At 70.4% G+C, this 54,608-nt stretch carries 59 protein-coding genes and 2 pseudogenes (2 of these 61 running past the window's edge); 22 read left to right on the plus strand and 39 right to left on the minus strand.

Features of this window, described 5'->3' with window-relative positions; genetic code table 11:
* From coxB to QZM35_RS26965, 4 genes are all read left to right on the plus strand, one after another.
* On the plus strand, positions 1-30 hold the final stretch of the coding sequence (gene coxB, locus QZM35_RS26950; protein ID WP_301777158.1) for a cytochrome c oxidase subunit II. The gene continues 1,023 nt to the left of window position 1, outside the view; the window shows 30 of its 1,053 coding nt (coding positions 1,024-1,053); its start codon lies off the left edge, out of view; the stop codon is at positions 28-30.
* A gap of 13 nt (positions 31-43) precedes the next feature.
* Positions 44-2,680: a cytochrome c oxidase subunit I gene (gene ctaD, locus QZM35_RS26955; protein WP_301777159.1), complete on the plus strand. Its 2,637-nt coding sequence runs from the start codon at positions 44-46 to the stop codon at positions 2,678-2,680.
* Entirely contained in the window at positions 2,677-3,078 is a 402-nt protein-coding gene (locus QZM35_RS26960) for a cytochrome C oxidase subunit I (RefSeq protein WP_174971330.1), read from the plus strand. The genes ctaD and QZM35_RS26960 overlap by 4 nt, the downstream gene beginning before the upstream one ends.
* A gap of 97 nt (positions 3,079-3,175) precedes the next feature.
* Positions 3,176-4,690, plus strand: a complete 1,515-nt coding sequence (locus tag QZM35_RS26965; protein WP_301777160.1) for a cytochrome c — start codon at positions 3,176-3,178, stop codon at positions 4,688-4,690.
* Between the two features lie 159 nt (positions 4,691-4,849).
* Here the strand turns inward: QZM35_RS26965 and QZM35_RS26970 are convergent, their stop codons facing one another.
* On the minus strand, positions 4,850-5,092 hold the full coding sequence (locus tag QZM35_RS26970; protein ID WP_301777161.1) for a DUF6566 family protein: 243 nt from the start codon (positions 5,090-5,092) through the stop codon (positions 4,850-4,852).
* A 247-nt stretch (positions 5,093-5,339) separates the two neighbouring features.
* Here QZM35_RS26970 and QZM35_RS26975 point away from each other — a divergent pair.
* The 4 genes and pseudogenes from QZM35_RS26975 to QZM35_RS26990 form a co-directional block, all read left to right on the plus strand.
* Positions 5,340-5,519 (plus strand): annotated as a pseudogene (locus QZM35_RS26975) (MgtC/SapB family protein); the annotation flags it as partial.
* Complete coding sequence (locus QZM35_RS26980; RefSeq protein ID WP_301777162.1) at positions 5,516-5,854, plus strand: hypothetical protein; 339 nt, start codon at positions 5,516-5,518, stop codon at positions 5,852-5,854. The pseudogene QZM35_RS26975 and the gene QZM35_RS26980, both read left to right, overlap by 4 nt.
* Entirely contained in the window at positions 5,851-8,049 is a 2,199-nt protein-coding gene (locus tag QZM35_RS26985) for a VTT domain-containing protein (RefSeq protein WP_301777163.1), read from the plus strand. Before QZM35_RS26980 ends, QZM35_RS26985 begins: the two co-directional genes overlap by 4 nt.
* On the plus strand, positions 8,040-8,849 hold the full coding sequence (locus QZM35_RS26990) for an endonuclease/exonuclease/phosphatase family protein (protein WP_301777164.1): 810 nt from the start codon (positions 8,040-8,042) through the stop codon (positions 8,847-8,849). Before QZM35_RS26985 ends, QZM35_RS26990 begins: the two co-directional genes overlap by 10 nt.
* Positions 8,850-9,026: 177 nt before the next feature.
* Here the strand turns inward: QZM35_RS26990 and QZM35_RS26995 are convergent, their stop codons facing one another.
* A complete protein-coding gene (locus tag QZM35_RS26995) occupies positions 9,027-9,284 on the minus strand; it encodes a hypothetical protein (RefSeq protein WP_089429306.1) in 258 nt (85 codons plus the stop codon).
* Between the two features lie 111 nt (positions 9,285-9,395).
* Between QZM35_RS26995 and QZM35_RS27000 the strand changes: the two genes are divergently transcribed.
* Positions 9,396-10,646 carry a phosphatidylserine decarboxylase family protein gene (locus tag QZM35_RS27000; RefSeq protein WP_301777165.1) on the plus strand — a complete coding sequence of 417 codons (1,251 nt, stop codon included), beginning with the start codon at positions 9,396-9,398 and terminating at the stop codon, positions 10,644-10,646.
* Between the two features lie 142 nt (positions 10,647-10,788).
* Here the strand turns inward: QZM35_RS27000 and QZM35_RS27005 are convergent, their stop codons facing one another.
* The 15 genes from QZM35_RS27005 to QZM35_RS27075 all read right to left on the minus strand — a co-directional run bounded on the left by QZM35_RS27005 (position 10,789) and on the right by QZM35_RS27075 (position 22,351).
* Positions 10,789-11,337: a type 1 glutamine amidotransferase domain-containing protein gene (locus tag QZM35_RS27005; RefSeq protein WP_301777166.1), complete on the minus strand. Its 549-nt coding sequence runs from the start codon at positions 11,335-11,337 to the stop codon at positions 10,789-10,791.
* A gap of 273 nt (positions 11,338-11,610) precedes the next feature.
* The gene (locus QZM35_RS27010) at positions 11,611-11,994 is read right to left on the minus strand and encodes a DUF3022 domain-containing protein (protein WP_089430082.1); all 384 of its coding nucleotides are present in this window, start codon (positions 11,992-11,994) and stop codon (positions 11,611-11,613) included.
* Positions 11,995-12,063: 69 nt separating this feature from the next.
* Positions 12,064-12,453, minus strand: a complete 390-nt coding sequence (locus QZM35_RS27015; RefSeq protein ID WP_301777167.1) for a hypothetical protein — start codon at positions 12,451-12,453, stop codon at positions 12,064-12,066.
* 153 nt (positions 12,454-12,606) lie between these two features.
* Positions 12,607-15,348 carry a DNA ligase D gene (ligD, locus tag QZM35_RS27020; RefSeq protein WP_301777168.1) on the minus strand — a complete coding sequence of 914 codons (2,742 nt, stop codon included), beginning with the start codon at positions 15,346-15,348 and terminating at the stop codon, positions 12,607-12,609.
* A 24-nt stretch (positions 15,349-15,372) separates the two neighbouring features.
* Entirely contained in the window at positions 15,373-16,374 is a 1,002-nt protein-coding gene (locus tag QZM35_RS27025; protein WP_089429303.1) for a Ku protein, read from the minus strand.
* Positions 16,375-16,413: 39 nt separating this feature from the next.
* Positions 16,414-16,917 carry a DUF421 domain-containing protein gene (locus QZM35_RS27030; protein WP_089434108.1) on the minus strand — a complete coding sequence of 168 codons (504 nt, stop codon included), beginning with the start codon at positions 16,915-16,917 and terminating at the stop codon, positions 16,414-16,416.
* Positions 16,918-16,929: 12 nt separating this feature from the next.
* Positions 16,930-19,224 (minus strand): catalase HPII, encoded by a 2,295-nt coding sequence (katE, locus tag QZM35_RS27035; RefSeq protein ID WP_301777169.1) that lies wholly within the window; start codon positions 19,222-19,224, stop codon positions 16,930-16,932.
* Positions 19,164-19,550, minus strand: a complete 387-nt coding sequence (locus tag QZM35_RS27040) for a DUF3022 domain-containing protein (RefSeq protein ID WP_089429300.1) — start codon at positions 19,548-19,550, stop codon at positions 19,164-19,166. Before QZM35_RS27040 ends, katE begins: the two co-directional genes overlap by 61 nt.
* A complete protein-coding gene (locus QZM35_RS27045) occupies positions 19,547-19,708 on the minus strand; it encodes a DUF1328 family protein (protein ID WP_006767422.1) in 162 nt (53 codons plus the stop codon). Before QZM35_RS27045 ends, QZM35_RS27040 begins: the two co-directional genes overlap by 4 nt.
* 46 nt (positions 19,709-19,754) lie before the next feature.
* On the minus strand, positions 19,755-19,943 hold the full coding sequence (locus tag QZM35_RS27050) for a DUF3008 family protein (protein WP_039371381.1): 189 nt from the start codon (positions 19,941-19,943) through the stop codon (positions 19,755-19,757).
* Positions 19,944-20,360: 417 nt separating this feature from the next.
* Positions 20,361-20,870, minus strand: a complete 510-nt coding sequence (locus QZM35_RS27055) for a DUF892 family protein (RefSeq protein WP_089429299.1) — start codon at positions 20,868-20,870, stop codon at positions 20,361-20,363.
* Between the two features lie 112 nt (positions 20,871-20,982).
* Positions 20,983-21,300 carry a hypothetical protein gene (locus QZM35_RS27060; RefSeq protein ID WP_301777170.1) on the minus strand — a complete coding sequence of 106 codons (318 nt, stop codon included), beginning with the start codon at positions 21,298-21,300 and terminating at the stop codon, positions 20,983-20,985.
* 25 nt (positions 21,301-21,325) lie between these two features.
* Positions 21,326-21,637 (minus strand): hypothetical protein, encoded by a 312-nt coding sequence (locus tag QZM35_RS27065; RefSeq protein ID WP_089429297.1) that lies wholly within the window; start codon positions 21,635-21,637, stop codon positions 21,326-21,328.
* Complete coding sequence (locus tag QZM35_RS27070; protein ID WP_174971354.1) at positions 21,634-21,861, minus strand: hypothetical protein; 228 nt, start codon at positions 21,859-21,861, stop codon at positions 21,634-21,636. The genes QZM35_RS27065 and QZM35_RS27070 overlap by 4 nt, the downstream gene beginning before the upstream one ends.
* Before the next feature lie 184 nt (positions 21,862-22,045).
* Positions 22,046-22,351 carry a hypothetical protein gene (locus QZM35_RS27075; protein WP_089429295.1) on the minus strand — a complete coding sequence of 102 codons (306 nt, stop codon included), beginning with the start codon at positions 22,349-22,351 and terminating at the stop codon, positions 22,046-22,048.
* A gap of 176 nt (positions 22,352-22,527) precedes the next feature.
* Here QZM35_RS27075 and QZM35_RS27080 point away from each other — a divergent pair, with 176 nt between their 5' ends.
* The 3 genes from QZM35_RS27080 to QZM35_RS27090 all read left to right on the plus strand — a co-directional run bounded on the left by QZM35_RS27080 (position 22,528) and on the right by QZM35_RS27090 (position 23,867).
* On the plus strand, positions 22,528-22,782 hold the full coding sequence (locus QZM35_RS27080; RefSeq protein ID WP_089434103.1) for a hypothetical protein: 255 nt from the start codon (positions 22,528-22,530) through the stop codon (positions 22,780-22,782).
* A 79-nt stretch (positions 22,783-22,861) separates the two neighbouring features.
* Positions 22,862-23,293: a CBS domain-containing protein gene (locus tag QZM35_RS27085; protein WP_039371315.1), complete on the plus strand. Its 432-nt coding sequence runs from the start codon at positions 22,862-22,864 to the stop codon at positions 23,291-23,293.
* 91 nt (positions 23,294-23,384) lie between these two features.
* Positions 23,385-23,867 (plus strand): PRC-barrel domain-containing protein, encoded by a 483-nt coding sequence (locus tag QZM35_RS27090; protein WP_089429293.1) that lies wholly within the window; start codon positions 23,385-23,387, stop codon positions 23,865-23,867.
* 117 nt (positions 23,868-23,984) lie between these two features.
* Here the strand turns inward: QZM35_RS27090 and QZM35_RS27095 are convergent, their stop codons facing one another.
* Positions 23,985-24,878 carry a LysR family transcriptional regulator gene (locus tag QZM35_RS27095; RefSeq protein ID WP_089434102.1) on the minus strand — a complete coding sequence of 298 codons (894 nt, stop codon included), beginning with the start codon at positions 24,876-24,878 and terminating at the stop codon, positions 23,985-23,987.
* A gap of 193 nt (positions 24,879-25,071) precedes the next feature.
* Here QZM35_RS27095 and QZM35_RS27100 point away from each other — a divergent pair, with 193 nt between their 5' ends.
* The gene (locus tag QZM35_RS27100; protein ID WP_301777171.1) at positions 25,072-25,341 is read left to right on the plus strand and encodes a DUF4148 domain-containing protein; all 270 of its coding nucleotides are present in this window, start codon (positions 25,072-25,074) and stop codon (positions 25,339-25,341) included.
* Between the two features lie 38 nt (positions 25,342-25,379).
* Positions 25,380-26,591: an MFS transporter gene (locus QZM35_RS27105; protein WP_089429290.1), complete on the plus strand. Its 1,212-nt coding sequence runs from the start codon at positions 25,380-25,382 to the stop codon at positions 26,589-26,591.
* 30 nt (positions 26,592-26,621) lie between these two features.
* Here QZM35_RS27105 and QZM35_RS27110 read toward each other — a convergent pair whose 3' ends face one another.
* Positions 26,622-27,098, minus strand: coding sequence for a response regulator (locus QZM35_RS27110; RefSeq protein WP_089434100.1), 477 nt, complete (start codon positions 27,096-27,098; stop codon positions 26,622-26,624).
* Positions 27,099-27,293: 195 nt separating this feature from the next.
* On the opposite strand from QZM35_RS27110, the gene QZM35_RS27115 reads away from it, so the two are divergent.
* Both QZM35_RS27115 and QZM35_RS27120 read left to right on the plus strand, forming a co-directional pair.
* Positions 27,294-27,953, plus strand: coding sequence for a UdgX family uracil-DNA binding protein (locus QZM35_RS27115; protein ID WP_301777172.1), 660 nt, complete (start codon positions 27,294-27,296; stop codon positions 27,951-27,953).
* Positions 27,950-29,230 (plus strand): NRAMP family divalent metal transporter, encoded by a 1,281-nt coding sequence (locus tag QZM35_RS27120; RefSeq protein WP_301777173.1) that lies wholly within the window; start codon positions 27,950-27,952, stop codon positions 29,228-29,230. The genes QZM35_RS27115 and QZM35_RS27120 overlap by 4 nt, the downstream gene beginning before the upstream one ends.
* A gap of 82 nt (positions 29,231-29,312) precedes the next feature.
* Here QZM35_RS27120 and QZM35_RS27125 read toward each other — a convergent pair whose 3' ends face one another.
* The 7 genes from QZM35_RS27125 to QZM35_RS27155 all read right to left on the minus strand — a co-directional run bounded on the left by QZM35_RS27125 (position 29,313) and on the right by QZM35_RS27155 (position 33,999).
* Entirely contained in the window at positions 29,313-29,921 is a 609-nt protein-coding gene (locus QZM35_RS27125; RefSeq protein WP_301777174.1) for a DUF892 family protein, read from the minus strand.
* A 57-nt stretch (positions 29,922-29,978) separates the two neighbouring features.
* Positions 29,979-30,584 carry a DUF4142 domain-containing protein gene (locus tag QZM35_RS27130; RefSeq protein WP_301777175.1) on the minus strand — a complete coding sequence of 202 codons (606 nt, stop codon included), beginning with the start codon at positions 30,582-30,584 and terminating at the stop codon, positions 29,979-29,981.
* Between the two features lie 30 nt (positions 30,585-30,614).
* Entirely contained in the window at positions 30,615-31,472 is an 858-nt protein-coding gene (locus QZM35_RS27135) for an SDR family oxidoreductase (protein ID WP_089429285.1), read from the minus strand.
* Positions 31,473-31,578: 106 nt separating this feature from the next.
* Positions 31,579-32,148 (minus strand): hypothetical protein, encoded by a 570-nt coding sequence (locus tag QZM35_RS27140; protein WP_301777176.1) that lies wholly within the window; start codon positions 32,146-32,148, stop codon positions 31,579-31,581.
* 64 nt (positions 32,149-32,212) lie between these two features.
* Complete coding sequence (locus QZM35_RS27145) at positions 32,213-32,512, minus strand: DUF2795 domain-containing protein (protein ID WP_069250315.1); 300 nt, start codon at positions 32,510-32,512, stop codon at positions 32,213-32,215.
* A gap of 26 nt (positions 32,513-32,538) precedes the next feature.
* Complete coding sequence (locus QZM35_RS27150) at positions 32,539-33,567, minus strand: SDR family oxidoreductase (RefSeq protein WP_301777177.1); 1,029 nt, start codon at positions 33,565-33,567, stop codon at positions 32,539-32,541.
* 30 nt (positions 33,568-33,597) lie between these two features.
* Positions 33,598-33,999, minus strand: coding sequence for a BON domain-containing protein (locus QZM35_RS27155; protein ID WP_089429282.1), 402 nt, complete (start codon positions 33,997-33,999; stop codon positions 33,598-33,600).
* Positions 34,000-34,241: 242 nt separating this feature from the next.
* Here QZM35_RS27155 and QZM35_RS27160 point away from each other — a divergent pair, with 242 nt between their 5' ends.
* Both QZM35_RS27160 and QZM35_RS27165 read left to right on the plus strand, forming a co-directional pair.
* Positions 34,242-35,561 carry a glycosyltransferase family 1 protein gene (locus tag QZM35_RS27160; protein ID WP_089429281.1) on the plus strand — a complete coding sequence of 440 codons (1,320 nt, stop codon included), beginning with the start codon at positions 34,242-34,244 and terminating at the stop codon, positions 35,559-35,561.
* Positions 35,561-36,607: a UDP-glucuronic acid decarboxylase family protein gene (locus tag QZM35_RS27165; RefSeq protein WP_089430080.1), complete on the plus strand. Its 1,047-nt coding sequence runs from the start codon at positions 35,561-35,563 to the stop codon at positions 36,605-36,607. Before QZM35_RS27160 ends, QZM35_RS27165 begins: the two co-directional genes overlap by 1 nt.
* Positions 36,608-36,646: 39 nt before the next feature.
* Here QZM35_RS27165 and QZM35_RS27170 read toward each other — a convergent pair whose 3' ends face one another.
* Positions 36,647-38,968 carry a PAS domain-containing protein gene (locus tag QZM35_RS27170; RefSeq protein WP_301777178.1) on the minus strand — a complete coding sequence of 774 codons (2,322 nt, stop codon included), beginning with the start codon at positions 38,966-38,968 and terminating at the stop codon, positions 36,647-36,649.
* A 101-nt stretch (positions 38,969-39,069) separates the two neighbouring features.
* On the opposite strand from QZM35_RS27170, the gene QZM35_RS27175 reads away from it, so the two are divergent.
* A complete protein-coding gene (locus QZM35_RS27175) occupies positions 39,070-39,780 on the plus strand; it encodes a PIG-L family deacetylase (RefSeq protein ID WP_301777179.1) in 711 nt (236 codons plus the stop codon).
* Positions 39,759-40,682, plus strand: coding sequence for a glycosyltransferase family 2 protein (locus QZM35_RS27180; protein ID WP_301777180.1), 924 nt, complete (start codon positions 39,759-39,761; stop codon positions 40,680-40,682). Before QZM35_RS27175 ends, QZM35_RS27180 begins: the two co-directional genes overlap by 22 nt.
* A gap of 14 nt (positions 40,683-40,696) precedes the next feature.
* On the opposite strand, the gene QZM35_RS27185 is transcribed toward QZM35_RS27180, so the two are convergent.
* The gene (locus QZM35_RS27185; RefSeq protein WP_089434090.1) at positions 40,697-42,064 is read right to left on the minus strand and encodes a sigma-54 dependent transcriptional regulator; all 1,368 of its coding nucleotides are present in this window, start codon (positions 42,062-42,064) and stop codon (positions 40,697-40,699) included.
* A gap of 345 nt (positions 42,065-42,409) precedes the next feature.
* Here QZM35_RS27185 and QZM35_RS27190 point away from each other — a divergent pair, with 345 nt between their 5' ends.
* A complete protein-coding gene (locus QZM35_RS27190; protein ID WP_301777181.1) occupies positions 42,410-43,450 on the plus strand; it encodes a sigma-54-dependent Fis family transcriptional regulator in 1,041 nt (346 codons plus the stop codon).
* Between the two features lie 22 nt (positions 43,451-43,472).
* Here the strand turns inward: QZM35_RS27190 and QZM35_RS27195 are convergent, their stop codons facing one another.
* From QZM35_RS27195 to QZM35_RS27245, 11 genes and pseudogenes are all read right to left on the minus strand, one after another.
* The gene (locus QZM35_RS27195) at positions 43,473-44,423 is read right to left on the minus strand and encodes a glycosyltransferase (protein WP_301777182.1); all 951 of its coding nucleotides are present in this window, start codon (positions 44,421-44,423) and stop codon (positions 43,473-43,475) included.
* Positions 44,413-45,498: a glycosyltransferase family 9 protein gene (locus QZM35_RS27200; protein ID WP_089434089.1), complete on the minus strand. Its 1,086-nt coding sequence runs from the start codon at positions 45,496-45,498 to the stop codon at positions 44,413-44,415. Before QZM35_RS27200 ends, QZM35_RS27195 begins: the two co-directional genes overlap by 11 nt.
* Positions 45,495-46,496: a glycosyltransferase family 2 protein gene (locus QZM35_RS27205; protein WP_089429274.1), complete on the minus strand. Its 1,002-nt coding sequence runs from the start codon at positions 46,494-46,496 to the stop codon at positions 45,495-45,497. The genes QZM35_RS27200 and QZM35_RS27205 overlap by 4 nt, the downstream gene beginning before the upstream one ends.
* Positions 46,493-48,238, minus strand: a complete 1,746-nt coding sequence (locus QZM35_RS27210) for a carbamoyltransferase C-terminal domain-containing protein (protein WP_089434087.1) — start codon at positions 48,236-48,238, stop codon at positions 46,493-46,495. The genes QZM35_RS27205 and QZM35_RS27210 overlap by 4 nt, the downstream gene beginning before the upstream one ends.
* A 3-nt stretch (positions 48,239-48,241) precedes the next feature.
* Positions 48,242-49,444: a glycosyltransferase family 9 protein gene (locus tag QZM35_RS27215; RefSeq protein ID WP_089430079.1), complete on the minus strand. Its 1,203-nt coding sequence runs from the start codon at positions 49,442-49,444 to the stop codon at positions 48,242-48,244.
* Positions 49,441-50,052, minus strand: coding sequence for an HAD-IIIA family hydrolase (locus tag QZM35_RS27220; RefSeq protein WP_089434086.1), 612 nt, complete (start codon positions 50,050-50,052; stop codon positions 49,441-49,443). Before QZM35_RS27220 ends, QZM35_RS27215 begins: the two co-directional genes overlap by 4 nt.
* Positions 50,043-50,825: an SDR family oxidoreductase gene (locus QZM35_RS27225; RefSeq protein ID WP_089429271.1), complete on the minus strand. Its 783-nt coding sequence runs from the start codon at positions 50,823-50,825 to the stop codon at positions 50,043-50,045. The genes QZM35_RS27220 and QZM35_RS27225 overlap by 10 nt, the downstream gene beginning before the upstream one ends.
* Positions 50,826-50,980: 155 nt before the next feature.
* Positions 50,981-51,496, minus strand: coding sequence for a hypothetical protein (locus QZM35_RS27230; protein WP_206149111.1), 516 nt, complete (start codon positions 51,494-51,496; stop codon positions 50,981-50,983).
* Positions 51,450-51,593, minus strand: a pseudogene (locus QZM35_RS27235) (response regulator); the annotation flags it as partial. The gene QZM35_RS27230 and the pseudogene QZM35_RS27235, both read right to left, overlap by 47 nt.
* 243 nt (positions 51,594-51,836) lie before the next feature.
* Entirely contained in the window at positions 51,837-52,730 is an 894-nt protein-coding gene (locus QZM35_RS27240) for a BON domain-containing protein (RefSeq protein WP_301777183.1), read from the minus strand.
* 187 nt (positions 52,731-52,917) lie between these two features.
* A complete protein-coding gene (locus QZM35_RS27245) occupies positions 52,918-53,286 on the minus strand; it encodes a chemotaxis protein (protein ID WP_301777184.1) in 369 nt (122 codons plus the stop codon).
* A 300-nt stretch (positions 53,287-53,586) separates the two neighbouring features.
* On the opposite strand from QZM35_RS27245, the gene QZM35_RS27250 reads away from it, so the two are divergent.
* Positions 53,587-54,608 carry the 5' portion of an ATP-binding protein gene (locus QZM35_RS27250; protein ID WP_301777185.1) on the plus strand. 571 nt of this gene lie beyond the right edge of the window, so the window shows 1,022 of its 1,593 coding nt (coding positions 1-1,022); its start codon is at positions 53,587-53,589; its stop codon lies beyond the right edge, outside the window.

A 54,608-nucleotide genomic window follows, 5' to 3' on the forward strand; every position in this document is an offset into this window, starting at 1 on the left:
CTCGCCGCGTATCTCGCGACCCTGCACTGAACGGAGGATGCCGATGGCCATCGCCCGCGACCTGCCCGCCCCCGCCCGTGTGCCGGATCTCGGCGACGCGCCGCCCGGCTCGGCGCACGAGCGCGCGCTCGCCGCGCTGTGGGAATCGGCGCCCGGCTGGCGCGGCTGGCTCGGCACGGTCGACCACAAGCGCATCGGGCTGCGCTACATCGTCACCGCGTTCGCGTTCCTGCTGCTCGGCGGCGTCGAGGCGCTCGTGATGCGCATCCAGCTCGCGCGGCCGAACGCGACCCTGCTGACCCCCGCGCAATACGACGCGCTGTTCACGATGCACGGCGTCACGATGATCTTCCTGTACGCGCTGCCCGTGCTGTCCGGTTTCGCGAACTACCTGTGGCCGCTGATGCTCGGCTCGCGCGACATGGCGTTCCCGCGGCTGAACGCGTTCTCGTACTGGGCGTTCCTGTTCGCCGGACTGTTCCTCTATGCGAGCTTTCCGCTCGGCGCGGTGCCCGACGGCGGCTGGTTCAACTACGTGCCGCTCACGTCGCTCGACTACAGCGCCGGCGCGAACATCGACATCTATGCGCTCGGGATGATCCTGCTCGGCATCTCGACGACCGGCGGCGCCGCGAACTTCGTCGTCACGCTGCTGCGCATGCGCGCGCACGGGATGTCGATCGACCGGCTGCCGATCATCGTGTGGGGCACGCTGACCGCGTCGGTCGCGAACCTCGTCGCGGTGCCGTCGATCAGCCTCGCGTTCCTGCTGCTGTGGCTCGACCGCAATGCAGGCACGCATTTCTTCGACGTCGCGCACGACGGCCGGCCGCTGCTGTGGCAGCACCTGTTCTGGATGTTCGCGCACCCGTGGGTCTACGTGGTCGTGCTGCCGGCGATGGGGATCGTGTCCGACGCGTTGCCGGCCTTCTGCCGGCGGCCGCTCGTCGCGTACGAGGCGGTCGCGGTCTCGACCGTCGCGACGATGCTGATCGGTTTCGAGGTGTGGGTGCACCACATGTTCGCGACCGGCATCGCGCCGCTCGCGCTCGCGTTCTTCGGCGCGGCGAGCATGCTGATCTCGATCCCGAGCGCGGTCGCGGTGTTCGCGTGGATCGCGACGATCTGGACCGGCCGCCCGGTATTCCGCACGCCGTTCCTGTATTTCGCGGGCTTCGTGCTGATGTTCGTGATCGGCGGCGTATCGGGCGTGATGACGGCCGCCGTGCCGCTCGACTGGCAGCTCACCGACACGTACTTCGTCGTCGCGCACCTGCACTATGTGCTGCTCGGCATCAACGTGTTCCCGGTGCTCGGCGGGATCACGTACTGGTTCCCGAAGTTCACCGGGCGGATGATGAACGAACGGTTCGGCCGCTGGACCTTCTGGGTCGTCCTGACCGGCTTCAACGTCGGCTTCTTCCCGATGCATGTGTCGGGGCTGCTCGGGATGCCGCGCCGCATCTATACCTATCCGCCCGGGATGGGCTGGGACACGTCGAACCTGGTGACGACGATCGGCTCGTTCGTCTTCGGCATCGGCATCGTGATGTTCGTCGTCAATGCGCTCGTGAGCGCGCGGCGCGGCGCGCGGGCCGGCGCCAATCCGTGGCGTGCGGCCGGCCTCGAATGGTCGGTCGCGTCGCCTGCGCCCGTCTACAACTTCGCGGTGCTGCCGCTCGTCGCGTCGCGGCATCCGCTGTGGGAGACGCGCGACGATGCGCGCCGCACCAGCGTGCGCGTCGGCTACCGGCTCGCCGACGGGCGCGAGGCACTCGCCGTGACGCCGCTCGCGGCCACGCCGGACGCGATCCTGAAGATGCCCGACGACACGTGCCTCCCGTTCGTGCTCGCGCTGCTCGCGACGGCCGTGTTCGCGGCGATGCTGGTGCGCTCGCCCGCGCTCGTCTGCGCGGCCGTGGCCGGCTGCGCGATCGCCACCGCCGCGTGGCTGTGGCCGCGGCGCACGCTGTGGCAACGCGACGAGCCGCCCCGTCGCGAACCGGCGCCGGCCCAGCCCGCCGCCGTGCCCCACCGCCCCGACGAGCCGCTGCCGGCACCGGTGCCGCACGACGCGCCGGCCGCCTGCCTCGCACCGCTGCCGGTCGGCAGTTGCGGCGAGCGCGCAGGCGGCTGGTGGGGCGTGATCACGCTCGTCGTGACCGAAGCCGGGCTGTTCGGCTACCTGCTTTTTTCCTACTTCTACCTGCAATCGCAATCGGCCGCGTCGTGGCCGCCCGAAGGCATGCCGAAGATCGGGCTCGCGGCCGTCAACACGGTCGTGCTGCTGTCGAGCAGCGGGTTCGTGTGGCTCGCCGAGCGCGCCGTGCAGGCCGGCCGGCGGCCGCGCGCGGTGGCGGCGCTCGCCGTCGCGCTGGCGCTCGGCACCGCGTTCGCGCTCGTGCAGCTGCACGAGTGGCGCGACCATCCCTATGGCCCGACCGCGCACCTGTACGGCAGCCTCTACTTCACGATCACCGGGTTCCACCTCGCGCACGTCGTCGCCGGGCTCGCGATCCTCGCGCTGCTGGCCGGATGGACGGCCGCCGGTTTCTTCGGCCGCGAGCGGCGGGTCGCGCTGACCGTCGGCGGGCTCTACTGGCACTTCGTCGACATCGTGTGGCTGTTCATCTTCACCGCGCTGTACGTGTCGCCGTACTGGCTCAGGAGACCGGGATGAACGGCGTACGACACGCGTGGACCCCGCTGCTCGCGATCGCGGCCGGCCTCGTCGGTGCGCCGGCGCTGTGGTTCGCGCAGATGCTCGTCTCCGAGACGCTCGCGTCGACCGCGTGCCATCCGCTCGGCGTCGCGCAAGCCGCGCCGCGCTGGGCGCACGTGGGCGTGTGGCTTGCGCTGATCGCCGCGGGCGCGTTCGCATTGGCCACTGCCTGCGCGACCTGGCTCGCGCGCGCCTGGGGGCACCGGCACGCTACCGATGCATCCGCCGCGACGCGCGACGACAGTACGCGCTTTCTCGCGCGCTGCGGGATGCTCGCCGCGCTCGGCTTCGTGATCGGCCTCGTGTTCACGGGGATCGTCACGGCTTTCGTGGGGCTTTGCAGCCCATGGCACTGATCCTGATCCTCGCCCCGCTCCGGTTCGCGCGGCCCGGTGCGCCGGGCCGCCGGGCCGCCGCGCCGGCGTCGCGCTCGGTGCGCTTGCGGCGCTTGCCGTGTGCGGCGCGCTCGCGGGCTGCAGCCCGCAGGACGACACCGCGCGCACCGACGATGCGACGGAACCCGCGTCGTCGGCTTCGGTCCCGAGAGACGAGTCCGACACCGGCTGGCGATATATCCGGATTCGCGCATCGGCCGCGGACGCCGCCGCGTCCCCTGCGTCAATGGCCGCGCGTGCGAGCCAGGATCCGTGGCTCGCGCAACCGGGCGCCGCGTCGACGCCCGCCTCCGCAACCGCACCTGCCTCACCCGCCACGCCTCACGATGCCGCAACCCGCCGCCCGGCCGTCAAGGCTGCCGCCGCGGACACCGACGCCGCGACGCTCGCGCGCGGCCGTTACCTCGCGCACGCCGGCGACTGCGCGGCCTGCCACGACGCGGCCGACCACACGCCGTACGCCGGCGGCCAGCCGGTGAACTCGCCGTTCGGGCCGATCTATGCGCCGAACATCACGCCGGACCCGACCCACGGGATCGGCCACTACACGCTGCAACAATTCGACGACGCATTGCGGCGCGGCGTGCGCGCGGACGGCAGCCGGCTCTATCCGGCGATGCCGTACCCGTCGTTCGCGCGGCTGAGCGCCGACGACGTGCGCGCGCTGTATGCGTATTTCATGCGCGGTGTCGCGCCGTCCGCGAACGCGGCGCGTGCCACCCGCCTGCCGTTCCCGTTCAACCAGCGCTGGGCGCTCGCGCTGTGGCGCGTCGCGTTCGCGAGCGACGCGCGGTTCGAGCCGCAGCCGTCGCGGTCAACGGAATGGAATCGCGGCGCGTATCTCGTGCAGGGGCTCGGCCACTGCGGCGCGTGCCATACGCCGCGCGGCCCCGGTTTCAACGAGCGCGGCTACGACGAGCGCAGCGCGGCGTTCCTGACCGGCGGCATCAACGACCACTGGTTCGCACCGAACCTGACGGGCGCGGCGGCGGACGGCCTCGGCCGCTGGTCGGCCGACGACATCGCCACGTTCCTGCGCAGCGGCCATGCGGCACGCGGCGCGGTGTTCGGCGCGATGGCGCCCGTCGTCGGCGAGAGCACTGCGTTGCTTACCGACGCCGATCGCCACGCGATCGCCGTCTACCTGAAATCGCTGCCGGCGCGGCCCACTGCCGCGACGAACCCGCTCGGCGTCGGCACCGCGCGGCTGACCGCGGCCGGCCCGCGCCCGGAAGGCGGCCAGCAGGCGCCGGGGGCCGGCGTGTATGCGGGATTCTGTGCGCGTTGCCACGGCGCGGACGGCCAAGGCGTGCGCGATCACGGGCCGCCGCTCGCCGACAATCCGGTCGTGCTCGCGGCCGATCCGACCAGCACGATCCGGATCGTCGTCGAAGGCGCGCGGCCGGCGCCGGGCAAGGACGACCCGTCGACGCGGATGCCGGCCATGCGCGGCACGCTGACCAGCCGCGACATCGCGGCGGTGGTCAGCTATGTGCGCGGCGGCTGGGGCAACCGTGCCGCGCCCGTGTCGGAGCAGGACGTCAGGCGGTTGCGGGAAGCCATCCACCAATGAGCGGCCGGGCGGGTCGACGTCGATGTCGTATCGCGGCAGGTCAGGCCGCGCGTCGCGATCGGGGTCGTAGCGGTCGATATGAAGGGTACGCGGATCGCTCATCGGATCCCGCCCTGGCGCGAGACGGCTTGCGTTGACGGTGGGCTGGCGCCATGCCGGTCACGGGCCGTCCAGGCGCCGGTCGATCAGGTCGCGGCCACGCTCGATGCCCTCGCGCAGCGCCTCGAGCTCGGTCAACCACGCGCGGCCGGCCGGCGCCGGCACGGTCAACTCGATGCGAGCGCCGTCGACATACACCTGCACCTCGTCACGCCATGCGTCGCGTTCGTCGCGCCGCGCCCAGACGAGAATCTCGTGACCACGATACGGGTTGCGAACCTGCGCGTCCTGTTGGTGCCCCATGGTGGTCTCCTGTCCATATCTGCGATGTCGATGCAAAAAATGCACGCCGCCTGTCGCGGGTTGCGCCCCCGCCCTCTGCGCATGCGCCGTTCCCGGCCGGCACGCGGCTTGCGTGCCTGATGCGCGTCGAAGCGCCGCCGGCCACGGCTCGTACCCATCGGAAGGAGGACACGTCATGATCGGCCCTCTCGAACTGCTCGGACGCCTGCTGCTGGCGGCGTTGCTCGGCAGCGTGATCGGGCGCGAGCGCGTGCGCGTGAAGCGGTTCATCGTCCAGCAATCGGACGACGATCCCGACACCGACAACATTTCGGTGTCCTTCTCGCGCACGAGCGGCCCGGAGTTCGACGCCATCTGCGAGACGCTGAAAAACCTCGCCTGCGTCCGCGCCTGTCGACCCGAGTCCTCGTCAAGGAGTTTCGCGTGACCCAGACCCAATTGCCCGCTTATCTCGTGACGCGCCGGCTTGCCCCCCGCATGAGGTCGGGCGCGGGGTTCACCACCGGCCGACCGATCGACACGCTGCGTTCGGGGCTCGCGCGTCATCACGCCGAATGCGGGTGCCTCGGGCAAATCCGCATCGCACACGCAACGACGACGCTCGCGCAAGGCATCGACGACGTCGCCGTCATGCGCGGCAGTGGCGCCCCCGGCAAACGCGTCCGGCTCGATGCGCATTCGCCCGGGCGGCGGGCACCGCGTGCGCGCCGCGATGCGCGGCTGACGCACCTCGACGGCGACCGGGAGGCCGGTACCCGATGACCGTGGCGGATCGCACGACACGCGCCGACGAGACGACCGTCGACGCCACGCAGGCGAGCGACATCCCGCGGCACGGCCTGCTCGAACGCGGCCGCAACTGCGACACGATCCGCGCCGCGGACCGCTTCACGATGCTCGTCGACGGCGATGCGTACTTCTCGACGCTGCGCGCCGCGCTGCTGCGCGCACGCCATACGGTGTTCATCGTCGGCTGGGACGTCGACAGCCGGATGCGGCTCGCGCCGGGCGGCCCCGACGACACGCTCCCCGACACGCTCGCGGCATTCCTGCACGCGCTGGCCGCCCGGCGGCACAACCTGCGCATCTATGTGCTCGCGTGGGATTTCGCGATGATCTACGCGCTGGAGCGCGACTGGCCGCCCGTGTATCGCGCCGGCTGGCGGGCCCATCGCGGCATCGTGTTCCGGCTCGACGGCGCGCATCCGCGCGGCGCATCGCATCACCAGAAGCTGGTCGTGATCGACGACCGGCTCGCGTTCGTCGGCGGCCTCGACCTGACGCGCGCGCGCTGGGACACACCGGCGCACGCGGCCGGCGACCCGCGCCGCCACGACGAAGACGGCACGCCGTACGCGCCGTTTCACGACGTGCAGGCGATGTTCGACGGCGACGCGGCGGCCGCGATCGGCGAGCAGGCGCGGGCGCGCTGGCGGCAGGCGTGCGGCCGCCCGATCGCGATCCGCGCGCAACGCCACCTCGAGCGGCCGGACGGCGACGATCCGTGGCCGCCCGGCACCCGCGTCGACGTGCGCGACGTGCGGCTCGGCATGGCCTGCACGGCGCCGCGCCACGACGGCCGCGAGCCGGTGCGGCAGGTGCGCGCGCTCGTCGAGGACACGATCCGTGCGGCGCGCCGGCACCTGTATGTCGAAAACCAGTATTTCACCGCGGCGGTCGTGCGCGAAACGTTGTCCGCGCGCCTCGCCGACGCGCACGGGCCCGACGTGACCGTCGTCGCGCCGCGCGTGCAGAGCGGCTGGCTGCAGGAAGCGACGATGGGCGTGCTGCGTGCGCGGCTGCACGCGGCGCTCGTGTCGGCGGACCACTTCGGCCGCTACCGCCTTCTGTATCCGCACGTCGACGGGCTCGGCGACGCGTGCGTGAACGTCCACAGCAAGCTCGCGATCGCCGATGACGAATGCCTCGTGATCGGCAGCGCGAACCTCAACAACCGTTCGATGCTGCTCGACACCGAATGCTGCGTCGCGCTCGTCGCGGCCGGCGATGCGCGCATCCGCGCCGCGATCGCCGCGCTGCGCGAGCGGCTGCTGGCCGAACATCTCGGCACGGCGCCCGCGGCCGTGGCCGATGCATTCGCGCGCACCGAGCGGCCGAACACCGCGCTCGACCGGTTGCGCGCGAAGCCGGGCCGCACGCTGCGCACGCTCGACCCGGCCATCGCGCCGCAACTCGATGCGCTCGTGCCGGTCAGCGCGCGGCTCGACCCCGAGCAGCCGATCGAACCCGACCGGTTCGTACGCGAGTTCGTGCCGCACGACCGCCATCGCCCGCTGACCGCGCGGTTTCTCGCGCTCGGCATGGCCGTGCTGCTGGTCGCCGCGCTCGCGCTCGCCTGGCGCTTCACGCCGCTCGGCGAACGGGTGAACGTCGCGTCGCTCGCGCATGCGCTGGCCACGCTCGCGCAACGGCCCGCCGCGCCTGCGCTGCTGCTGGCCGGCTACGTGGTCGCGGCCACCTTCGCGGTGCCGATCACGCTGCTGATCACCGCGACGGGGCTCGTGTTCGGCGCGTGGCCGGGCGTGGCCTACGCGGCCGTCGGCACGATGGCGGCCGCGGCCGCGAATTACGGGATCGGCCGCTGGCTCGGGCGGGACGCCGTGCGCCGGCTCGCCGGCGCACGCGCGAACCGGCTCAGCGAGCACATCGGCCGGCGCGGCGTGCTCGCGATGGCCGTGCTGCGGCTGTTGCCGATCGCGCCGTTTACCGTCGTGAACCTCGTCGCCGGCGCGTCGCATATCGGCCTGCGCGACTACCTGGTCGGCACCGCGATCGGCATGCTGCCCGGCCTCGTGCTGACCGTCACGTTCGCGCACCAGCTCACAGCCGCGCTGAGCCATCCCCGGCCCGGCGCGTTCGCGTGGCTCGCGGCGATCGGCCTCGCACTGGTCGGCATCTCGGTGCTGCTCGTCAGGGTGTTGCGACGATGGCGCTGAGCACGCATGCGGCGCCGCCGCCGCAAGTCATCGCCGCCGACGACGCACCGGCCGCCGCGCCGGGCGGACGCGACTGGCGGATCGCGACGTACAACATCCGCGGCGGCTACGGCGCGTGGCCGGCGCGCGCGGCCGACCGGATCGCGGCCGTGATCGACGAACTCGACGCGGACGTGATCGCGCTGCAGGAAGTCCCGCTCGGCGGCACGCGCGCGCCCGACGTGCTTGCGCACCTGCGCGACGCGACCGGCATGCATGCGGTGGCCGGCCCGACGATCGACACGCCGGAGCGCCGCTACGGCAACGCGGTGCTGTCGCGCTGCCCGATCCGCGCGGCACGCACGCTCGACCTGTCGTTTCACTCGCGCGAACCGCGCGGCGCGCTCGACGCCGACATCGATTGCGGCGCGCTCACGCTGCGCGTGGTCGCGACCCACCTCGGGCTGTCGGCGAGCGAGCGCAGCGCGCAGGTGCAGCGCCTGCTCGCGGCCTTCGACACGGGGGCGATGCCGGTGATCCTGCTCGGCGACATCAACGAATGGTTCGTGCGCGGCCGGGCGCTGCAGGCGCTCGTCACGCGGTTCCGGCGCGCGCCGGCGCCGCGCACGTTCCCGACCGTCTACCCGGTGTTCTCGCTGGACCGGATCTGGATTCATCCGGGCGAATGGCTGGTCGACGTGGTCGTGCACCGCAGCGCCCGCGCGCGGCATGCGTCGGATCACTACCCGCTCGTCGCGCGGATGCGGCTGCCGGGTGACACGAAAGGGGTCGCCACGCTGCGCACGTTCGATTCACGGTGAACGGTTTCGACAACGCAGGGCGCGCGCATGTGAACCGGCAAACTCGCCGGAACGGAGGACGCGTCATGACGCGCACGTGTGCCGTGTGCCGTGTGCCGATGACGAACCCGTTTGCACTTCATGTGCCGTTGCGCACGTCCGTGCCGTCACATCGCGCGGACGGGCCGCACTTGAACTTCACGACCACTCTTCCGGCGGCAACGCCCCGCCGTCGTCCTCCCACAACGGCTGGCCCGTCTCGCCGCCGCTGCCCGCGATCACCGTCCCGCGCGTCGTTTGCTGCTTCCGGGCCGCCCGCGTGCCACGCGACGTCGCGCTTGCGTGGCGCGTGCGTGTGGGCGCCACGGTGTGCTGCGCGCCCCCGCGCCCGTCGCCCGTCGATTCGGTCTTCGTCTTCGTTTTCGTCTTCGGCCGTCCAGTTGAAGCCACGCTCATGATCTTCTCCGATACGAATGAACCAGCAAGCCGATCCGCAAGATCGGTGCCCCTTCCAGGCAGGCGGATTGCTCCTTGCATCGGTTCCTGATCATCGCCCCGGAGACAACGATGCCGACCGACCTCAACCCGCCGCCACCCGAGCGCCATCGGCTCGGCGAATGGATGGCCCGCGAAGAAGCGCACATGGCCGCGTTCCGCGAAAAAATCGCGGCCGCGGCCCGCGCGCATGCCGGCGACCGGCTGCGTACGCCGGCCGTGCAGGAACTCGCGCGGCTGTTCGACGACCACGCGGTGCTGCGCATGACGCTGGTCCGCGCGATCGATGAAGCGGTCGAATCGGGCCGCCGGCTCGGCTATACGTCGATCGACGAGTTGATGACCGTCCTGGATCACCTGATGGCCTACACGCCGCCGTTCAGCGACGCGAGCCTGATCGTGTGCCCGATCAATGCCTTTCTCGACTGGCCGATGTGCATGCCGTCGGGCCATGCGCTGTTTCGCGACGCCGCCGTCAACGCGCATCTGCAGAACGTGCTGAACGTATGGTGCGGCTTCCTTGGCGGCCCGCATTCGCGCGCGCATCTCGACACGTCGGCGCCCGACGGCTGGTTCTGCGACGCGGCGCGCGAGCGCATCGGGTTGTCGCAGTTCCAGTATCACGACGACCAGCCGCACGGCGGCTTCACGTCGTGGAACGACTTCTTCACGCGGCGCTTTCGTGACGGCGCGCGCCCGGTCGCGGCGCCCGACGATCCGCACGTGATCGTCAGCGCGTGCGAGGCCGCGCCGTACCACGTCGAATCGAACGTGAAGCTGCGCGACCGGTTCTGGATCAAGGCGCAACCGTATTCGCTGCGCGACATCTTCACGCCGGCCCGGCTGTCGCTCGCCGAGCGCTTCGTCGGCGGCGACCTGTACCAGGCCTATCTCAGCGCGTACAACTACCACCGCTGGCACGCGCCGGTGCGCGGGGTCGTCACGCATGCGTACCGGGTTCACGGCACCTACTACTCGATCGTCGAGGCGGAAGGCCCCGACCCGGCCGGGCTGAACGACTCCCAGGGGTACACGACGGCGGTCGCGACGCGCGCCGTGGTCGCGATCGCCTGCGACGATCCCGGCATCGGCACCGTTGCTGCGGTGTTCGTCGGCATGGGGGACGTGTCGTCCTGCGTGATCGACGTCGTGCCGGGCCAGCGCGTCGACAAGGGCGACGAGATCGGTTATTTCCAGTTCGGCGGCTCGACCTGCTGCCTGTTGTTCGAAGCCGGTGTGATCGACCGGTTCGTGTACGCGCCGCCGTTCGACCACGACGCTGCCGTCGTGAACGTCAATTCACCGGTCGCGATCGCACGGTGAGTCGCACGTGCGTCGGGCTTGCAGGCTCGACGCACGCCGGCTAGCGGTGCAATGTTTTCAACGGTTTGTAATGCCGCGGAACGTCGGTGGATCGTCGATCCGCGTGACACGACGCATGACGCATGGCGCGCCCGCCACGGGTTCACGCCGCCCGTGGCGCCAGGGAATCGATCAGCGCGCCGTTGAAGGCCGGCAGGTCGTCCGGCTTGCGGCTCGTGATGAACGGGCCGTCACGGACGACCTCCTGGTCGACCCACTTGCCGCCCGCATGACGGATATCGTCCTGAAGGCTCGGCCAGCTCGTCATCGTGCGGCCTTCCACGAGGCCGGAAGACACGAGCAGCCAGCCCCCATGGCAGATCGCCGCGACCGGCTTGCCGGCCCCGACGGCCGCCGTCACGAACTCGCGCGCGGCCGGCACCATCCGGATCGCGTCGCCGTTCACGACGCCGCCGGGCAGCACGACCGCGTCGTAATCGCCCTCGCGCGCCTCGTCGAACGTGCGGTCGACCTTCACGCGCGCGCCCTTGTCGACGTGCCTGACGCCCTGGATCTCGCCACCCTTCTCCGAAATCACGTCGACCTGCGCGCCTTCCGCCGCGAGCGCGCGCTGCGGTTCGACGAGTTCGGCTTCCTCGAAGCCGTCGACCGCGAGGATCGCCACCTTGCAATGAACCAGCCTTCCGCTCATGAAGCCCTCCGTCAGTGACGCGGCACACGTCGTGCCGCGCCGGTTTCGCAGCAAGCGGCGTGCCGTTTCCGCCCACGGGACGCGCCCACCGTCAGGGAACGGTTTCGCGCCGCGCGGGCGGCTGATCGCGTTCGACAAGGATCCGAGGGCGATCGAGACGGCGCAGGGCATCGAGGATGCGCGCCCGGCACGCGGATTTCCCGCATGCAAGGGCCGATGCCGTCCGGGTGGCGACCGCCGCCTGCGAACCGTTAGACGCCGTCGAGCAACCCGCTACTGCAGGTGACTCGCCGCATCCAGCATCGCGTCGGTCACTTCGATCGTGAGCGTCAGGCTCTCATCGGTATCGGGCACACGGTCGAGCATCGCCTGCACCGTGTCATGCAAAATCGCATGCACGCGCATCCGCGTGCCGTCGTCGAGCGCCGCATACCGCTCCATCGTGTCGCTGTCGAGCGCCAGTTCGACCGCATGCCGCGCGTATTCGGGCGGCGCATCGGCCGTCAGCGCCCAGGTCGAGTGGAACTTGATCCTGCCTGTGGCCACGTCGACATGGACCGTCGTATCGAGATCGTCCGCTTCGGTCGCGTCGCCGTCGATCTCGTCGAAGTCATCGATCTCGTCGTTCTCCCGCCGGTTCCGGGAATTGGATTGCATGATGCCCTCCTGTGTCATGGCGGCGTGCCCGTCCCGGGAAACCTCGCCGCCTTCGTCGGCACGGCGCCGTCAATAGCCGCTGGAACCCGCGCTGCCTGCCCCGCCGGCACCGCCGCCGCCCGTGCCCGTCGACCCGGGCGAGCCGCCGTTGCCGGCGCCGGTGCCGCTGCCGCCCGCGCCGTTGGGGCCGCCCGGCTTCACATGGCCGGCCGATCCGCTGTGCGAACGCGAGCCTTGTGTCGCACCCTGCCGCTGCACGGGTGCAGGCGGAGGCGGTGCGGCCGTATTGCCGTTGGTGCCCGGCGTCGACATGTCCATCGACGGATTCGGCGCGCCGGTGCCCTCGTCCGGGCGCTGCGAGTTCTGCGCCCATGCGGCCGGCGCGGCCGCGATGATCGCGACAGCCGCGCATACCAGCACGCGCGGCGCGACACACTTCGATTCGGATACCGATTTCATGAAGTTTTCTCCCTGATAGAGACCACGTGATGGAAATTCCTGCCCCTTCCTTTCAGCAAGGCCCATGCCGCGGTCAGCACGCGTGCTGGCTTTCATGTCGACATCGCCGCCGAAAAACGGGCACCCCCATCCGCAGCATCGGCGTTGACGCATTCACGTTTCAGCGCCCAGCCGCGCACGCATCGACGCGGTGATGCGCTGCCGCGCGTGCGCATAGCCTTCCCACGGATCGCGTTTCAACGCATCGAGGCGTTCGCGCAGCGTGTCGATCGTCCATTGCGCACCGCCCGTCGTGTCGGGCACCTCGTCCCAGTCGAGCGGCACCGATACGCCCATGCCGGGCCGCGCGCGCACCGAATACGCGGCGATCGTGCTCGCGCCGCGGCCATTGCGCAGGTAGTCGACGAAGATCTTGCCGCGCCGGTGGCGCGGCCCCATCGTCGCCGTGAAACGGTCGGGCAGCGCGCCCGCGACGTGCTGCGCCACCGCGCGCGAGAAATCCTTCACGTCGTCCCAGCCCGCATGCCGCGTGAGCGGCACGACGACGTGCAGCCCCTTGCCGCCGCTCGTCTTGCAGAACGACGCGAGGCCCAGCTCATCGAGCAGCCCGCGCACGAGCTGCGCGGCGTCGATCATCGCGCGCCACGGCAGCGCCGGATCGGGATCGAGGTCGAACACGATGCGGTCCGGCCGCTCGATGTTCGACGCGTGCGCATTCCACGTGTGCAGCTCGACCGTGCCCATCTGCGCGGCGCCGAGCAGCGCGTCGACGCTGTCGATCGACAGCAGCGGCCCGTGGCCGGGATCGAGCCCTTCGTGCTGCGTGACGAACGGGATCTCGCGGCGCTCGGCATGCTTCTGGAAGAACAGTTCGCCGGCGATGTCGGCCGGGGCGCGCACGAGCGACACGGGCCGGCCTTTCAGGTCCGGCAGCAGCCACGGCGCGACCCATTGCCAGTAGTGCGCGAGATCGATCTTGCGCGTGCCGCTTTGCGGATCGAGCACCCGATCGGGATGCGTGATGCGCACGCGGCCGACGCGATCGGCGGCGGCCGCGCGCTGCGTATCGCCGGCAGACGCGGCCGCGCGCGCGCCATGCTTGCGGCCGTGCGCCGTATCGGTAGGTGGGGCATGCGAGGATGCGCCATGCGCCGCGCGGGTTTCGTTCATCGTCGCCTCCGTTTCGGCTGGCCGCGGCACTTCGCGGACGATCTGCCGCGCCGGCTTGTCTTCGCGCAGCGCGATGAACGCCGCCTGCCGCACGATGCCGTCGCTCGTCCATTCCGCGAATTCGCATTCGGCGACGAGCGTCGGCTCGACCCAGTGGACGCGCGTGCGGGACCGTTCGCGCGGCGGCGGGTCGAACGGCGTCGTGCCGCGTTCGTGCTGGCGCAGCGTCGCAGCGAGCCGGTCGAGCAGACGCGTATCGAACCCGGTGCCGACCCGGCCGACATAGCGCAACGGCGGTTTGCCGCGTGGCCGCTTGCCGCCCGCGGCCGGTTCGTACACGCCGAGCAGCAACGCGCCGAAGCCGTGCCGGCTGCCCGACGGCTCGGTATAGCCGCCGATCACGAACTCCTGCCGCCGCCGGCATTTCAGCTTGATCCACGCGGACGAGCGGCCACCGCGATAGCGTGAATCCGCGCGCTTGCCGATCAATCCTTCGAGCCCCGTGTCGCACGCGCTCGCGATCAGCGACGCGACGTCGTCGCCGAGATCGGGCGAGTAGCGCAGCCGTGCGGGATCGCTACCGGCGAGCAACGGTTCGAGCAGCGCGCGTCGCGCGGTGAGCGGCGCATCGCGCAGGTCGTATCCGTCGAGAAACGGCAGGTCGAACACGAACAGCGTCACCGCGTCCGAACGGCCCGCGCCGAGTGCGTTCTGCAGCGCCTGGAAATCGGGCAGCCCGTGCTCGCCCAGGACGACGGCCTCGCCGTCGAGCCACGCGTTGTCGACCTCGAGCGCCGCGAGCGCGTCGCGCTGCATGCGCAGCTTCGCGGTCCAGTCGCGACCTTCGCGCGTCATCAGCGTGACGTGCCGGCGCGCACCGCCGCCCGCGATCCGGGCCAGGATCCGGTATCCGTCGAATTTCACTTCGTAGCGCCAATCATCGTGCGCGGGCGGGGCATCGACGAGCGTCGCGAGTTGCGGCGTCACGCGCTCGGGCAATGCCGCGCGCACCGCGCCTTCCACCTGCGACGGATCGATCGCCGTCGTGCGCGCCCCGCCGTCATGCGGCGGGCGGGCAGGCGCCTTGCGCGCCGCCTTTGTCCGGCCGACATGCACGCTGCCCGGCTGCTGCGCGACGACATCGAAGCTGGCCGCATCGCGCGCGTCGTCGTCGCGCTCCTTGATCAGCAGCCATTGCTCCTGGCGCCCCTGCTGCCGCCCGCTGCGCACCAGCGCCCAGCCGCCGTGCAGCTTCGTGCCGTCGAGCCGGAACGTCAGCTTGCCCGCGCGGTAGCCGTCGCGCGCCCGGGCAATGCCGCCGTCGGGCGTCCAGGTGCCCTCGTCCCACACGGTGACCGAGCCCGCGCCGTAGTGGCCGGCCGGGATCTCGCCTTCGAACGACGCATATTCGAGCGGATGATCCTCGACGTGCACGGCCAGCCGCTTCACCGACGGGTCGACGCTCGGCCCTTTCGGCACCGCCCATGACTTGAGCGTGCCGTCGAGTTCGAGACGGAAATCGTAGTGCAGCCGCCGTGCGTGATGTTCCTGGATCACGAAGCGCAGCGGCCGGGCGGTGCGCGCGGAGGGTCGCGCTTTTTGCGCCTTGTGCGCCTTCTGCACGCTCGCATCCGCGTGCGCGCGCCGCCGCCCGTGCGCTCCCTCGGGTTCCGGCGTCGCATCGAAGCGGCGCTTGCTGCGATAGGGTTCGAGCTTCCCGGCCATCGCGTCACCCTCCTTCCCGCGCCGTCACGCGGCGTGCTTGCGGCGCACGGCGGCCTTCTTCGCCGCGTGCGTGCCGGTCGCGCCGTGCTTCGCGGCCGCGCGCTTCGCCGGTGCCTTCGCCGTGCCTTTCGCGGACGTTTTCGCCGCCGGCTTGCGCCGCGCGCCCGTCGATGGCGAAGGCGAAGGCGCACGGGCCTCCTCGTCGTCGTCCGCGCGCGCGGCACGCGCACCACCGCCGCCCTTCAGGCTGCGCTTGAGCAGCTCGGTGAGATCGACCACGTTGGTCGCCGTGCGCGCCGTCTGCGCGGGCCGGTCCTCGATTTCCTCGATGCGGCCCGCGCGCACCTTGCGCTCGACCAGCTCGAGGATGTCGTCGCGGAACGTGTCGTGATACTCGTCGGGCGTCCAGGAGCCCGACATGTCGTCGATCAGCTTCTTCGCCATCGCGAGTTCGCGCGCACTGACGCCCGCGCGCTTCGCGTCGTCGGCCGGCACCGACAGTTCGTCCAGCGGCCGCAGTTCCTCCTGCCAGCGCAGCGTATCGAGCGCGAGCAGCGGCCCGACCGGAATCAGCGCGCCGAGATGCTGGCGGTCGCGCATCACGACGTGCGCGATGCCGATCTTGCCGCTGTCCTTCAGCGCGTCGCGCAGCAGCGCATAGACCTTCTCGCCCTTGCGGTCGGGCACGAGGTAGTACGGTGTGTCGAGATACAGGAACGACACGGCATCCTCGTCGACGAACGTGACGATGTCGACGGTCTGCGTCGACTCGGGGTTCGCCGCGCGGATCTCGTCGTCGGTCAGCACGACATAGCGCTCCTTCTCGTACTCGTAGCCGCGCACGATGTCCTCGCGCGTGACTTCCTTGCCGGTGCGCTTGTTGACCTGCCGATAGCCGACCGGGTCCATCGAGCGCTTGTCGAGCAGCCGGAACGACGGCTTCACGGTGCGCGTGGCCGGGAACAGCTGCACGGGCACGTGAACGAGCCCGAAGCTGATCGCGCCTTTCCAGATCATGCGTGTCATCGATGTCCTCCTTGCGGCGTCCGTCGCCGCGCGCAGCCGTCAGGGCCTTCGGCAACGGCTGCGCCGCACGATGCTGACGTGGCCGTTGCGCTCCAGGATCGCCGCGTCGACGTCCGACAGGTCGTCCGCGCCGAGCGCCTGACGCACGCTCTCATGGACGTCCGTCGGCGTGATCAGCGCCGCGCGCATCTGCGCGTCGTCGAAGCGGCCGTTGCGATACACCTCGCGCTCTGCGCCGACCAACAGCCGCTCGAGCCGGCGCGAGCGTACGCAGGCCCAGCCGATCACGCGATGCAGCAGCGCGATCGCGAGCGACGCGGCCACCGTCGCGACGAACGGCGACGCACCGACCACCGCGCGGCTCAGGATCGCGCCGAGCAGGATGCCGACCACGTAGTCGAACGGCGAACGCTGGCCGAACGCGCGCCGCCCGGCGATGCGGATCAGCACCAGCGCGATCGCGAACACGACGATCGCCCGCAGCACCATCTGCCCGGGGTCGAGCATCCGGCCCTGTCCGAACAGCGCGACGACGACGTCCATGATCGCGTGGCGCTAGGCCGGCAACTCGGCGGCCTGCTGCTCGCGTGCCCAGACGCGATGGCGGCCGAGGTGGTCGGACAGGTCGTTCAGGACTGCGTCGAGATCGACGGCCTGCCCGACGCACACGCCTTCGGCCGGGTCCGGCAGGTGCGCGGCGCTCAGCAATTGCCGCCCGGACCCGACGGCCGCGATCGGCTTCAGGTGCTTGAACGCTTCGCGCACGAAATGCCGCGCGTCGGCGCTGTGCGCGAGGTCGCGGCCGTCGCCGTCGCCGCCGCACACGAACACCGCGTCGAACATCACCGACGGCATGCCGGCCAGCGTCGCCTGCGGCACGATGCTGCCGATCGGCGCCAGCGTCGGCGCGACGATCGTCGGCACCGCATGCGCGGCCAGCAGCGCATCGCGCACCTGCTGGACGAGCGCCTGGCTCGTGCCGGCGGTCGCGATCAGCGCGATCTTGCGCGACCGGATGCCGGGCTTCGCGCGGCCGATCAGGCTCAGCGCCGGCGAACGCTGCGCGACTGCCGGCGTCGCGCCGCCGTGCGGCGCGGGCAGCCCGAGCCGTTCGGCCACCTGCGCGGCCAGCCCCGCGTCGAAGCGGGCGATGATGTCGTTGACCACCCGCTCGCGAATATGCGGCTGCGTCACCTTGCCGAGCTCGAAGCAGTAGGCGTCGCGGATATGCCGCTGCTCGATCTCGGTCATGCTCTGGTAGAACAGCGCGGCCTGCGAGAAATGATCGGCGAACGTCTCGCTGCGCACGCGCACCTTGTCGCCTTCGAGCGGCTCGTGCACGGTCTCGAAGCCGCCGCCGGCCGGCGCGGGCGGCGTCTCGCGCGGCCAGCCGCCGCTCGTCGAATTCGGTTCGTACGACGCCTGCCCGACGTTGATCGTCTGCCGGTGCATCGCATCGCGCTGGTTGTTCGCGAACGGGCACACCGGCCGGTTGATCGGGATCTCGTGGAAGTTCGGGCCGCCGAGCCGGCTCAATTGCGTATCGGTGTACGAGAACAGGCGCCCCTGTAGCAGCGGATCGTTCGTGAAGTCGATGCCGGGCACCACGTGCCCCGGATGAAACGCGACCTGCTCGGTCTCCGCGAAGAAGTTGTCGGGATTGCGGTTCAACGTCATCCGGCCGATGGGCCGCACCGGCACCAACTCTTCCGGCACCAGCTTGGTCGGGTCGAGCAGGTCGAAGTCGAACTTGCCGGCATCGGCCGGATCGATCATCTGCACGCAGAGTTCGAATTCCGGATAGTCGCCGCGCTCGATCGCCATCCACAAGTCGCGCCGGTTGAAGTCCGGGTCATGGCCGGCGATCCGCTGCGCCTCGTCCCACAGCAGCGAATACGCGCCGCTCACGGGCCGCCAGTGGAACTTCACGAAACGCTCGGCGCCGGCCGCGTTCACGAAGCGGAACGTGTGCACGCCGAAACCGTCCATCGCGCGAAAGCTCGCGGGCAGCGCGCGGTCGGACATCAGCCACAGCACCATGTGGGTGGTTTCCGGCACCAGCGACACGAAATCCCAGAACGTGTCGTGCGCGGACGCGCCGGTCGGCATCTCGTTCGGCGCCTCGGGCTTCACCGCATGCACGAAGTCGGGAAACTTGATCGCATCCTGGATGAAGAACACCGGCATGTTGTTGCCGACGAGGTCGTAGTTGCCCTCTTCGGTATAAAACTTCACCGCGAAGCCCCGCACGTCGCGCACGGTGTCCGCCGAGCCGCGCGGCCCCTGCACCGTCGAGAAACGCACGTACACCGGCGTTTCGGCGGCCGGGTCCTGCAGGAACGCGGCCTTCGTGTAGTCGGCCATCGGCTCGTACACGCGGAACACGCCGTGCGCGGCCGAGCCGCGCGCATGCACCACGCGCTCCGGAATGCGCTCGTGATCGAAATGCGTGATCTTCTCGCGCATGATGAAGTCTTCGAGCAGCGACGGGCCGCGCGGGCCGCCGCGCAACGTGTTCTGGTTGTCGGCGATCCGCACGCCCTGGTTGGTGCGCAGCGCCTCGTGGTCGGGCCGCGAGCGGTGCTCGTCGAGCTGGCGCGATTTCGCGCTGTCCTGCGGCTGGGCGGGCGGCGTCTTGCCGGATGAGGGGGAATGGGTCATCGATCGGGTCCTCGTGGCGTTCGGAAGGGTATCCGCCGCGCGCGCGCCGCTTGGCTGCGGCGCGCACGGGCGGACGGCAGGAAAACCGGCACGGCCGGGCGCGACCGCCCCGCCGGCCGGCGGGGGTTTCAGGGTGCGCGCAATGCTGCGTCGAGTTCGGCACGCGTCACGTCGAGCGCGACGTTGCACTCGATCGCCGCATCGTCGACGCGCGGCTTGCGTGCGTCCACCGCGCGCCGCGCGTGGTCGCACAGACGGGTGCGCACGCGCAGCCGTTCGGCCGCGTCGAGCGACGCATAGCGGGTGATCACGTCCGGGTCGAACCGCAGGTCGACCGCGCAACGCCAGTCGCGCGCGCTTGCGTCGGCCGGCACGCGCACCCACGACACCTGGATGGTCAGCCGCCCGGACGCGTCGTCCGCATGCACGACGACGGTCGATTCCGACGGGAAACCGTTCGCGAGCGCATGCTCGAGTTCCGCGATGCGCTGCGACCGGTCGGGCGTGACGCTCATCGTCGGACGACGCCCAGCAGCAGCGTGACCAGGAAGATCACCACGAAGATGTAGAACAGGATCTTCGCGATCTCCGCCGCGCCGGCTGCGATGCCGCCGAAACCGAACACGGCCGCGATGATCGCGATGATGAAGAAGATGATGGCGTATCGAAGCATGGAACCCTCCTGGATGACAGCGGTCACCGGTACGTATCGGCGTCGATCAGGCGTCGTGCTTGTGTTTCGGTTTGCCGTGGGCCGGCGTGGAAGCCATTTTCTCGAGCTCTTTTTCGCTCATCGACTTGGCCATCGACTTCGAAGGCGGTTTGAGGTCCTTCATTTTCGTCTCGCCGCGCTTGGCCGACAGGGCGGCCCCGGCGGCGCGTTGCTGGGCCTGCGATTTGGCTGGCATGGTCGTGCTCCTCTCGTGGGTGCGCGCATCGCGGCAGGCGGTGGCACGCACGCGGTTGAACGTGGTCGAACGTGGTCGAGTGCGGTCGAATCGCCCGGCCGTCACGCCGCGTCGCCGCACCGCGGGCCGGCTCGCGAAGAGCGTCATCGCCTGGCGATCCTTCGCCACGGTGCCACGCGCAAGAACGATGCCTCGGCCGCGTGGCCCCGGCGAAGCCCGCCTCGAAAGCGGCCCGGCGGGTCGATTCACGGTTGACCGTCTGCATGCCTCATGCATTGAGCGTGCCAGCTCGTCGAAGCGCGTCCGTGGCGGGTTCGCCCTGCATGTCGCCGCGAGCGGGAGCGGATTATTTACAAGCCGACGGCAAGTTTTGGACACGCATTCCGTAAGCCGGGAAGCCTGCCGGATCGTCGGCCGTCATCGCTTCGCATCGATGCGATCGACGGCCGAACGATCGAGAAAGGCAGTCGTCAGTGCCGGCAGGTGGCGCAGCAGCCACGCGGCCAGGCTGCGCTCCTGTTGCAGGATCCGTTCGCAACATGCGTGGATCTCCGCTTCGCCGGCTGCCTGCGCGGCCGCGGCGAGCGCCGTATACGCGGCGATCTCGACGTGCGCGAACGCATAACCGGCCAGCGCTCCCTTCACCACTTCGTCGACGGCCAGCATGCCGGTCGCGATCCGGCCATACGCGGCAATGCGCGCGGCCAGGTCCTTGATCGCGGACGGCGTCGTGCCGAGCCGCATCAGGCACGCCTCGACGAGCGCCTGCTGGCCGATCGTGTCGTCGAGATGCCGGCGCAAGCGATCCTGCAGTTGCGGATAGTGATCGAGCCGTTTCAGTTGCGCGGCGAGCAGCATCTCCGCCTGCCGCTCCATCGCATACGCATCGCGCAGCCAGTCTTCCAGGTGTTCGCGCGGATTCGCCATCGGTTTCCTCCGGCCGCATCGCGGGGCGGCATGCCGTGCGCCGCATCGGACGGCGCGCTGCACGGCGCACGCGATCCCGCGCGCATGCCGTGGGCGAGGTACGGGCGCCGGGTCAGTACTGCATCAGCGGCGGCGTGCCCGGCAGCGGCCGGTCGCCCTGCGCACCGTTCGCACCGTTCGCGCCGGTCGACGGCCCGTCGGCCGCCTCGCCGCCGGCCGCGCCCTGCGGCATCAGGGTGCCCGGCGCCGGGCGCGCATCGCCACGTGTATTCGCGTCGGGCATCGTCGTGGTCGACTGTGCGCCACGGCTGTCGGGTGGCGCCCCGCGGGCGCCGTAGGGGCCGTTCGCCGATTGCGTGCATGCGCCCAGCGCGCACGCGGCGGCGCACGCAAGGATGCCCATGCGCATCGTCTTCTGGATCGGGTTCATCGAAATCCTCCCTGTGACCGGCGTCTCATAGCCGGTTGAAATGGAAATCGCCGGCGTACGCGGTCGGGGCGCGACGCGCCATCATCGCGTCGAATTCCACCGCCACGCGCGTGAGCGCGCGGCGCTGCGAGTCGATGCCGGCCTGCTCGAGCGCGGCGAACGCGTCGGCGTCGAACGCCACGGTCAGCGACGCCGGATGACCGTCGACGCGAAAGCCGATATGCAGCGCGCCGAGCGGCTTTTCCTCGATATGGAACGGCATCGCGCGCGCCTCGAAATGGCGGCCGAGCGTTTCGGCGATGTCGCGCAACACGCCGGGTTTCACGCGGATGCTCATGGCGATGCCTCGTGGCGCGTTCGCGATACCGCGCCCATCGGCGGCGTATGCACGGGCGGCTCGCGCTCGGGCGGGGCATGCCCCGGTGGGTCGCCCTCGGGTTGCCGGTACGGCTCCGGCATGTCAGGGGGCACGTCGTCGGGATCGGGCGGTTCCGGATCCGGCCCGATGTCGGATAGCGGCGGTTCGGGCCGCTGCAACCACTGCGCTGGGTCAGGTGTCATCGGCACTCCTTCATTGCGGGGTCGGCGGGTCGACAGCGGGCGCGACCTTCGCCTGCCCAGGGTGCGCAAGCCCCATGCCGTCGTTCCCGTCACCCGCGTGTCCGCCGCCACGCGCACGCGGGTGCCGCAAACGGCCTGCCGTGCCTTCGCTACACCGTCCGCTGCAAATCTTGCAACGGCGCGGCTACGCGTCGAAAGCGGCCATCACGAGCCACAGCTCGCGGCCTTCATCGCGCACCTGCGCGGCGAGCGCATACGCATCGGACGGCTCGCACGCGCGCTGCAGCGCGAACCGCGCGGGCTCGGTCGAGCCGAACGTCTCGCCGCCGAGCGGCCTCACGTCGGCCTTGCCTTCGAACATCCGGCGCTCGGGCCGGTAGATCAGCGGTTCATGCTTCCATTCGTTGAAATGGCTCTTCAACGCATCGAATCCGCCGCCGCATACGTTGACCTCGTAGCGCACGCCCGGTCGTCGCTTCGGAATCGTCATCGCGCCTCCCGCTCGATATGCGCGCGGCCGGCACCGGTTGCGCCACGCGCCTGCGTCATCATCGTCATCGCCATCGCGGCAAGTCGCGTGCCGCGTGCGTCCGGCGCATCTCGGCGCCTACCGGGCATGGCCGTTGCGGATGGGACATGCCATCGGCATCGACATGGAGGCTTGCGATGAAGGATTCGACCCGGACCGGCCACGACGCGCCGGCACACGAACGGCAACCCGATCCGTCGCCGCCGCTCAAGCACCGCGACCGCGCGCGCACGCGCCATTCGGAACGCCATATCGACAAGCAGCTCGAGGACACGTTTCCCGCGAGCGACCCGCCCGCGACCGGCGGCGTCACGCGCATCGAGCCGGACACGCCGCCCGGCACGCACGACGAGGGGCCGTGGCAGGACAAGCGCGAACGCGGCGACGCATGAGCGCGCACGGCACGTGGGTTGCTGATTCTGTCGCGCCCATTTCGACCCATTGCACTACCGAACCCGTGAGGAGAATTTCATGCATCGCGTCAACGAAATCATGTCGCAGGACGTCGTGCACATCGCACCGACCGACTCGATCCGTCATGCCGCGCAACTGATGGAGCGCTACGACGTCGGCGCGCTGCCCGTGTGCGACAACAACCGGCTGATCGGGATGGTGACGGACCGGGATCTCGCGGTGCGCGCGATTTCGGCCGGCAAGCCGCCGGAGACGCGCATTCACGAAGTCGCGTCGGGACCGATCGAATGGTGTTTCGACGACGATTCGCTGGACGAGATCCAGCACTACATGGCGGACGCACAACTGCGCCGCCTGCCGGTCGTCGATCACGACAAGCGGCTGGTCGGCATGCTGTCGCTCGCGGACATCGCGACGCGCATGGCCGGCCCCGAGCGGGACGATCTCGCGAACACGCTCGAAGGCGTGTCGCAACCGAAGCAGACGTGACGGAGCGATTCCCGCCCCGTCCCGACCACCCCGCGCGACCCGCAGGGCCCGCCCCGGGCACCGTCGCGCCCCATGCAGCCTGGAGGAAACCATGCAGACTTCCGATCAAGGTCAAACCCGCATCATCGGCAAGGGTGCCGCGACGGCGGCCGGCCCTGGCCCCGACGTGATGGCGGCCGATACGCTGGAAGGCGACAAGGTCTATACGACCGACGGCGACGATGTCGGCAAGATCAAGGACATCATGCTCGACGTGCGCTCCGGCCGCGTCGCCTACGCGGTACTGTCGAGCGGCGGCATCCTCGGCATCGGCGACAAGCTGCACGCGATCCCGTGGAGCGCGCTCACGCTCGACACCGAGCGCAAATGCTTCCTGCTGTCGGTGTCGTCCGAGCGGATCCGCAACGCACCGGGGTTCGACAAGGACCACTGGCCGGCGATGGCCGATCCGCAATGGGCGACACCGCTGCACGAGTTCTACGGCAGCACGCCGTACTGGAGCGCCGGCGACGAACTCGGGCTGACCGACCCGACCGAGGAACTGAACGATCCGCGCTCACGCGACCGTCTCTGATCGCGCCATCGCGCTGCGCCGGTTCACCGGCGCAGCCGCGTCGAACGCCCCGCCCGCGCGGGGCGTTTTTCTTGCCGGCCGTCGCGGGGGCGGCCCGGACGCGACAGGCGACAGGCGCTACGCGCGATGCCGCAGCGCGTCGATCACGACGGTAAACGCTCGCGACGCCGGGCGGCGGCTCGGATAGTACGCGTGGTAGCCGGGAAAGACCGGGCACCAGTCCGGCATCACGATCCGCAGGCGGCCGTCGCGGACATGCTCCAGCACGATGTCCTCGGTGACGAACGCGATGCCGAAGCCGTCGAGCGCCGCCTGCACCATGTGCGGCTGCGTGTTGCAGGTGATTCGGCCGTTCACGCGCGCCAGCACGTCGTTCCTGCCCTTCTTCAGCTCCCACGCATAGAGGCCCTTCGCGGTGGCGAGCCGCAACGTGACGCAATCGTGATCGAGCAGGTCCTGCGGCTTTTTCGGCGGCTTGCGGCCGTCGAGATAGGCCGGCGACGCGACCATCGCCATCCGGACATCCGGGCTGATCCGCACTGCGATCATGTCCTTCGCCACCTGGTCGCCGTAGCGCACGCCGATGTCGTAGCGCTCCTCGACGATGTTCGACAGCCCGTAATCGACCGACAGCTCGATGCGGATATCCGGGTAGTCGGGCAGGACCTGCCTGAGCTTCGGCCAGATGATCGTGTCGATCGGATGCTCGGTGGCGGTAATGCGCACCACGCCGGCCGGCTTGTCCCGGAAATCCGACAGCGCGGCCAGTTGCGCGGTGATCTCGTCGATGCGCGGGGCCACCGCCTGGAACAGCGCTTCGCCCGCGTCGGTCGTCGACACGCTGCGCGTCGTGCGCGTCAGCAGCCGCACGCCGACCCGCGCCTCGAGATCGCGAATGGTATGGCTCAGCGCCGACTGCGACACGCCGAGCCGCGTGGCCGCGCGCGTGAAGCTGCGCTCGCGGGCCACCGCGAGAAACACGAGCAGGTCGTTCAGATTTTCGCGCGCCATGTCGAAACGCTCCGGTGGGACGGACGCCCATCGTAGCACCGCCCGCGGCGATTCATCAGTTTGGCTCATGAGTCCAAGCGTGCCGCGCTACTTAATCGATCCGCGACGAATCACTAGACTGCGAAGCCATCGACCCGATGCGTCGCGGCAGCGCCCGGACGCTCGGACTACCCGCATTCCGGAGCCCAACCTCATGACTACCCGCTTTCTCACCGCCGTCGCCGCCACTGCCGCGCTGGTCGCGTCCGGCTCGCTGTTCGCGCAATCCGCACCGGGCCTGACGCGCGAGCAGGTCCGCCAGGACATGCAGCGCTACGAGGCCGCCGGCTTCAATCCGGCGCGCATGAACCCGCGCAGCTGGGTCGACGACGCCCAGGCCGCCGCGGCCCGGGTGCAGGCCGGACGCGCCGACGACGCGCACACGCAGCTCGCCGTGCACGACGCAACGACGCGTTGCGACTGAGCGCGCGACCCACTCCTTTCTCCGATCCGGTTCCCGACATGCCATCCGTCTCCACCCCCGATCGCGGCACGGCGCCTGACGGTGCGGCCGCATGGGGCGCCGTCCTCGCGATGTCGCTCGGCGCGTTCGCGCTGGTCGCTTCCGAGTTCATGCCGGTCAGCCTGCTCACGCCGATTGCAGGCGACCTGCACGTCAGCGAAGGCCAGGCCGGCCAGGCCATCTCCGTATCGGGCGCGTTCGCGCTGGTCACGAGCCTGTTCATCGCCTCGCTCGCCGGCCGGCGCGATCGCAAGCCGTTGCTGCTGGTGCTGACCCTGCTGACGATCGTGTCCGGCACGCTCGTCGCGTTCGCGCCGAACTACGCGGCGTTCATCGCCGGCCGCGCCCTGATCGGCGTGGCGATCGGCGGCTTCTGGTCGATGTCGGCCGCCACCGCGATGCGCCTCGTGCCGGCACCGCACGTGCCGCGCGCGCTGGCGATCGTGAATGGCGGCAACGCGCTGGCGACCGTCGTCGCGGCCCCGCTCGGCAGCTTTCTGGGCGGCATCGTCGGGTGGCGCTGGGCGTTCTTCTGCGTCGTGCCGGTCGCCGCGATCGCATTCGGCTGGAAGCTCGTCAGCCTGCCGTCGATGCAGTCCGCGCCGCGCCGCGCGTCGGCCAACGCGCTCAGGCTGCTGGCCCGGCCGCCGGTCGCGCTCGGCATGGCCGCGGTGAGCGTGTTCTTCATGGGCCAGTTCACGCTGTTCACCTACCTGCGTCCGTTCCTCGAAACCGTCACGCACGCGGGCACCGTCACGCTGTCGCTGCTCCTGCTCGTGATCGGCGTCGCGGGTTTCGCGGGCACGTTCCTGATCGGCGGCGTCCTCGAACGCGGGCTCTACCGGACACTCGTGGCCACGCCCGCACTGATGGCCGCGATTGCGGCGGCGCTGATGGTGTTCGGCGGCTCCACGGCGGCCACCGCCTGCCTGCTCGGCGCCTGGGGGCTGCTCGGCACCGCGGCGCCGGTCGGCTGGTGGACGTGGCTCGCCCGGACGCTGCCGCACGATGCGGAAGCCGGCGGCGGGCTGATGGTGGCTGTCGTGCAACTCGCGATCGGGCTCGGCGCGACGATCGGCGGCATGCTGTTCGACCTGCACGGCTACCGTGCGACCTTCGCGATGAGCGCGGCGCTGCTCGCGTTCGCCGGCGGGCTGGCCGTCGTCGCGGGCCGGTCCGCCCGACATGCCGCCACGCGCACCGGCGGTTGATGCCTGCGCCGCGCCCCCCCGACGGCTTTTTTACAAGCACCGTGTAACCGCCCCGTCCGGCGTCGCGCGGCCGCTCGCCGCGTCCAGATAGCCCAGCAGCCGGTGCGGCGTCAGCGGCTTCGCGCAGTGCGCGTCGAACCCGGCTTGCTTCGCCGCCTCGCAGTCGCGTCGCGACGCGAGCCCGCTGCACGCGACGAGCAACATGTCGCCGGTGTGCGGATCACCGCGCAGCCGCGCAGCCAGCTGCAGCCCGTCGAGGCCGGGCATCGCGATATCGAGCACGACCGCGAACGGCTGCCAGTCGCGTGCGATCGCACAGACGGCGAACGGATCGACGGCAATACGGCATTCGAAGCCGCGCGCCTCGAGCAGCAGGCGCAGCGCATCGGCGGCGTCGCGATAGTCGTCGACGATCAGCACGCGACGCGGGCGCCTCGGCACGCTGTCGGGGGCGCGCCACAGCAGCACGTCGTCCGCGGCCGGATCGTCGCCGGGATCGGGAAGCATCGCGTTTCTCCTGTCGTTGACACCGCCTCCACGCAAACCCCGCGCCCGTCCCGGCCGATGCGGAACGGCGGTTGCTGCACAGGGACGAATCGTCGTACCGGAGCCCTTCATGCGCGTCACGCTGCGCTTTCGTTTCTGTCCCGCCCCGCTGGCGTGGGCGACCTGCCGCGCCCCGGGCCGCACGGGCGTCGTCACATGACGCGCCATCCGCCGCCCGCCGACGCCGACGCACCGGCGACACTCGGCGCGTGCCGCCGCTGCGCGTTGTGGGAGCATGCGACCCAGCCGGTGCCCGGCGCCGGCCCCGTCGACGCGACGATCATGCTGGTCGGCGAGCAGCCGGGCGACCAGGAAGACCGCCAGGGATTGCCGTTCGTCGGCGCGGCCGGGCGCATGCTGGACCGCGCACTCGATGAAGCCGGGATCGAGCGCGCGCACTGCTATCTGACGAACGCGGTCAAGCACTTCAAATGGGAGCCGCGCGGCAAGCGCCGGCTGCACAAGACGCCCGCGCAACGCGAGGTGGCCGCGTGCCGCTACTGGCTCGAACGCGAACTCGATGCGGTACGGCCGCGCGTCGTCGTCGCGCTCGGCGGCACCGCGTTACGCGCGCTGCTGCAAGACAACGATGCGACGCTCGAGGCCGCGCGCGCGCCGATTCGCACGGCGCAAGGCCTGCTCGTCGTCGCGACCTATCACCCGTCGTACGTGCTGCGCACGCGCGGCGCCGATTCGCGCGAGCATGCGTACCGGAGGCTCGTCGACGCGTTGCGCACCGCATCGCGCCTGGCCGGCGAACCCGACCGCGACCTCGATCGCGACAACCGGCCCGGCGCACGCGGAGGCACCCGATGAGCGCACCGGGCGACGACGCGCGGCCGGCCGCGGGCGCCGCGCCGCGCACCGCGACACCGTGGTACCGGCGGCTCGGCCCCGGCCTGCTCACGGGGGCGTCCGATGCCGATCCGAGCAACATCGCGGTCTACGCGCAGGCCGGCAGCCAGTTCGGCTTCAACATGCTGTGGATGATCGTCGTCACGCTGCCGATGATGGTCGCCGTGCAGCTCGCGTCGGCGTTCATCGGACGCCGCAACCGCGCGGGCCTCGTCGCCGCCATCCGCGAGCACTTCTCCGACCGGCTCGCCAAGACGCTGATCGTGATGGTCGCGATCGTCAACGTCGTCAACGTCGGCGCCGATCTCGCGGCGATGGGCGACGCGACCGCGCTCGTCGCGGGCGGCCACAGCTACTGGTACGCCCCGGTCTACGGAATCGCCTCGCTCGCGCTGCAGGTGACGCTGTCGTACGAGCGCTATGCGCGCTGGCTCAAATGGATGACGCTCGGGCTGATCGCCTACGTCCTCGAACTCGGCTTCGTGCCGATCGACTGGCACGGCGTGATGCATGCGATCGTGCTGCCGAGGATCGAATTCACGCACGCGTATGCGACGACCACGGTGGCCGTGCTCGGCACGACGCTGAGCCCGTACCTGTTCGTGTGGCAGGCCGCGCTCGAAGTGGAGGAAACCGCATCCGGGCCACCCGACACGCGCCGCGAGACCGAGCGGCGCGTCACGTTCGACACGTGGGTGGGCATGATCGTCACGAACGCGGTGTCGTTCTGCATCATGGTGATCGGCGCCGCGGTGTTCTTCGCGCGCGGCCGGCACGACATCGGCACCACCGCGCAAGCCGCCGAGGCGCTGCGGCCGATCGCCGGCGAAGCCGCGTTTCTCGTGTTCGCGTTCGGCATCGTCGGCTGCGGGCTGCTCGCGATTCCCGCGTTTGCGGGTAGCGCCGCGTACGGCTGCGCGGAAGCGTGGCGGTTCCGCGAAGGGCTGAACGAGCCGGTGCGGCGTGCGCCCGCGTTCTATGCGGTGCTGGCGCTGTGCGTGATCATCGGCATCGTGATCTGCGTGAGCCCCATCGATCCGATCAAGGCGCTGTACTGGAGCGCGGTGCTCAACGGGATCGCGGCGGTACCGATGCTCGTGCTCGTGATGCTGCTGACGCACCGGCGCGAGGCGGCCGGACAACCCGGCAGCGGCATCGTGTCGAAAACGTTCGGCTGGCTGGCGGTCGCGCTGATGGCGGCGTCGGTCGTGACGATGGTCGTCGACCTGCTGACCTGAACCGCGCATCGTCCATTCATTGCGCCCGCAACTTTCGCGGCGCCGGGCCGGCCGCGTCGCGGCCATGCCCGGCCCGCCGCACTTACATCATCTTGCCGCGCGACTTTTCGGCGCGCGCTGCATCCGCCGCCGATTCAACCTTCTTCACTTCTTCCGGCGGCGGCAGCACCGCCTTGAAGCCCATCGACTGGATCCACATCTCGCGCGCCCAGCCCCGCGTGTGATACAGGTGATGATCCTCGTCGGCCTCGACCTCGTCGTGCGCGTCCTTCAGCGTCTTCGCGGCATCGCCCGACAGCTGGTCGGCCGCATAGCCGATCAGCTCCCAGTTCAGGTGATCCTTGGTCTCGGCGAGCACCATGCACTCGGCCGCGACGACCTGCGCGACCCCCGGGTCGGCCTGCTTCTGCGCCTGCTCGATCGTATGCACGAGCGCCTTGCCGATGGCCGCCACCGCGCTGCGGCCGGGCGTCTGCGCGTCGGGATCCATGCCGAGCGTCTCGAACACCTTGCGCAGCACCTCCTGGTGATGCAGCGTCTCGCGATGGTACTTCTCCCATTCCTTGTGCAGATCCTCGTCGGTCGCGCATTGCAGCGCGGCTTCGTAGATCTTCGCGCCGCCAAGCTCGGTTTCGTATGCCTGGCAGAGCAATTCGCGGATGCCTTCGTGTTTCGGTTGCCGATGGGCCATGACTGCCTCTCCAAAAAGACGGGCCGCACCCGCGGCCCGGGGTTGAACGGGCGCGCGTTACTGCGCGCCCACCTTGCGTTCGAGCGCCTGCGCCAGGCTCAGGTGATGCCGCAACGTCGGCAGCGTGGTGCTCGCGAACTCTCGCAACTGCGGATCCTTGCCTTCGCGCGCCTCGCCTTCGAACAGTGCGACGGCCTTGCTGTGTGCTGCCGGGCCGACCGCCGCGACGTACGCGACGTCGAAGTCGCGACCGTGCTTGCCGCGCAGCGCCTCGACGTCGGGATCCTGGATCTGCTCGACCTGCGGCTTCATGCCCTGGCGCGCGGCGATCTCGTTCAAGCGCGCATTCTCCTTGCCGTGATCGGCCACCATGCGCTGCGCGAAGGCGCGCACGTCCGGCGACTGCGCCTGCCGCAGCGCGAGCTGGCTCGCCTGCACCTCGGCCTTGCCGGCGATGGCGGCCTTGTCGACGAATTCCGCGTCGCCGCCTTGCGGCGCTTTCGCGATCATCGCGTCGCCCGCGCCCGACGACGAGTTGATCATGCTGCCCGGCACATGTGAATTCGATGCGGGCGGCTCGCTCGGCATCTGCGCGCGGGCGAGCCCGCCGGCGGCGAGCACGGCCGCGGCGCACGCCGCGAGCGTCCAGTTGGGTCGTTTCATGGGTTTCCTCCTTGCATGGGGCGAGAGACGTCAGCCGCCGACGATCGAGCCGCCGTTCGGATGCAGCGTCTGCCCGGTCATGTAGCTCGCGCCTTCCGACGCGAGCAGCACGTAGCAGCCGATCAGTTCGTCCGGCTGCCCCGGCCGCTTGAGCGGCACGTTCGCGCCGAACTTCGCGACCTGCTCGGCCGTGAACGTCGACGGAATCAGCGGCGTCCAGATCGGCCCGGGCGCGACCGCGTTGACACGGATGTCGCGTTCGGCCAGCTCCGCCGACAGCGACCGCGTGAACGCGACGATCGCGCCCTTGGTCGCCGAGTAGTCGGGGAGTGTCGGATTGCCGTGATACGCGGTCACCGATGCGGTGTTGACGATGCGTCCGCCGTGCTTCATGTGCGGCAGCGCGGCCTGCGTGCAGAAGAACATGCCGTACACGTTCGTGCGGAACGTGCGTTCGAGCTGTTCCTCGGTCACGTCCTCGATGCCCGGGCGCGGATGCTGTTCGCCCGCGTTGTTCACGAGCACGTCGAGCCGCCCGAGCCGCTCGACCGTGCGCGCCACCGCGTCGTACGCCTGCCGTCGGTCGCCGACGTCGCACATGATCGCCTCGCAACGCCGGCCGGCCTGCTCGATCAGCTGCTTCGTATGCGCGGCGTCGGCCGACTCCTTCAGGTAGACGATCGCGACGTCGGCCCCTTCCTTCGCGAAGCCGATCGCGACCGCGCGGCCGATCCCGCTGTCGCCGCCCGTCACGAGCGCGACCTTGCCGGCGAGCTTGCCGCTGCCGACGTAGTCGGCCGCATCGTCGCGCGGCTGCGGATGCATGTCGCGCTCGGTGCCCGGCTGGCGATCCTGGTGCTGGGGCGGCGGAGTCTGTGCGGTAGTCATGGGGGCGTTCCTCCCTGAACGGTGTCGTCATATGGCTCGCAAGCGGCGTGCCGCACCGGGCAACGCCGTCGTTGCGAGTGCCACGCTGCAAACGGGCGTAAAAAATTCAGCGTGGCTGGTCGTCCGATGCGGGCTCGCCGGGGCGACGTACCGGATCGAAGTCGCGCCACTCGCCGTCCTGCCAGTCGCCCTCGACACGCTCGATCGACGACGCCCCGGTCGCGCGCAGCACGTCCTCCGCGGTATTCACGGTGTCGGGCGCCACGCGCACCGCGAGGATCACGCCGGATTCGCTCTGCGCGAGCGTGCCCTTGCCCTCGGCCTGCTCGCCGCGCATGCGGCCCAGCGCGCCGCCGAAGGCGCCGAGATACGCGCCGGCCAGCGCGGCGGCGGCCGGAACGAACCAGTAGCGCACGCCGATCGCATAGACGAGGAGCCCCACGACGATGCCGATCACCACCCCGCGGATCGCGCCGATCATCGCGCCGCGCCCGCCCGGCTTCGCCGCCGTATCGGCATAGACGTCGCCGCCGATCGGAAAGCGCGCATGCTGTCCGGCCGGATTCAGGAAGAAGATCGATACGTCGTCCGAACCGAACGCGCGCTCGTAAAGGTGACGCGCCCCACCTTCCGCTTCGTCGAACGTCGTGAAGCGGCCTGCGACGATCATCGCCATGGTCGTGCTCCTCGTGACGGGGGTGGCGCCGCGTGCCACCGCACGCGGCGCGACGGGGCGGCCCTCACATCAGCCGCCCGAGTTCCTTCGACACCGACGCCGGCGTGCCGTATTCGCGATCGGGAATGCGGCGGAGCATGTCGATCACGCCGGGGTCCGCATGCGAGCGTTCCGCGCACTCGACGACCGCCGCCTTGCTGGCCGGATAGTCCATGCCCTTCAACGCCTTCTGCACGTCGATCGGGCTCGGCGCCTTGCCGTGGCCGCCCTGATGGCCGCCCTTGTCATGGTCCTGCTGCACGCGCTCGCCTTCGTGCGCGCGCGAGTGGCTGTATTCGTGGCCCGTATGTTGTCGGGATGTCATGAAAATCTCCTTGGGGATGAACGAAATCACGTCGACGCACGGCGCGCCCGCGCCAGCGCGGCGACCACCAGCGCCGCCGCACCGAGGGCGACCGCCCCCGCCACCTTCGGCCGCTGAACCACCGTGTTGTAGGCGCACCCGCGCAGCACGGGCCCGTCCATGCCTTCGCGCTCGTGCAGCGCATGGCGCGGCTCGTACAGCGCGTTGTCGTCGCGCGGGCGGGCGGGTCGATCCGTGCGCTGGCTGCGCCAGAACAGCCGGGCCGCGATGCGATCGAACAGGTGCGGCGCGTGATACGCGCTCGCCGACGCGAACTTCGCCGCGCCGCCCACGAACAGCGTGCGGCGCGGATGCGCGGCCGCGAACAGGATCGCGTCGGCCACCAGTTCCGGGTCGTAGATCGGCGGCGGCAGCTTCGCCTCGACGTTCATGTAGTTTTTCGCGTGCATCACGAACATCGTGTCGATCGCGGCCGGCTTGATCAACGTCACGGACACCGGCAGGTGGTCGCCCTCCATCTCGAGCCGCAGTGAATCGGTGAAGCCCTTCACCGCATGCTTGGACGCCGCATACGCGCTCTGCAACGGCACCGGCGCGTCGGACGCCTCGCTGCCCATGTTGATGATCGCGCCGCCGTGAAAATCGCCCTTGCGCCGGAAGTGATCGGCCGCCACGAGCGAGCCGTGCACGACGCCCCAGTAGTTGGTGTCGAACAGCTTGCGCTGGTCGTCGAGCGGCACCGCGGAAGCCGGGCCGAAGATCGATACGCCGGCGTTGTTGATCCACGTGTCGAAGCCGCCGTAGGTCTCGACGGCCTTGGCGGCCGCGCGCTGCAGATCCTCGAGATTGCCGACGTCGCCCGCGACCGCCACCGCGAGATCGCCATGCTGGCGCAGCTCCTCGCACAACGTATTGAGCGCGGCTTCGTTCCGCGCGAACAGCACCAGCTTCGCGCCGCGGCGCGCGGCCTTGCGCGCGGTGACGAGACCGATGCCGCTCGTCGCGCCGGTGATCACGATCGTCTGCTCGCCGACCGGTTTGAGCATGCAGTTCATGGCTGGACTCCTTGTGCGGCGCGGCCGCGGTCACTTGGCCCGGATCGTCAACTGATCGCGCACGTCCTGTACGCCTTCGACCTGCTTCACGACGCTGACGGCCTGCGCGCGCTGCGCCTCCTCGGGCACGCTGCCGGTGAGCGTCACGATGCCGCGCCGCGTCTTCACGTGGATGTCGCCGGACGACAGCCCGTTCGTCCCGACCAGCTCCGCCTTCGCCTTGGTCGTGATCGTGGCGTCGCGGATTTTCGTGCCGGTCGTCGTATGCGACGACGCTGACGTCGACGCGGCACTGTCGTCGCCGGCGGCGAGCGCGTTCGGCGCGATCACCGCGCACGCCGTGGTGGCGGCGATCGCGATCGCCATGCCGGCGCGCATCGCGTTGCGACGACGGACCCTCGGGGAACGGGCTTGCAGCGGAAATGCCTTCATCGTGACCTCCTTTCGTCGAGCCGGGATCGCCGGCGGGTGAGCGGGACAGCGCAAGTCGCGTGCCTCGGTGCCGGTGCGGCGCCGCCGCGGGTTCGCCCGATCAGACGCCCTTTCATCCAACCCGTTGTAATTTTTTCGGTATCCCGACGGGGGGCTCCGCGGGCAATGCCCCGGGTATGCCGCTTGCCGAACCACCGGCAACGGTGGCCCATCCACGCGGCCCCGATACCGGGAGCAACACCATGCAAAGAATCGCGTTGATCAGTGAGCACGCATCGCCGCTGGGGGTGATCGGCGGCGTCGATGCCGGCGGGCAGAACATCTACGTCGCGAACGTCGCGAAGCAACTGGCCGAGCGCGGCCTCGACGTCGACGTCTATACGCGCTGCGACAACCCGCACCTGCCGGAAGTCGTGCCGATCGGCACGCACATGCGCGTGATCCACGTACCGGCCGGGCCGCCGACCGACGTGCCCAAGGAGCGGCTGCTGCCGTACATGGTCGCGTTCGCGGACGGCATGGTCGCGCGCATGCGGCGCGAGCCCGACCCGGTCGACGTGATGCACGCGAACTTCTTCATGTCGGGCGACGCGGCATTGCGCGTGAAGCGGCAGCTCGGCATCCCGCTCGTCACGACCTTCCATGCACTCGGCCGCGTGCGCCGGCTGCACCAGGGCGACGCCGACGGCTTCCCCGATGCGCGCTTCGCGATCGAGGACACGCTCGCGCGCCGTTCGGACCGCGTGATCGCCGAATGCCCGCAGGACGCGCTCGACCTGACGACGCACTATCGCGCCGACGCCGCGCGCATCGAGATCGTGCCGTGCGGCTTCGACGTGCGGGAACTCAGGCCGACGCCGCGCATCGACGCGCGCGCGCAGCTCGGCTGGCCGCAGGATGCCTTCGTCGTGCTGCAGCTCGGCCGCCTCGTGCCGCGCAAAGGCATCGACACGGTGATCGACGCGCTGGCCCGCATGCCGCGCGACCCGTGCCGGCCGACCCACCTTTATATCGTCGGCGGCAGCCAGGCCACGCCCGACCCGGCCCGCGACCCGGAACTCGCCCGCCTCGCCGGGCTCGCGCACGACCTCGGGATCGCCAATCGCGTGACCTTCGTCGGCCGGCGCGACCGCGACACGCTGCATCTGTACTACAGCGCGGCCGACGTGTTCGTCACGACCCCGTGGTACGAGCCGTTCGGCATCACGCCGGTCGAGGCCATGGCCTGCGCGACGCCGGTGATCGGCAGCCACGTCGGCGGCATCCGCACGACGGTGGAAGACGGCAAGACCGGCTATCTCGTGCCGCCGCGCGATCCCGCCGCGCTGGCCGCGCGGCTCGTCGAGCTGCGCGCGCAGCCCGAGCTGTGCGCGGCGCTGGGACGCGCCGGCTACCTGCGCGCGCATCGCTTCTATACATGGAAAGGCGTGGCCGACCGGCTGGTCGACATCTATCGCGACGTCGCGCGGCCGCGCAGCGCCGGCGCGTCAGCCGGCACCGGTCGCCGCACGCCCGTGTCGATCACATCGGGCGCGCTCGCCCATCGCAAGGAGAACGCATGATGAAGGGCCATGATCGCAAACGCGTGCTCGTCGCCGGCGGCGCCGGCTTCCTCGGCTCGCACCTGTGCGAACGCCTCGTGACGGACGGCCACGACGTGCTGTGCGTCGACAATTTCTACACGGGCGCGAAGGACAACATCGCGCATCTGCTCGACGCGCCGACCTTCGAACTGATGCGGCACGACGTGACGTTTCCGCTCTATGTCGAGGTCGACGAGATCTACAATCTCGCGTGCCCCGCGTCGCCCGTCCACTACCAGCGCGACCCCGTCCAGACGACCAAGACGAGCGTGCACGGCGCGATCAACCTGCTCGGTCTCGCGAAGCGCGTGAAGGCGCGCATCCTGCAGGCGTCCACGAGCGAGGTGTACGGCGACCCCGACGTCCACCCGCAGCACGAGCAATACTGCGGCCGCGTGAATCCGGTCGGCCTGCGCGCCTGCTACGACGAAGGCAAACGCTGCGCGGAAACGCTGTTCATGGACTATCACCGCCAGTACGGCGTCGACGTGCGGATCGCGCGCATCTTCAACACGTACGGCCCGCGCATGCATCCGGCCGACGGCCGCGTCGTGTCGAACTTCATCACGCAGGCGCTCGCCGACGCGCCGCTGACCGTCTACGGCGACGGCAGGCAGACGCGCTCGTTCTGTTACGTGGACGACATGGTCGATGCGCTGATCCGGCTGATGAATGAGCCGGGCGACGCGAGCGAGCCGGTCAATCTCGGCAGCGACGCCGAGATCGCGATGCTCGACATCGCGCGCGAAGTCGTGCGGATCGTCGGCGCGACGGTCGCGATCGAGTTCCGGCCGCTGCCGTCCGACGATCCGCGCCAGCGGCGGCCGAACCTCGATGCCGCGCAGCGGCGCCTCGACTGGCGCGCGACCACGCCGCTCGCCACCGGGCTCGCGCGTACCGTCCGGTACTTCATTCATCGGCAGGCCGCGCTTCACCAACCGGGCGATCTCGTGCGCAGCACGCAGATCGCGTCGCACCTGCTCGCGCAGGCCGATATGCCGCGCCGCCCGGCACCGGCGCAGTGACGATGCCGGCGCGTCCGGCGCGCGCCGTCCGTCAGTCAGTCAGTCGTCGCGCTTCGTCACGAGCATGATCTTGTGCGCCAGTTCGCGCACGTCGACCGGCTTGCACAGATAGCCGTCGAAGCCGGCCTCGAGGGCGCGGCGCTCATCCGCCGGGCCCGCGTGCGCGGTGACGGCAAGCACGCGCAGGTTCCGCGTGGCGCCGTTGCCGTCGCCGTCGCCATTGCCCGCACCGCGCCGAAGCGCGTCGAGCAGCCAGAAGCCGTCGCCGTCCGGCATCGCGAGATCGGACAGCACGACGGTGGGCTGCAGGCCGGCGGCCATCGCGAGCGCTTCGCGGCCCGACGACGCGACCGTGACGGCCGCGCCGAACGTCGTCAGCGCGGCGGTCAGGCTCGCGCGCGTCGTCGCATCGTCGTCGACGATCAGGATCCGCTGCGCGGCGAGCCCGAGCGGCGCGTGACCGTCGCCCGCCTGCGCGAGCCCCCACGCCATCGCGCCGGCCGGCTGCCAGCCGGCCGGCAGCCTCACCGTGAACGTCGAGCCGAGATCGCGGCCCGCGCTTTCGGCCGTCACGGTGCCGCCGTGCAGCTCCGCGATATGCCGCACGATCGACAGCCCGAGACCGAGCCCGCGCCGCGACGACGCCGGCGAATCGTCCGCGCGACGGAACATGTCGAAGACGTACGGCACGAACTCGGGCGCGACCCCCTGCCCCGTATCGGCCACGGTCAATACCGCGTGCGTGCCGTTGCGCGCCAGCCCGACATGCACGCTGCCGCCGCCCGGCGTGAACTTCAGCGCGTTCGACACGAGGTTCGACAGCATCTGCCGCAACCGTTCGGCGTCGCCGGACACGATGAACGTGCTGGACCCGCAAGCGAATTCGAGCATGACGCCGGCCGACGACGCGGCCGTCTGGAACGTGCCGACCGAGTCGGAGAACAGCCGCGCGAGGTCGACCGGCGCCGCGTCGAGCCGCAGCTTGCCGGTCGCGAGCGACGACGCGTCGAGAATGTCGCCGACCATCCGCGTGAGCGAGCGCGCGCTGCGGTCGATCGCATCGATCGCCTGACGCTGCAGCGCCTGGTCGACCGAATGGCGCAATACCTCGACCCAACCGTAGATTACGTTCAGCGGCGTGCGCAGTTCGTGCGACACCGTGGCCAGCAACTCGTCCTTCAACCGGTTCGACGTATCGGCCTGGTCGCGCGCATCGCGCGCCCCCTGCAGCGACCGCTTCGCGCGCAGATCATGGCGGCGCCGCGCACCGGTCTCGTGCAGCGTCAGCGACAACGCAATTGTCGCGACCGCGTCGCCGCGCAACCGGCGCGCCGACACGGTCGCCCGAAACCGCCGGCCGTCGCGCCGGACGCACAGCAACTCGACGGGCCCGACCGCGTCGCTCAGGTTGTCGAACGATTCGGCGAGCGGGCCGCGCCGCAGCCAGCGCATCGCGACCAGGGACTCGAGCGAACGGCCGCGTGCGTCGTCTTCGTCATAGCCGAAAATCCGCTGCGCGGCCGGGTTCCAGCTGACGATGCGGCCATCGCCGTCGACGCCGACGATCGCGTCGGGCGACGCGTCGACGACCGCTTGCTGAAGACGCGACGCATCGACCCGCGCGCGGTCCGCGCTGGCGTCACGCACGATCATCACCGCGCCGTCGATGTGGCCGTCCACGTCACCGAGCGGCGACGCCACCTCGACGACCGGCACCGGATCGCCGCCCTCCGCCGCCTGCAGCCAGTGCCGGTCGGACGTCGCATGGGCGCCGCCGAGCGCGCGTTCGAGCGGGGTCGTCGGCACGCGGCGGCCCGCGTGGTCGACGATCCGCAGCACGTCGCGCGCGGGCCGCCCCGTCGCGTCTTCCGGCCTGCAGCCGACGAGCGCGGCCGCGGCCGCGTTGAGGTAGGTGACCCGCCCGTTCGCATCGGCCGCGATCACGCCGTGCGGCAGTGCCTGCAACACGGCTTCGAGCCGCTGCCGCGCGGCCGCCTCGCGCCGGCGCGCACGATCGTTCGTGAGCCGCGTATGGCGCAGCATCGCCGCGAGCGCGCACACCAGCACGCCGACCAGCATGAACGTGCCGAGCTGCACGAGCCGATCGGGCAGCGGCTGCGTATAGGCCGCGGGATCCGAGAGGAACAACGTCCACACGAGTATTCCGCTGGCCACGGTCGACACGATACCGAACAGGAACGATGTCGCCCATGCGGCGCCCGCGAGCAACGGGTAGTACAGCACGAACGGCAGGTTCACGCCGCCGAAACGGATCGCGAGCGACTGCAACACGGTCGCGATCGCGACCAGCATCGCTGCCATCACGTAATTGCCGGCGCGCGGTCGGGTCATTTCAATCATCGGACACGTTCCTGCCTCGAGTGGCCGGGCGCTCTCCCGGAAACGACGGCCGGGCACGATGCCTGCTCGCCCGGCTGGCCAACCACCCGGGAGATCATCTCGTGACGCATGACCCGACACGCTGGCTCGTCGTCGCGCCCCATCTGGACGACGCCGTCTTCAGTTGCGGACGCCTGCTTGCGGCAGCGCCCGGCTCGATCGTCGTCACCGTGTTCGCCGGCATTCCGCCGCGCGATGCGCCGGCGCCGCCATGGGATCGCCGCGCAGGCTTCCAGCGCGCCGACGAAGCCGTGCGCGCGCGCCGCGACGAAGACCGACGCGCGCTCGCACGGCTCGACGCGCGGCCGGTCTGGCTCGACTTTCTCGACGATCAATACGGCACGCCCGCCGCATCGGCCGCGATTGCCGCGCGCGTGGCGCGGGAGATCGACGCTCACGCCGGGTTCGGCGTCCTCGCGCCGGCCGGCCTGTTCCACCGCGATCATCTGCAAGTGCAGCAGGCCGCGCTGTCGCTGCTGGAGCGCGCACGCGCGTCGCACGACGCGGCGCGCGCGTGGCGCTTCTACGAGGACGTCCCGTACCGCCGGATCGCGGGGCTGATGGCCAGGCGCGTGAGCGACTGGCGCGAGCGCGGCTGGATCGCCCATCCGGCCGGCGCCCCGGCCTGCGACCGCGCGGAAGCCATCGCCGCGAAAGCCGCCGCAGTCGCCGCGTATGCGAGCCAGGTTGGGTTGTTCGATCCTCATATGCGCGCCGATCTCAAGGAACCCGAAACGTACTGGCGGCTCGAATGCGACGTCACGTTCGCGTAACCCCCGCGCGCCACGTTGCGCCGCCGCCCGAACCGCGCGTGACCGCCATCGTGCTGACGTTCAGACGACCGGCCGGGCTCGCGCACACGCTGGCCCGGCTCTCGTCGCTGCCCGACCGGCCCGCCATCGTCGTCGTCGACAATGCGGCGCAAGCCGACACCGCCGCGCTGATCCGCCACCGCTATCCGCACGTCGTACTCGTGCAGGCGCCCGCCAATCTCGGCGCGGCCGGCCGCAATCTCGGCGTGGCCGTCGCCCGCACGCGCCACGTCGCGTTCTGCGACGATGACACATGGTGGGCGCCCGGTTCGATCGAGCAAGCGGCGGACCTGCTCGACGCGTATCCGCACGTCGCGTCCGTCACCGCGCGCGTGCTCGTCGGCCCTGACCAGCGCGAAGACCCGACCTGCCGCCGGATGGCCGACAGCCCGCTCGACGCGCCCGTCACGCTGCCCGGCCGCCCGATCCTCGGGTTGCTGGCCGGCGCGACGGCGTTCCGGCGCGACGCGTTCATGCAGGCAGGCGGCTACCATCCGCGCTACTTTCTCGGCGGCGAGGAAGCGCTGCTCGCGCTCGACCTGTACCGCGCCGGCGGATGGCTCGTCTATGCGCCGCGCCTCACGGTCCACCATGACCCGTCGCCGCAGCGCGACGCGCGCACGCGCGCCCGCGTCACCGCCCGCAACGCGGTATGGACTGCCTGGCTCAGATGGCCGGCCCCGGCCGCGCTGCGGCAGACCGTGCGGCTGCTGCCGCGCCTGTGGCGCGACCGCATGCTCGCGCGCACGTTCGCGGGCCTGGCGTGGATCCTGCGTGAGCGCCGTACGATCCCGCCGCACGTGGAACGCATGCGCCGCCAGCTTGAACGCGATGCGCGTCGGGATGCGTGCCACGGAGCATGAGCGCGGCGGCACCATCAGGAATCCGGTTTTCCCGCATCGTCGTCCAGTTGCGCGAGCCGGTTGTAGATCGTTTTCAGGCTGACGTCGAGCACCTCGGCCGCCTGCGCCTTCACGCCCCCGCATTGCGCGATCGTGCCTAGGATCAGCTTGCGGTCGACTTCCTCGAGCGGCGTGCCGAACGGCACGGTGACGCGATCGTCATGCGAATCGACCATGCTCGACAACTCGTCCATGATCGGCGGCGGCAGCGTATCGATCAGGTCCGTATCGCTGAAGATGCTCGCGCGCTGCACGAAGTTGCGCAGCTCGCGCACGTTGCCGGGCCACGCATAGGTCTTCAGCGCGTCGCGCGCGGCGGGCGAGAAACGCAATGAACGGCCGCTTTCCTCGTTGTAGCGCTGCAGGAACGCATCGGCCAGCATCGGGATGTCGTCGCCGCGCTCGCGCAGCGACGGCAGCGGGATCGGGAACACGTTGATCCGGTGGAACAGGTCGGGCCGCAGCTTGCCGTCGGCCATCGCGGCTTCCGGGTCGCGGTTGGTCGCCGCGACGATGCGCACGTCGACATCGATCTCGCGCGTCGAGCCGAGCCGCGTGAGGCGCCCCGTCTCGAGCACGCGCAGCAGCTTGACCTGCGACTCGAGCGGCATCTCGGTGATCTCGTCGAGAAACAGCGTGCCGCCGTCCGCGCGTTCGAAGAAGCCCTTGTGCTGGCGCTCCGCGCCCGTGAAGCTGCCGCGGTCGTGACCGAACATCTCGCTCTCGACGAGGTTCGCGGCAATCGCGCCGCAGTTCACCGCGAGGAACGGGCCGCGGCGGCGCAGGCTCAGGTCGTGCACCGTCTGCGCGGCCAGCTCCTTGCCGGTGCCCGATTCGCCCGTCAGCAGGACCGATGCCTCGGTGCGCGCGACCCGGCCGATCGCGTCGTAGACGGCCTGCATCGCGGGCGAGCTGCCGAGCATGCGGCCGAAACGGCCGAGGCGCTGCAGTTCCGAACGCAGTTCGGCAATCTCTTCATGCAGCGCGGTGGTGCGCGGCACGCGCGCGAAGATGCTGTTCAGCCGCTGCATGTTGAGCGGCTTCACCAGGTAGTCGGTCGCGCCGCGCCGCAGTGCGTCGATCGCGGTTTCGAGGCTCGCGTGGCCGGTGGTCAGCACCATTTCGCAGTGCGCACGCTTCGGCAACGCATCGAACAGATCCATCCCGTTGCCGTCCGGCAGCACGAGATCGCACAGCACGAGATCGGGGGGATGCGTCGACACGAGCGTGCGCGCTTCCTCGAGCGTCGCGGCCGTATCGCACGACAGCTGCTGGGTGCGGGCGAGCGTCGCGAGCATGGTGCGTGTATCGGCATCGTCTTCGACGATCAGGACGTAGGGCATCGAGGCTCCTCTTGAAGCGGCCCGCCCCTGCATGGCCGGAACCGCAACGGACGCGCAGCGCACTGTCTCCACCTCGTTTCGTGGCGGTATGCGCCGCGCTGTGCATGATCGGAAGGACAAGCGTTCCTGCGCGGGATACGACGCTTAGCAGTATAGAAGAATGGTGTCGCGCATTCCCCGCCTATCGAATAAATCTATCCGGCCGCGCGGCCCGCATTGCAGATTCAATGTCTCACCGTCGGTATAAAAGGTATTCTCGGTATAGGAAAACGGTGACGCATGCCACGTCATTTTTTCACCTGGTCTCGACGCATTCGGTCAAATCTTCCCATTCGATATCACACCATGTCGAAATCCGTCGATGACGGCACGCGGCTCTTCGGCCGCTCGCGTACGATCCAGACCCTGTTGCTGAAGGTGTCACGCGTGGCCGCGACACGCGTCGGCGTGCTGATCGTCGGCGAAAGCGGCGCGGGCAAGGACATCGTCGCGCGGCTCCTGCACGACCTGAGCCCACGCCGCCGCGGGCCGTTCGTTCCCGTCAATTGCGGCGCGATTCCTCACGACATTGCGGAATCGCACCTGTTCGGTCACGAGAAAGGCAGTTTCACCGGCGCCGTGGCCCAGCACGTCGGCATGTTCGAGGCCGCGCGCGGCGGCACGCTGTTTCTCGACGAGATCGCCGAAATGCCGGCCGAGCTGCAGGTCAAGCTGCTGCGCACGCTCGAGTCGAACACGATCGTGCGGGTCGGCGGCCACGAATCGATCCCGCTCGACGTGCGGATCGTCGCCGCCACCCATCACGACCCGGTCGAGGCCGTGCGCAGCGGGCGGCTGCGCGAGGACCTGTTCTACCGGATCGCGACGGTCGCGCTGCACGTGCCCGCGCTCAGGCAGCGCGAGGACGACGTCGACGATATCGCGCTGCAGATCGTCGAGCGGCTGAACGCGCGGCACCGCACGAGAAAGCGGCTGTCCATCCAGGCGATGAAGGCGTTGCGCGCCTACACATGGCCCGGTAACGTGCGCGAGCTGCGCAACACGCTCGAGCGCGCGTTCATCCTCGCCGACGAGCAGATCGAGCTGCAGTTGCCGCGCCGTGCGCCGCCGCGCGACGAATGTCGTCACAACGCGATCACGCTGCATATCGGCACGACGCTCGCGCACACGCAGCAGCGCTTCATCGTCGCGTCGCTGCGGCATTTCAACGGCGACAAGCCGCGCACCGCAAAAGCGCTCGGCATCAGCCTGAAGACGCTGTACAACCGGCTCGCGCTCCTGCCCGAACATGAACGGGAGGCGTTTCGCGGAACCGGCACGTCGAGCATGCCGAACACGTCGAACACGTCGAACGTGCCGAACCCGCCCGACGCACCGACGCCCTGAGCCCGCGCGGCACGCGTGCGACTCACGTCGCGACGTCGTGCAACGCCGCGTCCCAGTCGCGCACGAACCGCTCGATGCCGAAGCGCTCGCACGCGTCGCGTCGCGCGGCGGCGCCCCACTCGCGTGCGAGATCGGGATCGCGGATCAGCATGCGCATCGCATCGATCAGCACGGCCGGCCGCGTATCGGCCATGCCGTTGCGGCCGCTCCGGATGAGCAGCGCCATCTCGGTCGTCGCGAGCGCGACGATCGGCATCCCGATCATCATCGCCTCGATCACCGCGAGCCCGAGGCTCGTATAGCGGATCGGATTGAAGAAGAACCGGTAGTGCGACAGGAAGTGCGGCAGCGCCGGGTTCGGCACCTCGCCGATCCCGCCCAGCTCGGCCGAGCCCATCCCGACCAGTTCGAGCGGCACGCTGTGACGCGCGGCCTCGAACAGGTCGGCGCCCAGGCGACGCCCCCGGCGCGCCAGGTTGTTCACGACCGTCACGCCTTTCGGCAACGTCCCGTGATACGCGACGTGCTCGGGCATCAGCACGCCATGCTCGATCACGCGCGTCGGCGTCACGCCGTTGTCCCACATCAGCGCGTTGAACGGCGTCACGTGCACCAGCAGCACGTTCGGATCCTGCACCGGATGCAGCGTATCGGTCGGATGCCCGCGCGGCGGATCGTGCTCGACGAACAGGGTCGGCAACGCACGCTGGTCGTCGCTCAGCAGCCGCAGGCGGTCGTGCTCGTAATGCTTCTGATGCTGGTACAGCACGCAGTCGAATGCGGTGTCGCGCACGCACTCCGCCGGCACCTCGTGCACGTTGTCACCCCATGGCAGGTGCCCGACGCGGCCCGCATAGCCAGGCGGATCGTGCGGCTTCGTCACGATGAAGAACTCGTGCGGCGCCTGCGACAGGTAATACAGGTAATTGCCATGCACGTGCCAGGTCAGCACGCGCAGCCGCTTACGTGACATGACGCCTCTCCTCCGCCAGCAGTTCGCCCGCCTGCTCGATCACGTCGCCGACGCCGATCGCCATCGCGCATTCGTGCCCATACGGGCAGGTGTCGAACATGCACGGCCGGCACGCCGGATAGTTCGCGAGGACGCGGTGACGCGCGCTGTCGAGCGGCGCCCAGCGGCCCGTGTCGCTGCCGCACGCGACGACCACGCTCGGCGTGCCGAGCGCCGCCGCGACGTGCGACACGCCCGTGTCGTTGCACAGCACCAGCCGTGCGCGTCCGATCAGCGCGGCAAGCGCGCCGAGCGGCGTGCGGCCGCACAGGTTCACGCAGGGCCGCGCGAGATGCTCGGCGAACGCACCGGCCAGCGCCAGTTCCGCGCGCGTGCCGGTCAACACGATCTGCCAGCCGTCGTCGGCGAGCTGCCGTGCGGCAAGCGCGAAGCGGTCGACCGGCCAGCGCCGCGACGCCATCCGCGCACCGGGATGCACGATCACGTAGCGCCCCGGATCGAGCGCATGCTCGTCGCACAGCACGTGCCACAACGCGTAATCGAGGCCGCCGAGCGGGAATTCGAGGTAGTCGCCCCATTCCGCATAGCCGAGCGCGCGCATCAGCGCCAGGTAACGCGTGACTTCAGGCTCGTCGTCCCGCCACGCGAGCGCGTGGTCGAGCCGGGTCGCGCCACCGTCGGCCGGCACGAAGCCGGCCGTGCGCGTGGCCCCGAGCGACGCGACGATCGCGTTGGTGGTCGTGCCGCTGCCGTGCAGCTGGATCGCGAGGTCGAAATCCCGCGCGCGGCACTCGGCGATGAACGCTTCACGGGCGGCTGCGTCGGGCACCGGTTGTTCGCCGAGCCCCGGCGCACCGGGAAACGCGATGAAACCGTCGAGGTAATCCGAGAAGCGCGACGCAAACTCGCGCGCCCACGGCAGCCCGATCAGCGTGATCCGCGCGTCGGGTTCGCCGCGCCGCAGCGCGCGCAACGCGGGCACCGCGCACAGCATGTCGCCGAGCTGCAGCGCACGGAACACCGCGATGCGCGCCGGGCGCCGCACACGCTCGAAATCGGCAGGTTCGGTCGTCATAGGAACAAGACCCGGAAATGAAGCGCGCCGCGCATGCGCCAGTACAGCGACACGGGCGGAATCGCGATGGACGTGACGATCATCTCGGCCACGTGCGACGGCGTGAGCCGCGTGCCGCGCAAGCGCTTCACGCAGAACGCCGCCGTCAACACGGCCCAGGCCGCCGCGCATGCCACGCCCGGCGCCGGCCACCCGGCCGCGAAGCACACGAGCGCGCCGAGCGCGGCGAGCACCGCCGCGTAGTAATGCCACGGCGGCACCGGCCGGATATGGCGGCGGTAGGTCGCACGGTGCTTCTTGTACAGCAGCGCGTCGAAATAGACCTTCGACTGCTGGCCAATGCTCGCGCCCCAGCGCGCGGGGCGGACCGGATGCACGATGCACGCCGCATCGGCGTCGACGATCGGCCCCGCGTGTTCGCGCAACGCGAACATCAGGTCCGCGTCCTCGCGCCAGGCGCGGGTGAAGCGTTCGTCGAAGCCGCCGACCCGTTCGAGCGCCACGCGCCGCACGAAACAGTTCGCGGTCGCGAATTCCGCATGCGCGAGGCCGGCCGCGTCGCGCTCGTAGTCGGTCGGGTGCGGCCGCAACGGCACGTCGATGCGGCCCGCGGCGGCGGACGCGGTCGGCTCGGCCAGCAACGCGGCCGTGCCGTGGCGCAGCCACGCCGGATCGGGAATCGTGTCGTCGTCGGTGAACGCGATCAACGCGCCGCACGCGCTGCGCCAGCCGACGTTGCGCGCACCGGCCGGCCCCTGCGTGGCGGGCGCGGTCATGTAGCGGATCACCGGCACGTCGGTCACGCGCGCACGGCACCGCTCGACGACCGGCCGCGCGCTGCCGGCGGCGTCGTCGTCGACCACGATGATCTCGTAGGCCGTCGGGTCGAACACCTGCACGCACAGCGCGTCGAGGCAGCGTTCGAGCAGGTCGGGCCGCCGGTAGGTCGGCACGACGACCGACACGATCGGCGGCCGTTGCGTGTCGCGCGCGTTCATCTCGGTTTCTCCAGCAGGAACGAACCGATCACGAGCGCGTCGAGCGGCGACGTCCAGAAGCATTCGAGCGCATCGCGCGGCGTGCAGACGATCGGCTCGCCGCGGGTATTGAACGACGTGTTGACGAGCACCGGCACGCCGGTGAGCGCGTCGAACTCGGTCAGCAACGCGTGCAGCAGCGGATGCTGCGCTTCGTCGACGGTCTGCACGCGCGCGGTGCCGTCGATATGGCGCACGGCCGGAATCGTCGCCTCCGCGCCGGGCGCGACGTCGTACACGAACAGCATGAACGGCGCGCGCAGCGGCGTGCGCCGTCCGCCGCGGAACCAGTGATGCGCCTTGCTTTCGAGCACGACCGGCGCGACCGGCCGAAAGTCCTCGCGATCCTTGATCTTGTTGAGCTTGCGCTGCATGTCCGGATCGGTCGGCGACGCGAGGATCGAGCGTGCGCCGAGCGCGCGCGGGCCGAACTCCATGCGCCCCTGGAACCAGCCGATCACGCGGTTCGCCGCGAGCAGCGCGGCCGTCTGCGCGGCGACGTCGGCCAGCCGCCGGTACGGCAGCTGGGCGTCCTTCAGGAACGCCTCGATCGCGTCGTCACCGTATGACGGCCCGAGATACGCATGATCCATCCGCCATGCGCCGCGCTCGCCGCGCATCCGGAAGTCGGTCCACAGCGCCGCGCCGAGCGCGGTGCCGGCGTCACCGGCGGCGGGCTGCACCCACACGTCGTCGAACGGGCCGCGATCGCGGATCTTCGCGTTCATCACGCAGTTCAGCGCGACGCCGCCCGCCATCGCGAGCTGCCGCTCGCCGGTGCCGGCGGCCAGCCAGTCGACCGCCTGCAACGCCGTTTCTTCCAGCACGCGCTGCAACGCATGCGCGATGTCGCAGTGATGCGGCTCGATCGGGCCGCCGCGTTCGCGCGGCGGGCCGAACAGCGCGACGAGATCGCCGTCGAGGATCGCGTAGCGTCCGTCGCCGTCGTAGCGCACCAGCTTGCGCATCGCGTCGGCGAACACCGGCTTGCCGTACGACGCGAGCGCCATCACCTTGTACTCGTCGGACGAGTGCAGGAAGCCGAGGTAGCGCGTCACGCGTTCGTACAGCAACCCGAGCGAATGCGGCAGGTTGACCTGGCCGAGCCGCCGGTACGACCGGCCGTCGAACGCGCCGTAGCTCGTCGTCGCACGCTCGCCGCGCCCGTCCATCGTCATCACCGCGCAGCGCGCGAAAGGCGCCGCGAGAAACGCGCTTGCCTCGTGCGCGAGATGGTGCTCGACGAAATGCCAGCGGAACGGCCCGTCGTGCGTGACACCGCGAAAACGCCGCTGCAGGTGGTGCGGCGCACCGCCCGCGAGCTGGCGCGGCGCGTTCACGATCGACGACAGGAACAGCGGATGCCATGGCGACGCGCCGCCGTTGCGCGGCGCGTGGGCCGACGGCGAAAGCGGCAAGGTCAGCGACGGCTCGGCCGTGTCGCGATCGAGCTCGAACCACGGGTCGTACGAATACGCGACGTGGTCGACGTCCGCGAGCACGATGCCGGCCTCCGCGAGACAGTAGTCGATCGCATGGTAGGGCAGCTCCCAGGTCGAGAACGGTACCGGGCGCTTCGCATGCTTCACGTGCGTGAAGCGTTCGTCCTCGGCGGCCGCGATCACGATGCCGTCGCGCACGAGGCACGCGGCACTGTCGTGAAAGGCGGCGTTGATGCCGAGCGTATGGATCGGTTCGGGCATGCGTCAGCTCCTCGTGATGGCGGGCGAGAACGGAATCACGTTCGACGGGCTCGCGTCGACCGGTCCGTCACCGTGCAGGGCGGCCCGCACGGCCGCCCGCCGCGCATGGCGCATGCGACCGCGCAGCAGCGCGTGCACGGCGGCGACGGCATCGTCGACGCTCACCGCGCGCAGGCACGGATGGCCGGGTTGGTCGCACACGCTGCGGTAGCAGTTGCGGCATGGCACGTCGACGTTCAGCACCCGGTGCGGCACCCGCCAGGGCGTGTGCTGCGGATTGGTCAGCGCATAGAGATCGACCACCGGCGTGCCGAGCGCGGCCGCGAGATGCACCGGGCCGGAATTGTTCGACAGCAGCAGGTCGGCCGTCTCGATCAGCGCGCCGAGTTCACCGAGCGACAGCGCGCCCGCCAACGGCACCGCGCGCGGGCCCGCGCGGGCGCACACCGTGTCGACCAGCGAGCGCTCGCTCTCGCTACCCGTCACCGCGATGCCATCGAACAGCGGCGCGACGCTCGCGGCCACCTCGCCGAAGCGCTCGGCCGGCCAGCGACGCGACGCCGCGCTCGCGCCCGGATGCACGACGAGCCAGCGCCCCGATGGCGCGCCCGGCCGGCGCGGGCCGCCGATGCACTGCAACGTGGCCTGCAACCGCGCGCTCACCGCACGCCGCGCCGCGTCGCCCGGCTCGAACGCCATCCGCCAGTTCGACGTCGTGGCGCCGATCGCGCGCACGAGCGCCAGCTGCCGCGCCACCTCGTGCCGCACGTGCGACTCCGGTTCGCTTTCCGGCACGCGGTCGGTCAGCAGTTCATACGGGTTCTCGCGGCAATGCGCGAGCCGCAGCGGAATGCCCGCCAGCCAGCACATCATCGCGGCGGGCAGCGGGTTCTGGCTGTAGACGGTAAAGACCGCGGCCGCATCGAAACGGCCGGCCAGCAGCCGGTCGATCATGTCGAGATCGGCAACCGGATCGCCGCGCACGTCGGGGTGCTTGACCCACGGCGCATCGTAGGTCCACACGTCGTCGACCATCGGCAGGTGCGCCGCCAGCGCGGCGCCCGTGCGTGACGTCAGCAGCGTGAGCCGGCGACCCTCGCCGCTTTCCTTCAGCGCGCGCAACGCGGGCGTCGTCATCAGCACGTCGCCGACGCTGTCGAGCCGCACGCACAGGATGCGTCGCGCGCGACGCCACGCGGCGTTCATCGCCGCCCCCACGTGCCGTGCCGCCGCACGGCTTCGCGCGCGACGATGTCGGCCGCGAGGTCGACGCGATCGACGACGTGGTGCGGCGATCGCGAGGCGTCGGTGCGCCATTCGGTCTCGTGCCCGCAGTCGACGAGGATCGTGCGGCAACGCGCGGCGCGCCCGGCCGCGACGTCGTCGAGGATGTCGCCGATCATCCAGCTCCATTCGGGAACGACGCCCAGCATGGCCAGCGCGCGACGCAACATGCCGGGGCGCGGCTTGCGGCACACGCAGTCAACCGTATAGGCCGGCACGCTGCCGCGCGGGTGATGCGGGCAGTAAAAAAAATCCGTCAGCGTCGCGCCGTTTGCTTCGAACAGTTCGGCGAGACGCCGACGGACCGCGCCAAGCTCGTTTTCGGTAAAGCGGCCGAGCGCGACGCCCGGCTGGTTCGAGACGACCACGATCGGCATGCCGGTCGCGCCGAGCGTGCGCAGCGCACGTGCCGCGCCCGGTGCGAGGCGCATGCGCGCCGGATCGACGTTGTAGGGCACGTCGTCGAGCAACGTGCCGTCCTTGTCGATCAGCACGGCCCCGGGCAGCCCCCTTTCGCGCGTCAAGGCCATGACGTCTCCTTCATCGGCAGCACCATCACTTCCGGCACCACCGTGCCGGGCGGCTGCATCAGCACGAAGCGCACGGCGGCCGCGACGTTCTCGGCCGGCTGCAGCGTGTCCGCGTCGATGTCCGGGAAGCGGTCGAGCAGGAACGGCGTGCGCATCCCGCCCGCGACGATCGCCGACACGCTCACGCCGGCCGGCCGCAGTTCGGCATGCAGCGCATGCGACAGGCCGAGCAGCCCCCACTTCGTCGCGTGATAGGCGGACGCATTCGGCCATGCGCGCTTCGACGCGGTCGACGCGATGTTGACGATATGCCCGGTGCCGCGCGCCTTCATCATCGGCACCGCGGCATGGCACATCAGGTAGGGGCCGAGCAGGTTCGTCATCAGCACCTGCCGCCACGCGTCGACGCTCACGTCGTCGATCGGCGCGGTCACGTCGATCGCCGCGTTGTTGACGACCACGTCGAGATCGCCGAGCGCTTCCCGCGCGTCGTGCACGACCTGCAGCACGGACGCCTCGTCGCGCACGTCGAGCGGCCGGCCGACCGCCTGCCCGCCGTGCCGTTCGAGCCGCTGCGCGACGGCGGCCGCGCGGTCGCCGTCGAGATCGGCGACGACCACGTGCGCGCCGTGCCGCGCCAGGTCTTCGCAAATGGCTTCGCCGAGGCCGCGGCCGCCGCCGGTCACCAGCACGACGCGGCCGGCGAGCGGCGCTTGGGGCGAATCGTGTTTGACGTCGTTCACCTGCACCTCCTTGCGAACGTCCGGACGCATCCGGACCGGCTGTGACGCTTGTCGCGACAAACGTCGGTGCAGGAGATACAGCGAGAACCGTGCCGGCTTGCCTGCATCCGTGCCGCCTCACGCGCCGGCACGCCATCGCTGGCTTTTTTATAAGTTGCTGTAAAAACCGCCCCGGCCGGCCGCGCTCAGATCGCCAGCGCGTCCGGCGTCGCCTGCGCGCGGCGCTTCGCGAGCGCACGCAGGCAGTGCGCGATGCAGCCCGCGAATGCCTCGTCGAACCACGGTTGCGCGCCCGACACGCCGACCACGATCCCGCCGAGCGCGACCCCGCCCCACAGGTTCGTATCGCCCGCGCGCAGCCGGTACGGCTCCAGCGCCTGCACGACGTGGCCGTCGCGGCCCGTTTCCCACGACAGCCGCGCCTTCGCACGCGCATACGCTCGGTAGTCGGCGTCCCAGTCCTTCGGGTCGGGCAACGAGAACTCGTACAGGATCGCGTCCTCGAACGCCGCGTCGCGAGGCCCGAGCGCGGGATCCATGATCACGATGTGCAGGCAGCCGCTGTCGCCGACGAAGTCGCTCTGCAGCGCGGCCGACAGGCTCGGCAGCAGCAGTTCGACCGCGGCGACCGCGGTCTGGCGGTCGACAAACGCGCTACCGGCGCGGCGGCCGGTCAGCGCTTCGGGTGGCGGATTCGACATGGGTTTCTCCAGAGGAAAAGGCGCGTGCGCGCAACGTCGCGATCAGGTCGTCCGTTGCCGCGGGCTGGGTCAGGTAAGCGTGGAAACCGGCCTCGAGCGGCGCGCAGCCTTCCCGATCGCGCGCGGCGTCGATCTGGCGAATGACGCGCCGCCGGTCACGCATCCGCCGGCGCGTAAGCACGCGCCGTGCAGGCCGCATCGATCTCGAACGTGACGAAGCCGCCGCCGTACTTGCCGATGACGATGACGATCACGAGCACCGCCCGGGCGGCGTATCGTCGGTTCCCGTCGTCATGCGTGCGGGGGGCAGTTCGGGGCGCGCCGGTTCATGCACGAGCGCTCAGTGGTGCGGTTTGCGCTCGCGGTCGCGACCGACGGTGCCCGGCTCGGGATCGAGCACGGCAGGCTGCGTCGGCGTCACGGTCCGCTGGTCGGGATGCAGCACCATCCCCGAATCGTGCTCGCCCTCATCACGGCGAACCCGCACGCGATTCTCGACGTCGCGCACGCCCATGCAGCCGTCGGCCAGGTCCTCGATGCCATGCTTCATCCATCGCGCCGGCACCGTGCCGTCCAGTTCGACGCGGCCGTCCTGCACCTGCACCGTGACGTCGCTCACGTCGATGTCGAGCGCATGCGCGAGCCGCTCGCACACATCTTCGCGGATCCGCTCGTCCGATCGCGTATAGCCTTTCGGCCCGCGACGATTGCGCAGCGCGTCGCGTTCGGCGTCGCTGCCGAATCGCGACAAGTCGGGAGCGTCGCCGCGGTAGCGCGGATCGTCGCGCGGATCACCATAGGTGCGGTCGCGGTCGTATTCGCCCATCCGGTGCTGCCCGCGAAACGCCGCGGGAACGCCGCGGTACGGGCCTTCCCTGTACTGGCTTTCCCGCCAGTCACGGCCCTGCGCGCGATAGTCGCGTTCGCCGTAGCCGGGATCGGGCTCGCGCGCCGGCTGGCGCGGAAAGTCGCGCTGCCAGCCCGCCTCGGCCCCGCCGCGCCGCTGGCCGACCGGCCGCGCCGCGCGTTCGCTCCATTCGCTGCCCCAGTCTTCCGGACCGACGTCCTCGCTCGCGAAGCGGCGGTAAGCCGACTCGTCGCCCGCTTCCGGCCATCGCGCCGGATCTTCCGGGATGCCGCGCTCGCCGGCGCCCCGGGTCGCGCGTTCGTTGCGCTCCTGCCAGTCGGGCGGGCCACCGCGTTCGCCGTGCCGTCCGGGATATCGTCGTTGCATCGTGTCCCTCCTTGAGCGCGCCTGCGCCGTGCACGGCCCCATGCCGGGTCACGGCGCGCGTCGGTCAGGTCGAATGCAAGTCGCGTGCCGCTGTCGTGGCCGAGGGAAGACCGACACGCATCGCGACGTCGATCAGCTGCCGGACGCGAGAATCTGCAATGCGATTGCAGTTTTTGCGTGCCGGGCGTCACGGTGTGCCGTCGTCGCCCGCTTCGTCCCCGTCATCCGGTTCCGTCGTGCGACCGGGCTCGCTCAGCCGCTCGGTGCGGTCCGGCTTGATGTCCATGCCCTCGTCGAACGTCGAATCGCCGTCCGCCGACGCGCGCTCACCGGTGCCCGCACGGTCCGTATCGCTGTCGAGCGACGCATCGCCGCGTTCGAGCGCGTGATCGTCGAGCGGCGAATCGACGTCGAACGGATGACGGCGCGCGCCGGCCGTGTCGCTGCCGCTGTCGGACGAGTCGCTCGGCCCCAGTGCGCGGCCGTCGCGGCCGCGGCTGGCATTGTCGTCGTCCGGGCCGGACGGTTCGTTGTCGGGGTTCAGCGTGCTGTTCATGTCGTTCTCCTTGCGAGGCTCGTGGCCGCGTGCAGCCGGGCAACCGCGGCCCGGCTGGTGGAACGCAAGCGCGTGCAATCGGCGTGCCGTGCCGCGCACCGGAACCGATTGCGCGCCGCCGGAATGGCGATCGGCACAACCGATGCGCACCCATTGATCAGCCGAATTGAGTTCCCTTATGCTTTTGGGATGCCAATCCCCTAAGCTTTCGGGGTGCCAATCCGATCCGTACCGCCGCCGCCGGCCCGCCCGACGGCGGCCGGGCGGCGCTTGCCCGCCCGTCTTCGACAAGCCGCTCCGATGATGAAAGACGACCTCAATCCTCGCTCGCCTCCCCCGCCGCTCGGGCAATCCGAGGCGTGCGACCTGTTGCACCGCTTCGCCGAGTTCCGGTTCCAGACGGTCGTCGAGTCGATCACCGACTACGCGGTGTTCATGCTCGACCCGTACGGCAACGTCGCGACCTGGAACGCGGGGGCCGCGCGCATCAAGGGCTATCGCGCCGCGGAGATCGTCGGCCACCACTTCTCGCGCTTCTATCCGCCCGATGCGATCGCGGCCGGCCGGCCGTCGCACGGGCTCGCCGAAGCGGCCGCCAACGGCCATTTCGAGGACGAAGGCTGGCGCGTGCGCAAGGACGGCTCGCAGTTCTGGGCGAACGTGACGATCACGCCCGTGCACGATCACTCGAACCAGCTCTGCGGCTTCATCAAGATCACGCGCGACATGACCGAGCGCAAGCGGCTCGAGGAGCTCGAAGCGTCGACGCACCGGCTCAGCGTGTTCATCGCGATGCTCGCGCACGAGCTGCGCAACCATCTCGCGCCGTTGCGCCACTCGGTCGGCGTGCTCCAGAGCCTGGCCAACCCGGCGCCCGCGCTCGCGCAGTGCCGCGACGCCGTGCATCGTCAGGTCACGCAACTGACGCGGCTCGTCGACGACCTGCTCGACGTCGGGCGCATCACCGCCGGCAAGCTCGAGCTGAACGACCGGCCGATTACCGTGCGCGACATCGTGTGCCGCGGCGTCGAAAGCATCCAGCCGAAGCTGGCCGCGCGCGGGCAGCACATCCACGTCGATCTGCCGGCCGATGCCGTGCCGCTGCACGGCGACGACGCGCGGCTCGTCCAGGTGCTGCACAACCTGCTCGACAATGCGTCGAAGTTCTCGCCGCTCGGCGGACGCATCGACGTCGGCGCCACACTCGAGGGGCCGGTCGTCGCGATCCGCGTGACCGATCGTGGCGTCGGCATCGCGCACGACGCGCTCGAAACCATCTTCGACCTGTTCGAGCAGGAAAGCGGGGCGGGCCGGCGGCCGAC

This window comes from Burkholderia sp. AU45274 (assembly GCF_030482505.1).
Classification (GTDB): domain Bacteria; phylum Pseudomonadota; class Gammaproteobacteria; order Burkholderiales; family Burkholderiaceae; genus Burkholderia.

Bases quoted from the DNA above. Each gene is read 5' to 3' on its own strand.
- ctaD (WP_301777159.1), top strand. From the start codon at position 44: ATGGCCATCGCCCGCGACCTGCCCGCCCCCGCCCGTGTGCCGGATCTC.
- QZM35_RS26960 (WP_174971330.1), top strand. From the start codon at position 2,677: ATGAACGGCGTACGACACGCGTGGACCCCGCTGCTCGCGATCGCGGCC.
- QZM35_RS26970 (WP_301777161.1), bottom strand. From the start codon at position 5,092: ATGGGGCACCAACAGGACGCGCAGGTTCGCAACCCGTATCGTGGTCAC.
- QZM35_RS26985 (WP_301777163.1), top strand. From the start codon at position 5,851: ATGACCGTGGCGGATCGCACGACACGCGCCGACGAGACGACCGTCGAC.
- QZM35_RS26990 (WP_301777164.1), top strand. From the start codon at position 8,040: ATGGCGCTGAGCACGCATGCGGCGCCGCCGCCGCAAGTCATCGCCGCC.
- QZM35_RS26995 (WP_089429306.1), bottom strand. From the start codon at position 9,284: ATGAGCGTGGCTTCAACTGGACGGCCGAAGACGAAAACGAAGACGAAG.
- QZM35_RS27000 (WP_301777165.1), top strand. From the start codon at position 9,396: ATGCCGACCGACCTCAACCCGCCGCCACCCGAGCGCCATCGGCTCGGC.
- QZM35_RS27005 (WP_301777166.1), bottom strand. From the start codon at position 11,337: ATGAGCGGAAGGCTGGTTCATTGCAAGGTGGCGATCCTCGCGGTCGAC.
- QZM35_RS27010 (WP_089430082.1), bottom strand. From the start codon at position 11,994: ATGCAATCCAATTCCCGGAACCGGCGGGAGAACGACGAGATCGATGAC.
- QZM35_RS27015 (WP_301777167.1), bottom strand. From the start codon at position 12,453: ATGAAATCGGTATCCGAATCGAAGTGTGTCGCGCCGCGCGTGCTGGTA.
- ligD (WP_301777168.1), bottom strand. From the start codon at position 15,348: ATGGCCGGGAAGCTCGAACCCTATCGCAGCAAGCGCCGCTTCGATGCG.
- QZM35_RS27025 (WP_089429303.1), bottom strand. From the start codon at position 16,374: ATGACACGCATGATCTGGAAAGGCGCGATCAGCTTCGGGCTCGTTCAC.
- QZM35_RS27030 (WP_089434108.1), bottom strand. From the start codon at position 16,917: ATGGACGTCGTCGTCGCGCTGTTCGGACAGGGCCGGATGCTCGACCCC.
- QZM35_RS27040 (WP_089429300.1), bottom strand. From the start codon at position 19,550: ATGAGCGTCACGCCCGACCGGTCGCAGCGCATCGCGGAACTCGAGCAT.
- QZM35_RS27045 (WP_006767422.1), bottom strand. From the start codon at position 19,708: ATGCTTCGATACGCCATCATCTTCTTCATCATCGCGATCATCGCGGCC.
- QZM35_RS27050 (WP_039371381.1), bottom strand. From the start codon at position 19,943: ATGCCAGCCAAATCGCAGGCCCAGCAACGCGCCGCCGGGGCCGCCCTG.
- QZM35_RS27055 (WP_089429299.1), bottom strand. From the start codon at position 20,870: ATGGCGAATCCGCGCGAACACCTGGAAGACTGGCTGCGCGATGCGTAT.
- QZM35_RS27060 (WP_301777170.1), bottom strand. From the start codon at position 21,300: ATGAACCCGATCCAGAAGACGATGCGCATGGGCATCCTTGCGTGCGCC.
- QZM35_RS27065 (WP_089429297.1), bottom strand. From the start codon at position 21,637: ATGAGCATCCGCGTGAAACCCGGCGTGTTGCGCGACATCGCCGAAACG.
- QZM35_RS27070 (WP_174971354.1), bottom strand. From the start codon at position 21,861: ATGACACCTGACCCAGCGCAGTGGTTGCAGCGGCCCGAACCGCCGCTA.
- QZM35_RS27075 (WP_089429295.1), bottom strand. From the start codon at position 22,351: ATGACGATTCCGAAGCGACGACCGGGCGTGCGCTACGAGGTCAACGTA.
- QZM35_RS27080 (WP_089434103.1), top strand. From the start codon at position 22,528: ATGAAGGATTCGACCCGGACCGGCCACGACGCGCCGGCACACGAACGG.
- QZM35_RS27085 (WP_039371315.1), top strand. From the start codon at position 22,862: ATGCATCGCGTCAACGAAATCATGTCGCAGGACGTCGTGCACATCGCA.
- QZM35_RS27090 (WP_089429293.1), top strand. From the start codon at position 23,385: ATGCAGACTTCCGATCAAGGTCAAACCCGCATCATCGGCAAGGGTGCC.
- QZM35_RS27095 (WP_089434102.1), bottom strand. From the start codon at position 24,878: ATGGCGCGCGAAAATCTGAACGACCTGCTCGTGTTTCTCGCGGTGGCC.
- QZM35_RS27100 (WP_301777171.1), top strand. From the start codon at position 25,072: ATGACTACCCGCTTTCTCACCGCCGTCGCCGCCACTGCCGCGCTGGTC.
- QZM35_RS27105 (WP_089429290.1), top strand. From the start codon at position 25,380: ATGCCATCCGTCTCCACCCCCGATCGCGGCACGGCGCCTGACGGTGCG.
- QZM35_RS27110 (WP_089434100.1), bottom strand. From the start codon at position 27,098: ATGCTTCCCGATCCCGGCGACGATCCGGCCGCGGACGACGTGCTGCTG.
- QZM35_RS27115 (WP_301777172.1), top strand. From the start codon at position 27,294: ATGACGCGCCATCCGCCGCCCGCCGACGCCGACGCACCGGCGACACTC.
- QZM35_RS27120 (WP_301777173.1), top strand. From the start codon at position 27,950: ATGAGCGCACCGGGCGACGACGCGCGGCCGGCCGCGGGCGCCGCGCCG.
- QZM35_RS27125 (WP_301777174.1), bottom strand. From the start codon at position 29,921: ATGGCCCATCGGCAACCGAAACACGAAGGCATCCGCGAATTGCTCTGC.
- QZM35_RS27130 (WP_301777175.1), bottom strand. From the start codon at position 30,584: ATGAAACGACCCAACTGGACGCTCGCGGCGTGCGCCGCGGCCGTGCTC.
- QZM35_RS27135 (WP_089429285.1), bottom strand. From the start codon at position 31,472: ATGACTACCGCACAGACTCCGCCGCCCCAGCACCAGGATCGCCAGCCG.
- QZM35_RS27140 (WP_301777176.1), bottom strand. From the start codon at position 32,148: ATGGCGATGATCGTCGCAGGCCGCTTCACGACGTTCGACGAAGCGGAA.
- QZM35_RS27145 (WP_069250315.1), bottom strand. From the start codon at position 32,512: ATGACATCCCGACAACATACGGGCCACGAATACAGCCACTCGCGCGCG.
- QZM35_RS27150 (WP_301777177.1), bottom strand. From the start codon at position 33,567: ATGAACTGCATGCTCAAACCGGTCGGCGAGCAGACGATCGTGATCACC.
- QZM35_RS27155 (WP_089429282.1), bottom strand. From the start codon at position 33,999: ATGAAGGCATTTCCGCTGCAAGCCCGTTCCCCGAGGGTCCGTCGTCGC.
- QZM35_RS27160 (WP_089429281.1), top strand. From the start codon at position 34,242: ATGCAAAGAATCGCGTTGATCAGTGAGCACGCATCGCCGCTGGGGGTG.
- QZM35_RS27165 (WP_089430080.1), top strand. From the start codon at position 35,561: ATGAAGGGCCATGATCGCAAACGCGTGCTCGTCGCCGGCGGCGCCGGC.
- QZM35_RS27170 (WP_301777178.1), bottom strand. From the start codon at position 38,968: ATGATTGAAATGACCCGACCGCGCGCCGGCAATTACGTGATGGCAGCG.
- QZM35_RS27180 (WP_301777180.1), top strand. From the start codon at position 39,759: ATGCGACGTCACGTTCGCGTAACCCCCGCGCGCCACGTTGCGCCGCCG.
- QZM35_RS27185 (WP_089434090.1), bottom strand. From the start codon at position 42,064: ATGCCCTACGTCCTGATCGTCGAAGACGATGCCGATACACGCACCATG.
- QZM35_RS27190 (WP_301777181.1), top strand. From the start codon at position 42,410: ATGTCGAAATCCGTCGATGACGGCACGCGGCTCTTCGGCCGCTCGCGT.
- QZM35_RS27195 (WP_301777182.1), bottom strand. From the start codon at position 44,423: ATGTCACGTAAGCGGCTGCGCGTGCTGACCTGGCACGTGCATGGCAAT.
- QZM35_RS27200 (WP_089434089.1), bottom strand. From the start codon at position 45,498: ATGACGACCGAACCTGCCGATTTCGAGCGTGTGCGGCGCCCGGCGCGC.
- QZM35_RS27205 (WP_089429274.1), bottom strand. From the start codon at position 46,496: ATGAACGCGCGCGACACGCAACGGCCGCCGATCGTGTCGGTCGTCGTG.
- QZM35_RS27210 (WP_089434087.1), bottom strand. From the start codon at position 48,238: ATGCCCGAACCGATCCATACGCTCGGCATCAACGCCGCCTTTCACGAC.
- QZM35_RS27215 (WP_089430079.1), bottom strand. From the start codon at position 49,444: ATGAACGCCGCGTGGCGTCGCGCGCGACGCATCCTGTGCGTGCGGCTC.
- QZM35_RS27220 (WP_089434086.1), bottom strand. From the start codon at position 50,052: ATGGCCTTGACGCGCGAAAGGGGGCTGCCCGGGGCCGTGCTGATCGAC.
- QZM35_RS27225 (WP_089429271.1), bottom strand. From the start codon at position 50,825: ATGCGTCCGGACGTTCGCAAGGAGGTGCAGGTGAACGACGTCAAACAC.
- QZM35_RS27230 (WP_206149111.1), bottom strand. From the start codon at position 51,496: ATGTCGAATCCGCCACCCGAAGCGCTGACCGGCCGCCGCGCCGGTAGC.
- QZM35_RS27240 (WP_301777183.1), bottom strand. From the start codon at position 52,730: ATGCAACGACGATATCCCGGACGGCACGGCGAACGCGGTGGCCCGCCC.
- QZM35_RS27245 (WP_301777184.1), bottom strand. From the start codon at position 53,286: ATGAACAGCACGCTGAACCCCGACAACGAACCGTCCGGCCCGGACGAC.